This window comes from Pseudomaricurvus hydrocarbonicus (genome assembly GCF_011602365.1).
Lineage (GTDB): Bacteria > Pseudomonadota > Gammaproteobacteria > Pseudomonadales > Cellvibrionaceae > Pseudomaricurvus > Pseudomaricurvus hydrocarbonicus.
Genome location: NZ_JAAONZ010000017.1, coordinates 57,672 through 115,342, shown reverse-complemented (window position 1 = coordinate 115,342; position 57,671 = coordinate 57,672). Strand labels below are relative to the sequence as shown.

The following is a 57,671-nucleotide window of genomic DNA, read 5'->3' as shown; positions in this document are numbered from 1 at the left end:
ACCATGGTCGGGCCGCCGATGTCGATGTTTTCAATGGCGGTTGGCAGGTCACAGTTGGGGTCCGCGACGGTAGCTTTAAACGGGTAGAGATTGACCACGACCATATCGATGGGAGTGATGCCGTGCTCGGCCATGACCGCATCGTCGGTGCCGCGACGACCTAAAATACCGCCGTGGACTTTGGGGTGCAGGGTTTTTACGCGTCCGTCCATCATTTCCGGGAAGCCGGTGTAGTCAGAGACTTCAATGGCAGGGACACCGTTTTCCTGCAGCAGGCGATAGGTGCCGCCGGTGGAGAGGATTTCCACGCCCTGGGCATTCAGGGACTGGGCGAATTCAACGATTCCGGTTTTGTCGGACACGCTGATTAAAGCGCGTTGAACTTTGACGAGTTGGGTCATGGGTGGTTCCGTTTTACATGGGTTGGGTGCTGGGGATCAGACATGGGATGCGAGGACAGTCTTAAGCATTGACCGCTGACATCGAATGTTCAATACCCAACTGGGGTCAAACAATTAAAACAAAGAAGGGTGAGCAAGCTCACCCTTCCTGGAAAGTATAGCGACGAATCAGAGTAATCCGTATTGCTTCAGCTTTTTGCGCAAGGTGCCGCGGTTTAATCCCAAAACCTGGGCGGCTTTGGTTTGGTTGTGGCGGGTGTACTTCATCACGATTTCGAGCATGGGGGCTTCGACTTCGGCCATGACCAGGTCATAGACGTCGCAGACCGCTTGACCGTCCAGGTGTTTGAAGTAATTGTCCATGGCCTGTTCAACACAATCGCGCAGAGATTGGTTTTGAGTGGCTGCAGGAGCCGGTTCGTTAACAGTGCTGGTCAGTTCGATTGGCGCGTCAGCCATAAGCGCTTCAGCTGTGTTCATGCTGCTTCATCCTCTTTCGTTATCAGTTGTTCAAAATAGTTTCGAACACTGGTTTGTTGCTCTTGAGCGTTGTCTATCTGGTTAAACATCTTGCGAAAATCGCCACTGTCGGTGTGCGTTTTCAAGTACCACCCCACGTGCTTGCGGGCGATACGGAGTCCCATGAAGTCGCCATAAAAGCGATGCAGCTCATTAAGGTGTGCGCACAGGATATCCCGGATTTCATGAACCGGAGGGGGTGTTAAGTACTCCCCGGTGTTCAGGAAATGGTTGATTTCCCGAAAAATCCAGGGGCGTCCCTGTGCCGCACGGCCAATCATGACGGCGGCGGCACCGGTATGTTCCAGTACCCGCTTGGCTTTGATTGGCTCATCAATGTCGCCATTGGCGAACACCGGAATGGAAACGGCGTCGACAATGGCGGCAATGGTGTCGTACTCGGCGTCGCCGCTGTAGCCACAGGCGCGGGTGCGCCCATGGACCGCGAGGGCGGCAATGCCGGTGTCCTCTGCCATCCTGGCAATGGTGATGCCATTGCGATGGTCAGTGCTCCAGCCGGTACGGATCTTCAACGTGACGGGCACGTCGACGGCGTCGGTAACGGCTGTGAGTATATCCTTGACCAGAGGCTCGTCTTTTAAGAGGGCCGATCCGGCAGCTTTCTTGCAAACTTTTTTCGCGGGGCAGCCCATGTTGATATCAATAATCTGAGCGCCGCGTTCCACATTCATGCGCGCAGCGGTGGCCATCATTTCCGGATCGCCACCAGCAATCTGAACCGAGCGAGGCTCAGCTTCACCGCTGTGGTTTAGACGTGTCTGAGATTTGCGACTGTTCCATAGACGCGAGTCTGAGGTGACCATTTCAGAGACCACAAGTCCCGCGCCCAGTCGCCGGCACAACTGCCGGAACGGTTGGTCGGTCACACCGGCCATAGGCGCCAACACCACCTGGTTGTTGATGTGGTATGGACCAATTTGAAACAAGAGACACCCCAATTTGCACCTGCGGAAACTGTTGCAGTTTCACGCCTAACACCCCTTTTTGACTGGCTTTTATCCGGTTTTCGGGCCCGGCCGGTCATCTGCGAAAGGGGGTGTATCATACCCGCGATGGGCGGGGTTTTGGAAGCACAAATTGCACAAATTGCTGAAAAAACAGGCGTTGACAGGCGCGGTAAAATGCTCTCCCCAGAGCAGCAGTTCTCTGGCGTGAGGGGCGACAGGGCTTATGGCGACCGGTTTTGTGAAGTGAGTGCTGCCATTACAGGAGTCCGGGGCTGAGGAGGCACCTAATCCAGTGGAATGGCCGCGGTGTAATTGACGGCATCCGGGCCCGGGTCGAGAATCTCCAGCGAGATGTGTACCGGTTGCCCGCTGGGCATGTGGCTGGCTCCCGCCATTTCCCCGCCAAGGTATTCCCTGGGGGTAAAGCGACGATAGGCCAGCTGTTTACCCTGCAGGTTGCTGAAGGTCAGGGTAAAGTCGGGAAATGGCTGTTCAAAATTGGCCGTATTCAATAGGATCGAGTCAATAATCAGCGCATTCCCGGCGCGCGGGTTGCTGCGCACCACCAGATTGTAGGCTTTTACCCGGCGCGGATCCGCAATAGGGGGCACCTGGCAGCCAATCATGGGGCAGGCGAGCATATAGCCTTGGCGCCAGGGCTCAATTCGACTGTAGCTGTCAAAGTTGTACCAGGCCAGTTGCGCCGCCAGCACAGCGGCGGCCAGCAGGCTTAAGCCGCCCCAAAGCAGGCGTCTGGGCCAGGGAGATTTCTCCTGTTGCCATTCCATTTCAACCGGTGCGCGGGCAATCCCCTCCAGCAGCAGCGAGTGATCAGGCTCTGCTTCTGTGCTGTACGGATCCCCTTCGGAGCCGTAAGGGTCATCATCCCCCGGGTTGTAGCTGTCTGAAACGTCGCGATCCTGGGCATCGTAGTCATCTGAGGCATAGTGCTCAGTGGCGTAATCCGCCGCCTCATAGAGGCTCTCCTTCGGCAGGTTGTCCTGCGGGAGGGGGTCCTCTTCGATCAGGCTGAATGTGGGTTCCTTGCGGGACGAGGAGAAGTCTTCGCCCAGCTCGCGGAAGAGGGTGTCATCTCGGTTATCATTGTCACGCGTGCCATCACCCGCCTCAATGTCGTCGGGCAATTCGAAGGTTACCGGTGCCTGTGGACTGAATTCGGGAGCCGGTGGACTGAATTCGGGAGCCTGTTCAGAGTCGATTGAAGTCTGGAAGGCTGACTGGTCCTTCAGCAGAGCGTCATCGAACAGGCTGTGATCGGTCTGGTTGTCGAGGGAACTGTCGCCAAACAGTTGGTCTTCGTACTGTTTTTCGGTTTCTTCCAGGTCGAAGTCATCGGGCAGGGAGAAGGTGGGTTCGGGGTCTTCATCCCTGTCGTCAGTGTCCGGCTCTCCAAGCTCCTGCAGCAGATCGACCGCCCAGGACTCGTCCGATATATCGGTTTCAAGGTCGGCGTCGATTTTGATTTCACGATCAAACAAGGAGCCCTTGTGGCTGCTGCCGAGGTTCCCCTGGCTTCGAAAGCTGTCACTGAGCTCACCCAGGTGGAGGCTATGGGAGCCGGTGTCCTGATCCATGTCGTCCGAGATAAGGAGGTCATCGTCATCGTGCGTATCGGCCGAAGGGGGCAACGGCGCAGCTTGCGGCGGTGACTCTTCGCTGGATACTTGTTCCGCGGCGGGGCTGTCGATGGCAGAGCTTTCCGCTTCATCCTGCGGGTCCTCTGCCATGGGCGCCGCCTTCGCTGGCGTGTGCGGCTGGTTTTTAGCTGGGGTGGTGGCGTCACCCAACAGCGCCGATGACTTGGCGACCGCACGCTCAATTTCGGTTTTGAGAGAGGCATCGTCGTCCGGTAACGGGTCGTTAACGAGCGAGAACGCGGTCTTAGTCGGCGCCTCAGTTTTCTCTGGGGGCGCGTTACTGGTGTGTGAGGCTGTGCCGGTTACTGTGGCTTTACCCGCGAAAGGCGTTTTATCTGCAGAGGGGGTTTTGTTGACCGCAGCCTCTACCATTGACGGTTTTACGGCGTCGGAGGGGGCGGGTTCCAGTGGCAGCAGGTGATCCAGTGCCCGAAAAATTTGCAAACAGGAGCCACAGCGAACCGCCCCTTTTGCTGTTTGCAACTGGGCGTCGGTGATGCGAAAGGATGTGCTGCAATGGGGGCAGCTTGTTACCCTGTCTGCCATTCTGTGGTCGTTCCCTGGAGTTTTAACTAGACCGCTGAGTTTAGACGTTCCGGCGAGATCGGTAAATAAACGAATAAAGCAGACAGCGGATGTGAGACATTGGACGCAAATTGACGGGCGTTCAGGGCTTGCGGCCGTTGCGGTGGCCTTTGGCGGCTAAAGTCACGCTTGTCGCTTGACCGCCGTCAGGCACACCCACTCTTCCTGCTGGCGGATCGGGTCGAAGTCAAACCAGCGACGATAGGCGTCCATCACGGTTTCAGCCTGGGTGGCCAGAATGCCTGACAGGCACAGTTTGCCGCCCGGGCGGGTGAGGGCGTTCAGATTCGGAGCCAGGTCGGCCAGAGGGCCGGCCAGGATGTTGGCCAGCATGACATCCGCTTGCAGCTCCGGGCACTGGGCGGGCAGATACACCGGAAACCTGTCGCGGGCAATCTGGTTGCGGTCGGCGTTGTCGTGGGTCGCCAGCAGGGCCTGCGGATCGATGTCTGTGCCGGTGACGTGAGCGCCGCCCAGCAACAGCGCCGCGATGCCTAAAATCCCCGAGCCGCAGCCGTAATCGACAAAGGTTTCACCGTGGTATGGCCCCTGTTCCGCCAGCCATTGCAGGCACATAAACGTGGTGGGGTGGGTGCCGGTACCAAAAGCGAGGCCCGGATCGAGCATCAAATTGGTGGCGTCCGGGTCGGGGGTGTCGATCCAGCTTGGGCAGATCCACAGGTCGTGGCCACAGTGAATGGGCTGGTAGCTCTTCATCCATTCACGCTCCCAGTCTTTATCCTCCAGCAATTCCCAGCGGTGGGGCGGGAGTTCACCGCCCAGCGCCACGACGGCGACCTGGCTGGTGGCGGCCGTGTCGATGTCGGCGTCAAACAGGCCTGTGACCAGCGTGTTGTCCCACAGCGGGGTTTCGCCGAGCGCGGGCTCCAAAATGGGCTGGTCTGCCCTGTCTTCCAGAGTGACGGACACGGCACCGGCTGCCAGCAAGGCATCTTCGATGCTTTCGGCGTGGGTGCGGTCGGTGTTCACGTGAAGTTGTAGCCAGGGCATAGCGATTCCAGTCGTTCAGTTGGGCGATAGAGGGGAGGAGGAGGCCGGCGCTTACGCTCCGGCCGAAGCCTGGGTTTGAGTCGGCGCCAGCCTTTGCTGGATGCGCGTCAAAATTTTCCCGGCGCTGAGCCCGGCTTCGTCCAGCAGGGCGTCGTGCTTGCCGTGTTCAATGAACACGTCGGGCAGCCCCAGGGGCAGTACCGGTGTGACAATACCCTGCTCCGCCAGCCATTCCATCACCGCACTGCCGGCGCCACCGGCGACGGTATTCTCTTCCAGTGTCACCAGCAGGTCGTGTTTGTCAGCCATTTTGCGGATCAACTCGGTATCCAGAGGTTTCACAAAGCGCATGTCACACACGCTGGCGTTGAGTTGTTCTGCCGCGCTCATGGCAGACGAGAGCAAGGTGCCGAAATTGAGGATGGCGACTTTCAGTCCTTCGCGCTTGATCACGCCCTTGCCTATGGGCAGGGGCGTCAGAGCCTTGTCGATGGGGTTGCCCGGGCCGGTGCCGCGGGGGTAGCGAACCGCCCCGGGGCCTTTGAACTTGAAGGCGGTGGTCAGCAGTTGACGGCATTCGTTCTCGTCACTGGGTGCGGCAATCAGCATGTTGGGGATGCAGCGCAGGAAGCTCAGGTCAAAGCTGCCCGCATGGGTGGGGCCGTCTTCGCCTACCAGACCGGCGCGGTCGATGGCAAACGTAACGTCCAGATTCTGGATGGCCACATCGTGAATCAGCTGGTCGTAGGCACGCTGTAAAAACGTTGAGTAGATGGCCACCACGGGCTTTTGGCCCTCGCAGGCGAGACCCGCTCCGAGGGTGACCGCGTGCTGCTCGGCAATGGCGACGTCGTAAAAGCGGTCGGCAAAGCGCTCGGCAAACTCAACCATGCCAGAGCCTTCACACATGGCGGGAGTAATGCCCACCAGTTTGTCGTCCTGTGCCGCCATATCACACAGCCAGTCACCAAAAATATCCTGATACTTTTGCTTTTTCGGCGCGGTCGGCGTGGCGACCTGCACCTTGGGTTTGGGTTCAATCTTATTGAGGGCGTGATAGCCCACGGGATCCGCTTCCGCCGGGGCGAAGCCTTTGCCCTTACGGGTAATAATGTGCAGTAACTTGGGTCCTGGCAGGCTGCGCAAATTGGCCAGGTCGTGGGTCAGGCGGTCGAGATCGTGACCGTCGATGGGGCCAATGTAGTAGAAGCCCAGCTCTTCAAACAGAGTGCCCGGCGAGACCATGCCTTTCATGTGCTCTTCGGTTTTACGCGCCAATTCCCAGGCCTGGGGGATTTTGGACAGCACTTTTTTGCTGCCTTCGCGGAAATTGGTGTACAGCTTGCTGGCCCAGACTTTGGAAAAGTAATTGGCCAGACCGCCGACATTGCGTGAAATAGACATGTTGTTGTCGTTGAGGACCACCAACATGTCGGTCTCTGTATGCGCCGCGTGAGTCAGGGCCTCAAAGGCCATGCCGGCGGTCATGGCGCCATCGCCAATGATGGCGACATTTTTGCGTTCACTGGCGTCCATCTCGGCTCCGAGCGCCATGCCCAGGGCGGCGCTGATGGAGGTGCTGGAGTGGCCGACGCCAAAGGTGTCGTATTCACTTTCAGCGCGCTTGGGAAAGCCCGACAGCCCTCCCGCCTGGCGCATGGTCAACATCTCTTCGCGGCGACCGGTAAGGATCTTGTGGGGGTAGGTTTGATGGCCGACATCCCAGACCAGACGATCTTCCGGCGTGTTGTAGCAGTAGTGCAACGCAATGGTCAGTTCTACGACCCCCAGCCCGGCGCCGAAATGCCCACCTGTCTGCCCGACGCTGTAGAGCAGAAACTCCCTCAACTCACGGGCCAGCTGCGGCAACTCTTTCTCTTCCAATTGTCGCAGGTCTGCGGGCGAATTCACCTGATCCAGCAAGGGGGTCAGGGGGCGGAATAGTGGTATTTCATCAAACATGGGGGTGGCGTTTTGCTCAAGGCTAAAAGGGCAATTTTAGGGGGATAGTCCGGGCTTGCATAGGAGTTTTATTGGCACCTATGCTCGAAACCGGGCGAATCCGCAGGAATGGCGGCAAATGCGTGGACATTTGCCGCTTGGGGGCGTCGACTGGGCAGGCGCTGTGTGTCGGCGTTTGTTTGGCGTGCCGCTTATTTTTCCCGCTCGACGATGTAGGCTGACAGCGCTCGCAGGGTGTCGGCTTTTGAGTCAAACCCGCTGAGGGCATCCACCGCCTGCTGATGCAGGTCCCGGGCCTTGCGTCTTGCACCCTCGAGCCCAAGCAGCGCAACGTAGGTAGGTTTGTTGAGGGCGATATCGGCCCCTTGCTGTTTACCGAGGGTCGCGGTGTCGGCAGTGACGTCGAGGATATCGTCCTGCACCTGAAACGCCAGGCCAATGGCCTCGGCATAGGTTTTCAGTGCGGCTATTTGCGTCGGGCTGGCTTTGCCGGTGGCGATCGCTCCCATCACCACGCTGGCGACGATAAGTGCCCCAGTTTTCAGACGGTGCATGCGTTGCAGCTGCTGCAGGTCCGGCGCGCAGTTGACGGCCGCCAGATCAATCGCCTGCCCGCCGACCATGCCCTGGGCGCCGGCCGCCAGACAGAGCTGCTGCACCAGCTGCAAGCGGGTGTCGCTGTCGAGGTCGGTGGCGCCGGTCAGGCACTGAAAAGCCAGGGCTTGCAGGGCATCACCGGCCAGAGTCGCGGTGGCTTCACTGAACGCAATGTGACAGGTGGGCTTGCCGCGGCGCAGGTTGTCGTCGTCCATGGCGGGTAAATCGTCGTGAATCAGGCTGTAGACGTGGATGCATTCCAGGGCGCTGGCCACCTGATCGGTGGCGGGTGACACGGCATCAATCGCCTGGGCACTGGCGTAGGCCAGGGCGGGTCGGATGCGTTTGCCGCCGTCAAGAAGGCTGTAGCGCATGGCCGCCACCAAGGTCGGCTCACTGGCGTTGGGGGGGGGCAGGGCGCTTTCCAGGACCGTTTCAATGCGGGCCTGGCATTCCGTCAGAAAAGCTTTCAGTGGCGGTTGCATTGGGCAGGCACTCACAGCGGGTCGTCATCGTGGAACGGCTGTGCAATCAGCTGGCCTTGTTCTTCCAGCAGCAGCTGGACTTTTTGTTCGGCGTCGGAGAGTCGGGTTTGACACTCGCGGGTCAGTTTGATGCCGGTTTCAAACGCTTTGAGGGATTCTTCCAGGCTCAGCTCCCCCTTCTCCATGTCGGTGACCAGGGCTTCAAGTTGTTGGAGGGAGTGTTCAAAGTCGACGGCTTTTTTCTTGGCGGCCACAGAGGGATCTCACAAGTGGTTAAACAGAAGCGCAACCCTACCGAAGGGCTATGGTGAGGTCAATGTATCGGGCGCCTGGTGACGCTGTCTATTTTAAGTCGTTGATGGCCAGAAAGTCTCCCGTTAACCTTTAGCGGGTCCCGTGGGGTGACAGCTTTGTGCGATATATCGCACAAAGAATATAGCATTTTGCCACTGTTGAAATGTGTGCCGTGCGCTATTATTACTCAGGCTAGGATGCAGCACACGGACGAGCAACAGGGATGATCAGGAAAAAATAATCGGCAAGGAATAGGGAAATAAGCTGATAATTTAAGGACTTAGGGTAAGAAAATCCTGTGATGTACGCCCTGGTAGCGGGAAGCTGCCGGGGTTTTTTCTTTTTGGCCTGTCATTTTCTCTCTTTTGCCCTGCGCCTGCCGGTCTTTCGGCCCGTTAGAGGCTATCTTCTGCCCGTTAGGGGCTTGCTTTTGTTACTACCATCTTCTGTTGTTCCTGGCGTTGGCGGCTAAATAGCGGCTAAACAGCCCGCGCACGGCCTGACTCAGTCAATTGGTGAGCGGCAACTGGCGGTCGGTAGCCGGTGGACGGGCTTGACTCCATAATTGGGCCGTTGGATACTGATCAAAACGGTTGATTTGTGCTCAGTTTTGGCTGGTCCTGTGAGCGCTGTGAATACCCGCTTCGTGAATGAAGCCGCTCCTTGTGGAGAGGGTTTCCGGAGGGCAGGGTATTTTCCGGTTCAAGTGAGGCTTTGGCTGAGGTGGGGCTCGCAGCGAGCAGCAGCCAACCAAAACCTATAGGCGCAACAGGCAGCACCCCAGCGCAGCTGATTTATACTTACGTTGGGCTGCGTGAAGCATGTTACGTTAACCGTGGTGAGTCAGGAACAATGAACACAGCGGGGCCGAACCTAAAACCTAAAGGGTTGGCCGGAACCGCGTTACCAGAGGAGGTTTAGCCTTCAGCTGTAATCACGATGTTCTCATTCGATGGGCTGGTTCACGAACCCATCGACCTTCTTGTAAGCCTTCGGGACTTGCCGGTAAACCTTTCACTCTCGTTTCAAGTCCAGCCAGCTGTGTTCCAAGACCCCCCGGCGTCTGTGCCCGACATTTATGGCTTGTATGTTTGGGGCATGTTGGCTTTCTGTGGTTTGCGCCAGGAACCACTGGGCGGTGTGCCCGGGCGGGGGCCGAGGGTATTGGCGGGACATCAGCGTTGCCGGTAAATCGTTTGCCCGGCTATCTTGCGAACCGGGAGGCGGGGTGATGGAGGCGCGCATTTTGAGGTTGAACGCGGCTGGACAGCCGCTGGAATGGATTGATTGGCAGCTGGCGGTATGCCTTTATGCCCGGGATCTGGTGTCCTGGAGTCTGGGCGGGGTGGTCAGAAAAATATACGGTGGTTATTCCCGGGTTTCCGGGCGCCAAAGTTACATTGAAGTCCCGGCCATCCTGGCCTGTGGCGGGGGGCGATTGGCGCCTGCACGGTTGGTACCGCCGTTGAGTAATCCAGCGCTGTTTGCTCGAGACAACCATCAATGCCTGTATTGTGGTCGCTTTTTTTCACCCAGGGAATTGTCCCGGGACCATGTGAAACCACGCAGCCGCGGCGGTCGCGACCGCTGGACCAATGTGGTGGCGGCGTGTCGACGCTGTAATCAGCGCAAAGGCAGCTGGTTGCTGGAAGAGCTGGATATGGAGTTGATTGCCCTGCCTTATTGCCCCAATGCGGCCGAGTACTTGGCGTTGATCAATGGCAGTCGCATTCGCGAGGATCAGGTCGAGTATTTGCGACCTCAGTTTGCCCGTTTGTCACATTTGTAAATCACACGACTTCTGGCTGGTGACGTCTTGCATCGCCGTTATTGTGTTTTGAATTCTGTGCTCAAGCTGACGTTTGTCTCTGGCTCCGGTTGCTCACTCCCTGCGTCGTTTGGTGTGACTCGCATTGCGGCATGCCTGCGTGTTGATTGTCATCGCTGTGAGCTTTTTCGTATCCTGGCGACGCTGTCTGGGGCAAGATGCAGCGTTACGCAAGACACAGAGCAGTTCATGAGTGAGTATGGTGGTGGGGGTGAAAGGTAATATGTCCATGAGCAGGGCGTGTTGGGTCTTGGTCGGGAGTCTCGCGTGCACCTGCCTGGCGGCGCCGGTGGCCTGGTCCTGCAAGCCGGGTCAGGGCTTTGAGCCAAACACCGAGCTGGAAAAAGCCTATTGTCAGTTGCTGGGCAAGGGCGCAGACTTGCCATCGATCAGAGACTTTCGTCGCAACAGCCCGGCGGTCCAGCGATTGTTATTATCCCGGCCGGCGGCCAGAGTAGGCCTTGCCTTGCCGGCCATACCAAACAAAAAACCGCCATCACCCGCAGAGGCCAAAACAGTATTGGCAGAGCCGTCGAATCGCCGGCCCCAAGCCGAGCCGCAGTTTTCGCGGGACTCGACCGTGGTTGCCGCCCCGGCGCCGGGGGGCAGCGTCGATAGTGATTCTTGCCGTTTATTTGCCGACGTCATTCGCTGTGCTGGGGATGAGTATCGCCTGGTCCTCAACCTGCCAAATCACCGGTTACCGAAAGGCAGTTTATCGGCGGCTAACCGTTTGCAATTAAGCCCGATTGGGGTAGAGGCTCCACCCCGGCAACAGGATTTATACGGCAGCTATCGGCATTACATTGAAAAAATGCTGTCGATCGGTTTGGGAGGCTCGACCATGAGTTACAGTAAGTTTTATTACACGTGGGAGGAGTCGCGAGCGCAGCGGCAAAACTTTGTGGAACGACTGGCGCAAATGTTTGAGTATTTGAAACGAGACAAGCAAACTCTCGCGGTTAAATCCCGTTATGACCACAAGCTTCCCGCCGCTATTTCCTGGTGTCAGCCGCTCAGTCACGATCTGTGGACCTGTGATAACAAGCATCGTAACTGGGTCTATCGGCGTTAACGTAGCGGTGTTGCCCGGCGGCGTTCGTGTGCATCTGCTGATGTATTGTGTTATCGATTTCGTGTTTCCTCTGCAGGTTTATTTTAGCAGTGCCGACCAATGGGCTCTTGATACGTCGTCAAAGGGCAGGCTGCGTTTGTTCTGAGAATCAAATCGCACCAGCACGGAAATGGCCTCTACGACGACCACCTGTTTTTGAAAAATGGTTTGAGCAAGGGTGAAGGTGCTGTTGCCGAGTTTGGTCAAGTGGGTGTGTACTTCTACGTCGGTGCCGTGAAAGCTTTCATGGCGGTAGTTGATTTCCAGCTTGACCAGCATCAGCGGCGAGTGCTTGTGTGGTGCGTTGCGGGTGAAAAAACCGGTGCGACCCTGTTCCAGCCACGCAGCGTAGCTGACGTTGTTGATGTGACCCAGAGCGTCTGTTTCACAAAAGCGCGGGGTGATGATATCTATACTCACTGTGGAACTCCTGAGTTTATGGTTGATCCATTTTTTCGGGGTGATGATCTTGTGGGCTGCTGGGCCAGTGGATGTTCTGGCTGAGGGCTTTGGCCCGCTCGATTTCTTTCGGGCTGAGGGGCTTGTAGCCTCGCAAGAATGGCCAGCCATACCCCCAGCGAAACGAGGTGGGCAAATAAGGCGTGCCGCCAATTCGGACCCCGTTCAGCATTAATTCAGCAATATAATGTTGTCCTGTAGCTGCGACGCATCGCCTGAGAGCGAGATCGCTGGCTTCGCGCTCAGCGTAAGCCCCCCCTTTCCAGTAGGCGTAATCGTGCAGCTGACAGCAGCTCAGCCAAAGCTGCTGTTGGTCGGGGGTGCCATCCGGAAAGGCACTGCAGCCATCGCTCGTAAAGGGACGGAGCCTGTCGGATGCATCGTCAGGTTGCTGGGTCGCTGTGGTGTTTGACGTGGCGGTGGCGGCCATCGCCGAGTGCAGCAGCAGAGCGCTGGCCAGTGTGAAGGCCGTGGCCAGCCATCGTTGAATAAAAAATACCCGGGCCGAGTTCGGAGCCGGTAACGGTGTTTCTTTGATGGACGGTGGCGTGTTGATATGATTCACTTCGTCGATGTTGTCCGAACAGGGGAGGCCGATGGCCTTGGTGGCAATCAAACTTCAGCGTCTGCCTTGATGTGTTGCGTGCTTTGCCTGGTGCGATGCGCAAAGCGACTGAACCGTATGATTCATCAGTCGATACCCATTACTCGGGCAACGACAATGTATCGTTAGACAATGTATCGTTAATAGATTTGATTTTAAAGACTAGTCCGTCTGGAGAGAACTTATGAGATTGCGTGTTGTTATGTTGGTGGCTGCGGTGTTGGCGATTCCTGGCTTGGCACAGGCTGCCGGTGATGCGGCTGCGGGTAAAGCCAAAGCTGCCGTTTGTACGGCCTGTCACGGGGTCAATGGCAAGGCGATGATTCCGAGCTATCCTCATCTGGCGGGCCAGCAGGCTCAATATCTCGAATTGGCGCTGAAGGCCTATAAAAATGGCGAGCGCACCGGCGGGCAGGCCGCCATCATGAGCGGGATGGCGAAGCCGTTAAGCGATGAGGATATCGCCAACCTGGCGGCGTACTTTAGCTCGCTGTAAACGTCGAGCGGCTGGTGATCCTCAGCAGGAAACGACGCGTGAGGGGGCTCCGCAATGCGCAGTCCCCTCGTTCATCTAGCTGCAGCTTTAGTGGTGACTTGAATTGCAGCGCAAACGATCACGGTCTGATTTCTGATGCAAGCATCAGAGCCGGGCCGTTAACCTTCGCGCAAAAACTCTTCGACTTTATTCACCATTTTCGTGGAGCCGACAAAAAAAGGCGTGCGCTCATGCAGTTCGCTGGGCTTTAAGTCCATGATCGGTTGGTCCGGCGCACTGATGGCTTTGCCGCCGGCTTGCTCAGCGAGAAAGGCAATGGGGTTGCACTCATAGAGCAGGCGCAGCTTGCCTTTGGGGTAGCTGCGGGCTGTCGGGTACAGGTAAATCCCGCCCTTGATCAGATTGCGGTGGAAATCAGACACCAGTGAACCGATGTAGCGCGAAGTGTACGGACGCTGTGTGGCTTCGTCCTCTTCCTGGCAATACTTGATGTATTTCTTCACGCCCGTGGGGAAATTGATGTAATTGCCTTCGTTGACGGAGTAAATTTTACCATCCTCCGGCATTTGCATGTCCGGGTGTGACAGGCAAAACACGCCCAGGCTCGGGTCCAGAGTGAAACCGTTGACCCCGTTGCCGGTGGTGTACACCAGCATGGTGGATGAGCCGTAAATGACGTAGCCTGCTGCGACCTGTTTGTTGCCCGGCTGCAGAAAATCGGCTTCGGTGACCGGTTGTCCTAGAGGGGAAACCCGGCGATAGATGGAAAAGATAGTGCCAACGGACACATTCACATCGATATTGGAGGAGCCGTCCAGCGGATCCATCAGCACCACGTACTCACCTTCCTGAGTATTGCCTTCCTCAAAATTGACGTATTTATCTTCTTCTTCAGACGCGATGCCGCAGACTACGCCGCGTGCGGCAAGGGCCGTTTTAAATTTTTCGTTGGCAAAAATGTCCAGCTTCTGCTGCTGTTCACCCTGAATGTTCTCTGCGCCGGCCGCTCCGGTGATGTCCACAAGTCCGGCTTTATTGATTTGTCGGTGTAAAACTTTGGAAGCCAGGCGAATAGAGGAGAAGATGGAGGTCAGCGCACCGGTAGCATTTGGGTACTCGGTTTGACGGTCAATAATGAATTCACCGAGTGTTTTGGTCATTTCCATAAGGCGGGGACTCTTTTCATCCGTAGTGTAATGAGTGGTGTAATGAGAGGTGTAATTAAAGTGTAGCCTAGTGTCCCAGCTGGTCTTTATTTGTCAACTTCTTAATGGCTGTTGAGGTGCACAGGGGCAAGTTTCTTGGCGCCGGGAGGGCGTGGTGCCTTTGCAGTGTCGGTAAACGGGCATTTTGATCACTCTGTGATCAGGGTTGTGGGGTGAGTCTCGGTGTGGTGTGACATGGTGTGGTCGAATCCGGGAAGTGATTTTAGGCTGCCCGGCGGGTGACAAACCTTACCCTCAAAAAAGAGGCAGCCCTGGCTCAAATCAAAGTTCCGACAGCTTGGACAGCGAAACCCGCACATCGCTGACCACGGCCCGAACGGCCTCCATGCGGGAGTAGTTGGGGCGGATCACCAAACTGATATTGCGTGTCGGTGCCGGGTCGGAAAAGGGGATGTAGTGCAGGTTGTTGTCCGGCTGTTGATTGAGGGTCGCGAGCTTGGGCAGCAGAGTCATTCCCAGGCCGCTGGCCACCATATAGCGCAACGTCTCCAGGCTGGTGGCCTGGAACCGGTTGTCTTCATGGGCGCCCGCGCTGAAGCAGTAGCCCAGTGCCTGATCCCTGAGGCAGTGACCGTCTTCCAGGGTCAGGATTTGCTCCCCCTGCAAATCATCCAGCGTGACCTGATCCTTGTTGGCAAACGGGTGTTGGCGGGGGACGGCAAGCAGCAGTTCTTCTTCAAACAGATCGTAGCGCTCAAAGTGATCCATGTCTTCCAAATAGGGCAGGATCAGCACATCGAGCTTGCCGCCGTTCAATTCCTGCAGCAGGTTGTGGGTTTTGTTTTCGTGTAAATAGAAATGGATGTTGGGCAGTGCGCGATTCAGGCCTGGCATGATGTGCGGCAGTAAATAGGGGGCCAGGGTGGGAATCATGCCAACATGCAAATCGCCGGCGAGCGGGTCCAGTAAGGACTTGGCGGTGGATTCAAATTCTTCGGCAGCCTGCAACACTTTGCGGGCCTTGGCAATCAAGGTCTCTCCCGCGGGCGTTAACATGACACTGCGTCGATGGCGCTCGACCAGCTGCAAGGACAGCTGGTCTTCCAGTTTTATGATTTGCCCGCTGAGGGTCGGCTGGCTGACGAAGCAGGCTTCTGCGGCTCGACCAAAGTGCTTGTGTTCGTCAATGGCCACCAGGTACTCAAGATCGCGTAATTTTATCATGGAAGCTCTTTGTGGGTGTCCATTCGGTGGGTGGTAGAAGAGGGTCGCGGTTTGCTCGTAAGTGAGCGCACAAAGCTGAGTCGCGATCCGTCACTGTATCGGTTGGCCGCTACTTTACCTAATAGGCTCTGCTTATGGTCAGCATAGGGCCTTTTAATGAGGGTGGGGCAATAGGGGGGGCAGAGGTCGGTGTGGTGAGGTTGTCTGTGATTCAGCGGTAATCCATTACCGAAATCACAGGGGCTGGTTGCTCGGAAGCTTCCACCGGAAGGGCTTCACTTATGGGGGGGCGTGTCCCGATCGGCTTTGTCGAGAAAGGGAGCCAGCTTGTCGATGGTCGTATCATGGCGATCCAGAAGACCCACATCGAGCACCGGTGAGGCGTCGATGTGCTGGGCGTCCATCATCTGGGCGACACGCTGCAGCGATGAAATGATCATGGTTTGTTCCCATTCCTGCAAGTCTCCAAACTGCCGGGCAAAGTGATCTTGCAGGGGAATTGGGGCCTCTTTCAAAATGTTGTATGCGTCATCTGTCAGGTAGGCGTGTACCTTGCGCTTGTCCTCCTTGGAGCGCTCCCGAAATACCAGTTCGCGTTTTTCCAGGCGATCGATAATGGTAGTCACCGTGGCCTGGCTGAGGCTCATTTTTGAGGCAATTTCGCCAATAGTGCTGTCACTGTTGTCGCGTATGGTTTGCAGTAGCAATATCTGGGGTGCCGTCAGGCCGGTGGTCTTTGCCAGGTGTTTGGAGTGCAGATCGGTTGCGCGTATGACGCGGCGCAGCGCGATCAAGACTTCTTCGATGCTGTTCAAGAATTTTTCTCTGCTTGAGTTGGGCTTGCTGAATGCCAAATTATACATGCAGGGATCGATGTCGCCGACCATTTTATTCACTTCTAGCCTCCTCTATTGGGTCCGCCTGGAGGTTCATATCGGTAATCCTCCCGGGGTGTCAGTGGTGGGGTTAACGGCGTGCTGCATAGGTTAACCCCTTGTGTTGTATGGCTTCCGCTGTCGACGTTCTCCTGGCTGCGTCCGTTTTGCCCGCTTTTCCTTCCCGCTTTCCTTTGCGTTCATTGGTGCCTGAGAGCCGCTTGCTGTGCGGATCCCAGGCGGTCTTCTGTGGTGCCCTGCCATGCGGCCAGGCCACGTGGTCTGGACGTCAATCCCGATCGCCGCTGTAACCCAAAGGTCATTCCGAGCTGCTATTAAAACGTAGTCGATTGCTCTTTAAGCATTTCTCGGCAATCAGGCGCGTCTGGACATTTATAATATTTAGTGTACTATGTTTAGGGCTCTAAGCAATAGCGAATGCATTTTTTATGGGTTTTGTTGATTTTGGTGACTCATGGCGCAGTCATTAGGTGTTGTATTGCTCAGGACCTAATGGATATTTGCTTTAATATTGTTAGGGTAAGAAATATTTGATGTGTAAATGAGTTTGAGGGGGTTGAGGTGAAAAACGAGATTACTCTACGGGAACCGGTTGCTGAGGATGGTATGAGTCTTCACCGTCTGGTGGCCCAGTGTCCGCCGCTGGATCCCAACTCGATCTATTGCAATCTGCTCCAGACCAGTCATTTTGCGGGCACGTCGGTGGCGGCAGAAATGAATGGCGAGCTGGTGGGCTTTATCAGTGGTTATCTTATTCCTGAGCGCCCGGACACCGTATTTGTGTGGCAGGTCGCCGTGGGCGAAGCCGCCAGAGGTCAAGGGCTGGCCGGCAAGATGATTGAGAATATTCTGGCGCGACCTGCCTGTCAGGGCGTGACCCATCTGGAGACAACAATTACAGAAGACAACCAGGCGTCCTGGGGGCTCTTTAAGGGCGCAGCGCGACGTTTGGGGGCTGAACTTCATGAATCTGTGATGTTTGGCCGGGATGCTCATTTCCAGGGTGAGCACGATTCAGAGATTCTGGTGCGCATCGGACCGTTTTCGGTCTAGAGCCGCTGGTAAGAGCCTGGAGCTGTTATTCATAAGCGGGCATTTAAAGGCCGGTCTGATTATTAGGTGATCTGTCGGGCGCTGTAAAGGTCTGTAAAAAATTCAAAATCGGTGCGTCAGTTCGCAAGTTAGACGCTACTGGTTTGGTGGAATTTAAAACTACTCGGAGAAACGAACTATGAAAATTTTTGAAGAGATCGAATCGGAAGTTCAATCTTATGCACGCTCATTCCCGCGCGTCTTTAATCGCGCCAAGGGCGAGTTTCTGTACGATGAAGACGGCACAGAATATCTGGATTTTCTGGCCGGCGCTGGTACTTTAAATTACGGGCACAACCACCCGATCTTTAAAAAGCTGTTGCAGGACTACATTGAAAGTGATGGCATTACTCACGGTTTGGATCTGCACACGAAGGCCAAGGGTGAATTCCTGGAAGCGTTTAATGAAAAAATCCTGAAGCCCCGTGATCTGGACTATGTCATGCAGTTTACCGGCCCGACCGGTACCAATGCGGTAGAGGCTGCGCTCAAGCTGGCCCGTAATGTCACCGGACGTGAGAACATCATTACTTTCACCAACGGTTTTCACGGCGTGAGCCTGGGTGCCCTGGCGGCAACGGGTAACTCTCACCATCGCGGTGCAGCGGGTACCAGTCTGCACGGTACCAGCCGCATGCCATTTGATGGCTACCTCGGTGACGATGTCGATACTACCGCGTATCTGGACAAGGTGTTGTCAGATTCAAGTAGTGGTATTGATAAGCCGGCTGCCGTTATTGTGGAAACTGTGCAGGGTGAGGGCGGTATTAATGTTGCCAGCTTTGAATGGTTGCGCAATCTGGATGTCGTGTGCAAAAAGCACAATGTCCTGTTGATTGTGGACGATATTCAGGCGGGTTGTGGCCGTACCGGGACCTACTTCAGCTTTGAGGAAGCCGGTATCAAGCCCGATATTGTTACCTTGTCGAAATCTCTGGGTGGTTATGGTTTACCGTTTGCGGTGGTACTGTTCCGTCCTGAAATTGATCAGTGGAAGCCAGGTGAGCACAACGGTACTTTCCGGGGTAATAACTTCGCGTTCGTCACGGCGAAAGCAGCGATTGATTATTTTTGGGCAGACGACGAATTTTCAAAAGAAATCAAGCGTAAAGGCGATTACGTCGCCGATCGACTGGATGCCATTGTGGAAAAGTATGGTGAAGGTAACTTCACCACTCGTGGTCGTGGTATGTTCCGTGGCATCAACTGTGTCAATGGTGATCTGGCTGCGAAGATTACTCGCAAGGCGTTTCAGAATGGTTTGATTATTGAGACCAGTGGTGCTGACGACCAGGTTGTTAAGTTCCTGTGTCCACTGATTATCAGTGATGAAAACCTCAAAAAAGGCATCGATATTGTTGAACAGGCCATTCGTGAAGTTTGTGCCAAAGAGGATTCCATGCCGGAAGAAAGCGATTACTTTGATGATGTTCGTGTTGCATCGTAAGTAAAGGCTCTGGCCGCAGAAAAAACCGAAATCAACAAGAGAATAAAGCCTGGATGATCTGGCTGCGTGCCCGCGAAGTGTTCGCGGGTTTATGAGCTGTCATATTGTGCAGGCTGTTGTATCAGGCATTTTAAAATAAATTATTGGAGGCGTTAGCCAATGATTGTAAGAACATTACAAGAAGCAGAAAAAACCAGTCGTAAAATTGTATCGCCAGATGGCAATTGGGACAGCACCCGGATGCTGCTGAAAGATGACAATATGGGGTTTTCTTTCCATATTACGACAATTTACGCGGGTGCCGATTTTCAGATGCATTACCAGAACCATTTAGAATCCGTGTATTGCATGTCCGGTGAGGGGGAAGTCGAAACCTTGGCCGATGGTGTCAAATACCCAATAAAACCCGGCACTCTTTATATTCTCGACAAGCACGATAAACACGTCTTGCGGGCGACCAAAGAAATGAAAATGGCGTGTGTGTTCAATCCTCCTCTGAACGGCAAAGAAGTTCATAATGCCGAAGGTGCTTATGAGTTGGATGCAGAAAGTATCTAACAATAATGCACCATAAGGTTGGTGTGATTGATCATTGTCTAAAAAAATTCGCTGCTGGTTTAGGGCGAATTTTTTTATGAAAATGATTCATCAGAGGGTTAAAGACTCTGGGTTTCGTCAAAAAAGAGTGAAGGATTGAACTGGCTATGGATGCTCTTGAACTCAGAAAGTTAAAGTCGATGATCGAACATCGCATGGAACAGCTGCAAGGTGAAATTGCGGAAGCTAAGAGTTTTACCAGTAAGAAACTGGAGCAGGATGATGACCCGTCCGCGGATTTGGATTTAACCATCAGCTCTTCAGTGGATGAAAAGGTTCTGGCAGATCATAAAAGTGAACTGAAACGGCTGTCCCGCAATTTGTTGTGGCTGGACAGTGACGATGCCGGACTGTGCAGAGTTTGTGATTGTGAGATACCGGTGAATCGATTATTGGCAGTTCCAGATACGCAGGTTTGCATCAGCTGTGCTGATTGATGATCGAGCCAGTGACTGCTCGATGAATAACAGGGACGCCCTGTTGGCCTGCGACATGAAAGAAACTGTAACAATTATTTAAGGTGACAAGAATATGCACACGATTGAGAAAATTGGCGGTACATCCATGAGCGACTATGAGTCAGTTCGGGATAACATTATTTTCAAGGGCGCCCACAATGGCGACCTGTATCAGCGGGTGTTTGTCGTGTCTGCCTACGGCGGTATTACGGATAAATTGCTTGAGCACAAGAAGAATGGCCAGCCGGGTATCTATGGTTTGTTTGCCAGCAGCGTGGAAGACAAAACCTGGTTGCATTCACTGGCTGAGCTTAAAAAAGAGCTGCATGCGATCAATCGCAATTTATTTGGCGATACCGAACTGTTGGATAAAGCCAACAATTTCATTGACGAAAGAGTCAATGAGGCTCAAACGTGCCTTGTGGATCTCCACAGCTTGTGCATGCACGGACATTTTGCTCTGGATGCTCACCTGGCTACGGTGCGTGAGATGTTGGCCAGTCTGGGGGAGGCTCACAGCGCCTGGAATACCGCCACCTTATTGCAGCGCGACGGCGTGAAGGCGGTGTTTTTGGATTTGACGGGCTGGAATACGGATAAGCACGTGTCGCTGGATGAACGTATCCGCCTGGCCTTTTCGGATTTGGACCTGTCCCAAGTGCTGCCAGTGGTAACCGGTTACGCTCACAGCCAGGACGGTTTGATGTCCTCTTTTGATCGTGGCTACAGTGAGATGACGTTCAGTCGCCTGGCGGTGATCACCGGCGCTGAGGAAGCCATCATCCACAAAGAGTTCCACTTGAGCAGTGCCGACCCCCGTCTGGTGGGGGCAGAAAACGCTGTCCCCATCGGCCGTACCAACTATGATGTTGCCGATCAGCTGGCCAACCTGGGGATGGAGGCGATTCACCCCAAGGCCGCCAAAGGCTTGCGCCAGAACAACATCGCCTTGCGCGTGAAGAATACTTTTGAGCCCGAGCACGCGGGTACCTTGATTACCGGTGACTATGTGAGCGATACTCCTTGTGTTGAGATCATTGCCGGCTGTAAAGGTGTCTATGCCCTGGAGATTTTTGATCAGGACATGGCGGGTAATATTCATGATTACGATCATGAGGTGTTGGCGACGATCAAGCGGTTTAAAGCACATATTGTATCTAAAGATATAAATGCCAATACCATTACGCACTTTCTGTCGACGAACCTGAAAACAGTGAAGCGTATACGTGCGGTGCTGGAAGAGCGCTACCCCGATGCTGAATTTAACCAGCGAAAAGTGGCCATAGTGTCGGCCATTGGGAGTGATATGCAGATTCCGGGTATTTTGGCCAAAACGGTACAGGCTGTTGCCAGTCGCAATATCAGTGTCCTCGCGGTACATCAATCGATGCGTCAGGTGGATATGCAGTTTATTGTCAATGAGTCTGATTACGATCAGACTGTGAAAAGTTTACACGAGTCTCTGGTCGAGATTCATGACCACGGTAGAGCTATATGCCTCGCATCCTAACCGGTGTTTTAACCTTAATCCTGCTGGCGGTGTCCTCCTTGGGGGCCGCCGCCGAAGTAACAACCGAACTCTCCTCCACTGCTGAACGATCCCCTCCCGCCGAAGATGTCCAACAATCCTCCCTACAAGCTGCCAGAGCCGAGCAGGCCGAACAAGCCATTGAGTCGCTTGACGAGGCGCTGTACTCCCCCTTCATTGAGCGCTATGTGCTGGATGAACTCAAACAGTTACGGGTGGAGATGGCGGCTCAGAAAAATGAGTTGTTGCAGCAAATCGTCGATCGTGAATTGACCTCGGTGGATCGGGGGGTGACCTACGCCACGAATACCATCACCTATTTTTTCTATTTGATCGCCGCAGCCAGCTCGGTGTTGGTGCTGGTGGGCTGGACATCCATTCGTGATATTAAAGAGCGGGTGCACTCGTTTGCCAATGACGAGATCTCCAAGCTGATCAATGAGTATGAGGCTCGACTTGAGAGAATTGAAAATCAGTTGATGCAGAAGACCCAGCACATTGAAGAAAACCGGGAGGCGCTTGAGCAAAGCCAGGAAGTGCAGTCTTTGTGGTTGCGTGCACAACAAGACCATTCGCCGGGGCATCAGGTGCCGATCTATGATCAGATCCTCAAGGTGCGTCCTGATGATTGCGAGGCCTTGACGTATAAGGCTGACGCGGTGCTGGAATTGGGCGAGCCCCTGTGGGCGATCAACCTGTGCCACCAGGCGCTGGCGATTGATCCCCAAAACAGCCATGCCTTTTACCAGCTCGCCTGTGCTCATACCGCCTTGCACCAGTTTGATGAGGCGGTTCGTTTCCTGTCCAAGGCGTTGGATCTGACGGAAACCTACAGTGAACATCTGGACACAGACCCTGCGTTGCATCCTATTCAGGACTATCAACCGTTTCGAACGCTGATCAATGGACTTGGCTAACGCCATTCACCAGGGCCGCCCACCTAAGTCACCAAGATCGCCCACCTAAGTCACCAGGGCCGCACAAATAGCGCCGTCCCCAATAGGCCGTTGGACTTCCGTTTGCGCACGGAAGTCTGCCCCTGTTGCTTTGCCGTGGTGTGCGCTTGAAACAGGATGAAGGGTCGCTTGAGCAAGAACTTGTTCAAGTTCTCGCCGTTCAGTAGTCGAATGGTTTTCCTGCATTTCCTTTTCGTAAATTTCTTCCTAATATAAAGGTACGACTGAACAAAACGCTGCCTGTGCGGGTGGCTCCCTCCTCTGTGGCGACGATAGACTTTTCTGCGGCGTCATCTTATTCTTGTCGCCTAAATACTCTTATTCCGGCTCTGATGCTGTGAGCTATTAGTCAATAGAACAATTAAAACTATGTTTAATAGCCACCGTGTGTCGTTTCATCGCGCTCAATGGGTCGGTCGTTCTGGGTGGGCGGCTGGAATTCGTTGTCTGCTGTTGCTGTATTTGTGCGCTCTGGGTACGCAGGCTCTGGCGGTTAAGCCGGTGGTGGTGGCTGGCGATGAAAATGGCGAGACCATCGAGTCAAACCTGGAGCTTTGGCACGATCTGCAGGGCCACAAAACCCTGGATGATGCGCTTACGGCTTTCGCGGCGGGGGAATTTTCACCGCTGACGACGTCGAATAAATCGCTGGGCTTAAAGCCGGGGGCTTTCTGGGGGCACCTTTATTTAACCAACCCCGCAGCGCAATCAAGGACCTTGTACCTGGAGTATGTCGACCACCAGTTGGCAAACTTGCAGGCGTATCAGCGCTCGCCGCTGTCCAGTGAGGGCTTGATTGGCTCGCCAGGGTCTATGGCGAAAATTGCCGAGTTTGACATTAATGGCTCATTTTCCGATCGAGCAGTTTCTCATCACCGTTTCGTGTTTGCCGTCACCCTTGAGCCCGGTCAAACGACGGAATTGTTGGTGCGCTACGGAACCGGGGACCGCGGTTTTATCTATCCCTCGTTGAGGGTATGGAGCGCCGAGAATTTGAGAATGGCGCAAACGGCTGAGGTCGGCCTGCTGGCCTTTCTGATGGGGGGCATCGTCATCATGGCGATGGTGTCTTTGACCGTTGGTTTGGCAACGGGTGAAGCACTGTTTTTCGCTTATTGCCTCTATGCTCTGTCGAAGATTGCCATGTGGTGGACGATGGCGGGCTTTACTCATCAGTTTATCATTCCTGAACACTTTCACTGGCGCTACATTTCGTTCAGCGGGGCCCTGGTGATTACCACCGGAATCTGGTTCGCCCGGCTGTTTTTAAAAACCCGCACCTGCATTCCCAGATTTGACCGGCTGTTGCTGTTGATGCTGTGGTGCGCATGTTTGCTGGTGCTGGCGGCCTGGGCCGAGCAGAAGGCCGTGGCGGTGATTTTGATTACGGTGTTGTTGTTGATGTACCCCCTGGTCTCCATCGCCGGCTTGATGCGCTGGTATCAGGGCGCTCGTGAAGCCGCGGTGTTTGCGTTGGCCTGGGCCTTTTTAGTGGCGGGGTTACTGTCGCAGGCATTGCGGGACCTGGGCTATGTCGAGCACACGCTGAGCAACTATTACTGGCCGGCGGTGGGCTCTTACACCGAAATGGTGGTCATTCTGTTTGCCATGGGCGTGAATTTATACAAACTCCGCGACCAGAAGAATGCCGCCGAGCTGCGATACCTGACACAGCTGGAGCACAAAAAGTCGGAGTTGGAAACGCTGGTTAAGGAGCGGACCAGGGACCTTGAAGCCGCCAAGTCACTGGCCGAGGTGGAAGCGAGCACCGATCCATTGACGGGGGCGAACAATCGCCGCAGCTTCTTTCGTCTCGGCACTCAGCTGCTGCATCGCAGTCAGCGTCACGCCTCGGCTTTCAGCCTGTTGATGTTTGATATCGATCATTTCAAGGCCATCAATGACAACTTTGGCCATAGCGTTGGGGATGACGCCTTGCGGTTGTTTGCCCGTACCCTGATGGCTGAAATCCGTGATATCGATATCTTTGGCCGCTTAGGGGGGGAAGAATTCGCGCTGTTGTTCAGTGGCACTGATGACGCGTCGTTAAAGACTGCGGAACGCTTGCGGGAAACGGTGAGTAAGCTGAGCATTCCGGTGGGTGGTGAGGAAATTACCTTCACAGCCAGCGTGGGGGTTGCGCATTTCGGCAAAGAAGCCACGCTTGAAGAGCTGTTTTACAAGGCCGATGCGGCACTCTATGAGGCCAAGCAGGAAGGGCGTAACCGGGTTAAGTCGGCCGATGACATATAGCCGTGTGAGGTCATGGTCGGCCAGTCCTGTCAGTATTGATTGACACGGCGTCACTCACCCGCCCTTTGGGTTGAATTCCAGTGAGGCACTTCGGCAACGCGTTGCGTGTCACGAGGATGCTCGCCATGCCGGTGTCAATAATCTCTTTTTTTTAATTCTTATCGCAATGAGTGCTGTGTGGCACTCATTTGACGACAGTTTGTCTACAGTGATAGATGATGACACCGCGAAGAAAAGGAGTGCGCCACATGACAAACGACCGCATTGAAACCGACAGCCTGGGGCCGGTGAGGGTTCCAAAAGACGCCCTCTACCAGGCCCAAACACAGCGGGCCAAAGAGAACTTTCAATACTCGCAGCGGCGCTTTCCCGGCGAGACCATTGATGCATTGATTGCTATTAAAGCCTGTGCGGCGGAGGTGAACGCGAGCTTAAAACTGCTGGATCCCGAGGTGGCCAAAGCCATTGGGGTGGCGGCAGAGCAGGCCTTACAGCTGAATTACGACGAACAGTTTCCGCTTGATGTTTTCCAAACCGGTTCCGGCACCAGCTCCAATATGAACGTTAACGAAGTCCTCGCCAGTTTGGCGACCGCGGTGGCCGGCAAAAAGGTGCACCCCAACGATCATATCAATATGGGGCAAAGCAGTAACGATGTGATCCCCACGGCGATTCAGATCAGTACCGTGCGACTGCTGCGGGAAAAGCTCTACCCGGCCCTTGAGGCGCTGAGTGCCCTTTTGGCGACAAAGGCACAAGAATTTTCCCGCACCGTGAAAACCGGTCGCACCCATTTAATGGATGCCATGCCGATTACGTTAGGGCAGGAGCTGCAGGTGTGGCGGCAACAGCTGCAGCGAGCCAGAGAGCGTATTGCTCAGGCTGAGCTGGCCTTGCACGAGTTGCCGCTGGGGGGAACCGCGGTAGGAACAGGCGTCAACACCCCGCCCGAATTTGCCCCGGCGGTGTGTCAGTTGTTGTCGCAACAGGGCGACGTGCACTGGTCGGCGGCGGTAACGCCTGCCGTGTACATGAGTGCTCAGGAACACACCTTGAACGTGATGTCGGCCTTAAAGAATCTGGCCATCGTGTTGCTTAAAGTGTGCAACGATTTGCGTTGGATGAACTCCGGGCCCGTCGCCGGGCTGAATGAAATCCAGCTGACGGCGTTGCAGCCGGGATCTTCCATTATGCCGGGTAAAGTGAACCCGGTCATTCCAGAGGCTGTCGCCATGATTGCCGCCGATGTGATTGGGCATGAGTGTGCGTTGACCGTCGCGGCGCAATCTGGAAATTTTCAGTTGAATGTCATGTTGCCATTGTTTGCCGATAAGTTGGTGACCTCCATTGTGCTGCTGAGTCGTGCCTGCGAATCCATGAGTACCCAGGTATTTGCCAGTTTTACGTTTAATGACGCCCACAGTGAACGCCAGCTGGCGTTAAATCCGATTTTGGCCACGGCGTTAAACCGTCGCATCGGTTATGACTGCGCGGCAAAAATCGCCAAACGCTCGGCGCTGGAGGGGCGGCCAGTGATTGATGTGGCCGCCGAGGAAACGGATATCTCACGAGCGGAACTGGAAGCGCTGCTCAACCCGCTATCGTTGACCGGCGCGGCGGATTGACCGTACTGTTCGAGAGCGGCAATAGCGACGGCGGGCATGGGTTTCAGGGCGTTTCAATAAATGGCAGTGTCACAGTGCCGTGATGTGGGCCGGGTTGCCTTTGGTGCCGTAGAAATTCACAAAGTGGGTTTGGATCTGTGCCATGTTGTTACGGATGTAATCGAGAAAGGCTTCGGCGGCGGGCGTGAGGTGTTTGCGGCTGGGGTGCACGGTGCACCAGGAGCGGCGCAAGGGAAAACCGTCAATATTCAGTTCCTGCAAAATACCCTGCTGCAATTCCAGCTGCACACTGAAGCGCGGCATCACCGCGACGCCTAAATCTGCCAGCACCCCGTGCTTCACGGCCGCGTTAGAGCCCAGTTCCATAACCCAGTTCAGCCCCAGACGTTGTTCCGAGCAATAGGCTTCCAGGGCGTGGCGAGTCCCCGAGCCGTGTTCGCGCAACAGCAGCGGCTGCTGGAAGAACTCCTCGATGGTGACATGGGCCTGCTGGGCCAGAGGGTGGGTGGCGTGCACGACCGGGATCAGTTCATTATCGAGAAAGGGCATAAAAGACAGGGATTTGTCCTCGGGGACCATCCCCATGATCACCAGGTCGTCGGCATTTTCCGCCAGCCTTGAGATGGCCTGGGCACGATTCACTACTTTCATGGTCACTTCGACTTTGGGGTATTGTTTCAGAAATCCGGCCAGTAAATGCGGAACGACATATTGGGCCGTGCTCACTGCGGCCAGCTTGAGGCTGCCTGAGATCACGCCTTCCAGCTCCGAAAGTTGGCCTTGCAGTTGCTGCAATTCACCAAAAATGTGTTGAATGCTGCGCGCGAGCTCATCCCCTGCCGGGGTGGTGTGAAGGGTCTTGCCCACGTAGTCGAACAGGGGCTGATTAAAAATCTGCTCCAGCTGGCGGATCTGGGCACTGACCGCCGGTTGCGTCAGACCCAATTCTTCCGCCGCGCGGCTGTAACCTCGGCGTTCAAACACCGCCATAAACACCTGTAGTTGTCGAAAGGAGAGCCGGTTCAGAAGTTGGCTGAGCGTGTAAGGCATGGGTTGGGTCTCTGGAGGGGGCGGGTTGCTTATAAATTTTATCTTATGGTAAACCAAAAAAATATCAATTTTAACTACTGGTTGCATTGCGATACCGTAGCTTCATCGACGCAGCTATGCTGATAACACCCAGGCTGATAACACCCAGGCTGATAACACCAGGGCTGTTAACACCAACACCGTTAACACCAGCGCGGTTGACCCAGCCGCTCAAACCATTATCTGAACCGAACGGAGCTTTGCATGTTCAAGAAATTGCTGATTGCCAACCGCGGTGAGATCGCAGTACGCATTATCCGCGCTTGTGCGGAAATGGGGATCCGCTCTGTTGCAATCTATACCGAGCCCGATCGCTATGCGCTGCATGTGAAGCGGGCGGACGAGGCGCACTTTATCGGCGATGACCCGTTAGCGGGCTATCTGGATCCGCGCCGTATCGTCAACCTGGCCGCTGAGACGGGTTGTGATGCCATTCACCCGGGTTATGGTTTTTTGTCTGAGAATGCCGACTTCGCCCGCATCTGCACCGAGCGCGGGCTGGCCTTTGTCGGCCCCTCTGCCGAAGTGATTGCCCGCATGGGCGATAAAACCGCCGCACGTACCGCGATGACGGCCGCCGGAGTGCCGGTAACGCCAGGCACCGATGGCAATCTGGCCGATCTGGATGAGGCCCTGTCCGTCGCGGAAACCCTCGGTTACCCGGTGATGCTGAAAGCCACATCCGGGGGCGGTGGGCGCGGGATTCGACGCTGTGATTCCGCCGCAGAGCTGCGTCAGCAATACCCACGTGTCATTTCAGAGGCGACCAAGGCGTTTGGTTCAGCGGATGTCTTTCTGGAGAAGTGCATTGTCGATCCGCGCCACATTGAAGTGCAGGTGCTGGCGGACCGTCATGGCAATGCCATTCATTTGTTTGAGCGTGACTGTTCGATTCAGCGGCGGAATCAAAAGCTGATTGAGATCGCGCCCAGCCCGCAGTTGTCCGACGAGCACCGCCAGCATATTGGCGATCTGGCGGTCAAAGCGGCCAAGGCGGTCGGTTATGAAAACGCCGGTACGGTGGAGTTTCTGGTGACCGATGAGGGCACCTACTTCATGGAAATGAACACCCGGGTGCAGGTCGAGCACACCATCACGGAACAGATTACCGGGGTGGATATTGTGCGCGAGCAAATTGCCATCGCGGCCGGAGAAAAACTTCGCTACGCGCAAGCAGACATTCAATATCGGGGGTTTGCCCTGCAGTTTCGCATCAATGCCGAAGACCCCAAAAACGACTTTCTGCCCAGCTTTGGCAAGATCACCCGTTACTACGCACCGGGTGGTCCGGGGGTGCGGGTGGATACCGCGATTTATACCGGCTACACCATCCCGCCGTACTTTGACTCCATGTGTTTGAAGCTGATCGTGTGGGCTCTGAATTGGGAGGACGCGCTGGACCGGGGCCAACGGGCACTGGCGGATATGCGCTTGCAGGGCATTAAAACCACGGCGACCTATTATCAGGAAATCCTCAATAATCCGGAATTCCGCAGCGGTCAGTTTAATACCAGTTTTGTGCCTAATCACCCGGAGCTGCAGCACTACTCCGAGAAGCGCCAACCCAATGAGCTGGCGCTGGTGATCGCGACGGCTATTGCCGCTCACGCCGGCCTGTAACCTGCTTGGATGTGTAACCAACTTGGCCTGAAACAACCGGCCTGTACCGACTTGGGTGATGGCTGACCCTGTAGAGAAAGCCGTGCCGACTGAAAAGAATCTGGAGAGGAATGTCATGAGCAAAATTAACGTAACCGATGTGATTCTGCGCGATGCCCATCAATCGCTGATTGCCACGCGCATGCGCACCGAGGACATGTTGCCGATCTGCGACAAGCTGGATCAAGTGGGTTACTGGTCTTTGGAGGTGTGGGGCGGTGCAACCTTTGACGCCTGTGTGCGCTTCTTGAAAGAAGACCCCTGGGAACGTCTGCGTCAGTTGCGCGCGGCGTTGCCCAATACCCGCCTGCAAATGTTGCTGCGTGGCCAGAACTTGTTGGGTTATCGTCATTATGCCGACGATGTGGTGTCGGCGTTTGTGGAAAAAGCCGCCGCCAATGGCATCGATGTGTTCCGCGTATTTGATGCACTGAACGACCTGCGCAACCTCGAAACCGCCATCAAGGCGGTAAAGGCGGCCGGCAAACACGCCCAGGGAACGATCTGTTACACCACCAGCCCGGTTCACACCACCGAGCTCTACATTCAGCAAGCGAAAGACCTGCGTGACATGGGCGCCGACTCTATTGCCATCAAAGACATGGCCGGTTTGCTGACCCCCTACGCGACCTATGACCTGGTGAAGGCGATCAAGGGGGCCGTGGATTTGCCGCTGTTCCTGCACTCTCACAGTACCGCCGGCCTGGCACCGCTGTGTCAGATGAAAGCGATTGAGGCCGGGGTGGATCACATTGATACCGCGATTTCCTCGTTTGCCGGCGGCACCAGTCACCCCTCCACGGAATCCCAGGTGGCGGCGTTGCGCGGCACGCAATGGGACACCGGCCTCGACCTGACATTACTGCAGGAAATTGCCGATTATTTTCGCGAGGTGCGAAAAAAATACCACCAGTTCGAAAGTGAGTTCACCCACGAAGACGTCTCTGTGCAAATCAATCAGGTGCCGGGCGGCATGATGTCCAACCTGGCCAACCAGCTGAAAGAACAGAACGCGCTGGACCGTATCCGCGATGTGTTTGCGGAAATTCCGCGGGTGCGCGAAGACCTGGGTTTTCCGCCACTGGTCACGCCCTCATCGCAAATTGTCGGCACCCAGGCGGTGCTGAACGTGTTGACTGGCGAGCGTTACAAGTCCATCACCAACGAAGTCAAACGCTACCTGGCCGGTGGCTACGGTCAGCCGCCGGCGGCCGTGAATGCGGAGGTGCAGAAGAAAGCCATTGGCAATGAGCCGGTGATTGACGGCCGTCCGGCGGATGAGCTCAAACCCGAGCTCAAAGCCTTGCGCGAGGAGGTCGGGTCTCTGGCGCAAAGCGACGAGGATGTGTTGACCTATGCGATGTTCCCGGACATCGGCCGCAAGTTTCTGGAAGAGCGTGCGGCGGGTACCTTGCAGCCGGAAGTGTTGTTACCGATTGGCAATGGTCAGCACGCCAGCAGCGAAGGCGTGCCGACGGAATTCAACATCGATGTCCACGGTGAACAGCACGATGTGGTGATTACCGGCGTGGGCAACACATCGTCGGGTCAGCGTCGTATTTACCTGACTCTCGACGGCGTGCCGGAAGAAATCGTGTTCGAACCATTGAACAGCTTTCAGCCTCAGGCTGGGCAGGGCAAGCGGACCAAAGCCAGCCAGCCGGGCCACGTGACCACCGCCATGCCGGGTAACATTGTCGAAGTGCTGGTGCACGAAGGCCAGTCAGTTGAGGCGGGCACCGCGCTGTTCATTACCGAAGCCATGAAGATGGAAACGGAAATTCAGGCGACCATCAGCGGCACCGTGGTGGCGATACATGTGGAAAAGGGCGATCGCATCACCCCGGGGGATATCCTGTTGGAAATCGGCTAACGGTTTTCAGGTCCACCTTGTGTTCAGAAAAGAATGTTTCACGTCTTGGGATGGATAAATTGCTCCCCTAGTGTCCGCTAGCCGGAGTCTTGCCACCATACCATCGCCCTCGGGCGGTGGTTTTTTTTGCCGGTCAGAAGGCGACGCTAGCGGCTATGCTGGACACCTTCAATGATTCAACGGCCTAACTCAAAAAGGTCAGCCGCCTACGTTTAATGTGAGTGGGGATCCGTGCGTCAAAAAACGCGCAGTTGTGCGCCTAAAGCCCAGCGCGGGTAGGACTTTTTTGCGGCCGCGCCTGGGTTTAACGCCAGCATGCCTGGATTTTAACTACCGTTTAACGGCATCACGCCTACACTTTAACTCCAGTAAGTGTGCTAGATTGCCAGTGTTATATTCGTTGATCGTCCCATCGTTATTTTTTTTATCGCCAAAGGTGCCAGTGATGACTTCTTTAAAAGAACCCATTCAAACACAAGGGCATGCCCGCATAAAAAGGGCACAAAACAAGCCGCTCTCCGGCTCAGCGAACACCTCAAAAGCCACCGCCAAGCTGTCCTTTGTGGGGGTTGTCGCGCTGCTGGCGTCAGCCGCCATTTTTGCCGACAGCTCCGGACCCAGGAGTGATGAGTATCCAACACAGGTATGGTTTGGAGACACCCACGTGCATACTGGCTGGTCTGCGGATGCGGGTATGGATGGCGCCATTTTAACCCCCGCTGACGCCTATCGATTTGCCCTCGGGGAGGAGATCACCACCAACTCTGGCTTAAAGGCCAAACTGAAACGTCCTTATGACTGGTTTATGGTGACCGATCACTCCGATGGGATGGGGGTCATCAACGAGATTGTCGCGAAGCACCCGGAGATGATGAAAAACCCCATTTTGAAACGCTGGAGCGAAGCCATTCCCCAGGGGGGAGAGGCGGCAGCAGACGCCAAAAGTGAATTGATTGTCATGCAGTCCGAAGGCACGTTGCCGCAAGCCGTCATGGACCCCAAGTGGATGACGTCGGCGTGGGAAAAAACGCTTGAGGCCGCTGAAAAGTACGACCAGCCGGGAAGGTTTACCACCATGATTGCCTTTGAATGGACGGTCAACGCCAACGGCGGGGATAACCTGCACCGCAATGTAATTTTCCGTGACAAGGCGGATAAAGCGGGACAAGTTCTGCCCCTGACCACGTTTCAGACTCAGGACCCTTACGATCTCTGGCAATGGATGGCGGACTATGAAAACAAAACCGGAGGCCAGGTGCTCGCCATTCCGCACAATGGCAACATGTCGAATGGCCGAATGTTTGAGGAAAAGCAGTTTGACGGCTCGCCTCTCACCAAAGAGTGGGCGCAACTGCGGGCCAAGTATGAGCCCCTGTATGAACTCTCCCAGATTAAAGGCCAGAGTGAATCCCACCCTCTGCTGTCGCCTGACGACGAATTTGCCAATTGGGATTTGTGGGACCGGGGCAACCTGATTTTAAAGCCCAAGCCAGAGAACTCTTTTCAATACGAATACTGGCGCGAGGCGTTAAAGTCGGGCATGCGTCTTAAGAGCGAGTTGGGGGTCAATCCGTTTTTGTATGGCGCCGATGGCGGCACCGACACCCACACCGGGTTATCGACCGCCGATGAAGATAATTTTTTCGGAAAGTTTAAAACCCTGGAGCCACGCAAAGACCGCTGGAACTTCCCCCTATTGAGCGGACCCACGGACAGCTATGCGGGCTGGGAGCAGGCCGCGTCCGGTGTGACCGGGGTGTGGGCCCGGGAAAATACCCGCACCGCGATTTGGGATGCGCTGAAACGCAAAGAGACTTACGCCACCACCGGCCCTCGAATACAGCTGCGCTTTTTTGGTGGCTTCAACTTTGTGGCTGAAGACCTGGGCAACAACATGATCCAGCGGGGGTACCGCAAAGGGGTGCCGATGGGCGGCATGCTGTCAAAAGCGAGCGGTCAACAAGCGCCCACGTTTATCGTCGCGGCCATGAAAGATCCCGATGGGGCCAATCTCGATCGGGTGCAGATTGTCAAAGGCTGGCTCAGTGACGACGGAAAAACCCACGAAAAAATCTATGACGTTAAATGGTCTGGCGATCGCAAGCGCGGCGCGAACGGCAAGCTGCCTCCGGTGGGCAATACGGTCAACCTGGAGACGGCCGAGTACACCAATAGCATCGGCGCCACCGAGTTGATCGGCGTGTTTAAAGACCCGGACTTTGAGGCGCAGCAGCAGGCTTTTTACTATGTGCGGGTGCTGGAAATCCCCACCCCGCGCTGGACGCTGTACGACAAGGTACGTTTTGGTTCGGCGATGTCTGACGAGGTCCCGCTGGTGCATCAGGAGCGGGCGTTCAGCTCGCCGATCTGGTACACCCCTTAAGAGCAGCGGACGTCCGGCTTGAGCCCTGGTTGGCAGTGGGCTCAAGGCTATGGTCACACCGGGCCTGGCCCTGGCGTTTCGGCTCAACCCCGATCCGTAGAAAAAGGTGAATCGCCCTATAGGAAAGGCCCTGTGCAAAACCGTTGTCTCAGATACAATAGCGCTATCTCCCTCCAATAATTGTCACAATAATTCCGGTAATCCATGGTGCGTTATACCGGGCGGGAGTCTGTTGATTTCACGCTATGGATACCGTTATGACCGCCGCCTAGACTGCTGCGCCGGTGCTCCCTAACAGCACCGCTGTGGGTGTTTCGTTTCCAGTTCCTGGTTTCTAGCCACTAGTTTCTAGTCACTCGCCACCGGGTATTGGGATTAGCGCTGGGTTCGGCGCAGTGTCCGGTATTCGTGCGGCGTGTGTTGAGTCCAGCGTTTAAACGCCCGGTTGAACGAATTGATGTCTGAGTAGCCGAGCAGAAAGGCAATATCCTGCAGTGGCATATCGGAAGCGCTGAGGTAATTCGTCGCCAGTTCCTGTCGCGTATTTTCCACCAGATCTTTAAAGGTAATCCCTTCCTGGGAGACTTTTCGTTGCAGGGTTCTGCGACTCATGTGCATTTTGTCGGCAATGTCTTCAATCGCCGGCGCGCCCTGGTTGAGGCTGTCGATGATGTGATTGCGCAGTGTGTTCAGCCACTGATTCTCCGACGACCCCTGACGCAGTTTGAGTATTTCTTCCAGCGTTGTAGTGAGTGACTGGCTGAGCAATAGGTCGGCGTTTTTCAGTGTCGATTGCAGAATCTGCGGGTCGAACACCAGTTGATTTTTGGCTTGGTTGAACAGCAGTTTGTCACACAACACACGCTTGTGTTCATCGAGATTGGCGGGGGCCGGGTGTTGAAAATGTGCCTCCAGCGGCGACCAGCCGGCGTCCACGGATTGGCGGATGAGAACCACGACGGCCATCAGGGTCATTTCCGAATCCTGACGGCTGGGGGGTAAATGCTTGGCGGTTACCTCATAGGACAGAAAGGCCTTGTCGTCGTGGATGGCGAGTTCGTAGGACATGTCATTTTGAAACAGACAGTAATAGCGCACCACCAGATTGATGGCCTCCCCCAGGGTTTTGCAATTGACCAGGGCGTAGCCCAGCACACCTTGCTCCCGTTGATCGAACCCCTGATAAAAATGCAGTCCCAGGTTGGGGTCTTGCAAGTATTTGGCGGCTTCTTCCATCAGCAGCAGAAACGTCGACATGGGGATCTGGTCATCGTCGGATTCAAAGTCCGAGCGCTGTAATTGCAATTTGGCCAGAAACTGGTCTACATCCGCATGGGCTCTTTCCATATGGCGGAACAGCAGCTTTGAATAGACAGCGTTGATGCGCGATTGATGTAGCGGTGCGTCAGTGTTCATGTTGGGCTTCTATGCTGGCGGTGCCAAAACTTGGCATGGTGAGCCTATGTGTCCGGGTTTTAGCTGCTCTAGTATGGGGTGAAACACGTATGTAAAGAATAATAAACTTCTCTGCAGGTCGCGTGGTCGTCGTGATGAGGGCCGCGATGCGACAGGGAGGCTGCTGAAAAAAGGGTTATTGGCAGAATAATAACAGAAGAGAGAGATAACTGAAGAGTTTCATAATCATAAAATCTATATCTACAGGATCTTGAACCATGAAAAATCAACTGCCAAAATTATATCGAGCCACGGCCTTTGCCGCTCTGACTGGAGCCATCGCTGGCGTCTCGCCGGTTTATGCCCAGGGGAAAGGCTTCGCTCTGGAAGAAGTGGTTGTCACCGCCCGCAAGCGGGAAGAAAGTGCCGAAGACATCCCCATTGCCATCAGCTCGATGGGGGAGATGGCAATTGAAGCCATGGGGGCTACGGCCATGGGCGACTTGGTGGGCAGCGTGCCCAATCTGGCGATGGACCCGAATGGTAACTCGCTCAATTCCTGGGGTATGCGTGGCATTGTCAGTGTGACCCGCAACGCCGGTCAGGAGAGTGGCCTCGGGGTGTACATTGACGGCGTGTATGCCGGTCGTCCCGCCGCCTTTAATTTCCCCATGAATGATATTCAGCAGGTCGAAGTGCTGCGCGGGCCACAGGGCTCGCTGTTTGGTCGTAACACCATTGCCGGGGCGATCAACATCACCACCAAAAAGCCATCGGAAGAACTGCAAGGCCAGATCAAGCTGTCTCTCGGTAACTACGAGCGTCAGGATATTCAGGGCAGTGTGGCCGGCCCGATCATCGACGGGGTTTTGTCCGGTAAAATCAGTGGCTTCTCCTATCAGCAGGACGGCTACGTCGACAACCTCTACGACGGTGATTCCTACATGAGTGATGACCGTGTGGGCGGGCGTGGAGCGCTTTACTGGACGCCGACCGAAAGCCTGGAAATCACCCTCTCCGCCGATTATCTGGAGCAGGACAACGACCAGCTGTTTGGTATGACGCTGGAGCCGGTGTTGAATACTCTGGAGCCCGGCTCCGGCTGGTACCAGCCTGATCCGTATAAAACCAATCAGAATGACCCCAACCGCGAGCGCATTGAGTCCGGCGGCACCTCGGTGACCGTCAACTGGGACCTGCCCTCGGGTCATACCCTGACGTCCATTACCTCCCAGCGCTCGGCCGATTTCATTTTGCAGGCCGATGACGATGCGGGCCCGTACACGCTCTCTTATTCCCAGTTTGAAGACAACTCGGACACCTTCAGCCAGGAGATTCGTATCGCCTCGCCCTCGGCCGACAATTTTGACTATGTGGTCGGTTATTACTACATGGATCAGGAGGTGGATGCCCTGCGCAGCACCAGTGTGGTCGGTTACCCGGACACCCAGACGGGGATCATTGTGAACAGTAGCGTCAACAGTGAGTCCTGGGCGCTGTTTGGCACCGCCAACTTTTATCTGACGGACGCGCTGACCTTGAGTGTGGGTCTGCGTTACACCGATGAAGAAAAAGACAGCGAATACTCCCAGGTCGATAACGTGGGCCTGGGTTTCGCCGATGTGGTGTTCAGCCCCAGTCAGCAGGATGATGCCTGGTCGGGTGACATCAGTCTGGGTTACGCCATCAACGAATCGATCAACGCCTACGCCTCGGTGCGCCAGGGGGTCAAGAGCGGCGGCTTCCAGACCGACATTATCGACTTTACCGACGTCAATGCGTTTGTGTTTGGCCCGGAGGAGGCAATCTCCTACGAGCTGGGTGTGAAGGGCATGTTCTTTGAGCGTCGCTTGAAGGTGAATGGCGCTGTTTTCCGTACCGATTATACGGACATGCAGGTGGGACAGCTGTTGGGGCTGGGTTTCACCACCACCAATGCCGGTGAGTCGCAAATTGACGGGCTGGAATTGGAAGTGGAGTGGCTGGCCACCGAAAATCTGGCGTTGGGGCTTAGCCTCGGGCTGCTGGATCACGAGTACACCGCATACGACGGCTGTGCCGGTGAGAATACCAGCTGCAAGGGGAATAAATTGCAACTGGTCTCCGACTGGACGGCGTCAGCCAATGTGGATTACACCTTCCCGCTGAGCAATGGCAGCGCGTTTAATGCCCATCTGGACTGGACCGCTCGGGACAACTATTTCACCGATGCGGTCAATGATCCGGACCTGGTGGTGGAACAGCGCTTTTTGCTCAACGGGCGCATTGGTTATGTGACCGCGGATGATTCACTGTCGGTACATTTGTGGGCGAAGAATCTCACCGATGAAGAGTACGACGCTCTGTTGTGGAAATACCCGGTGACGCCACTGTTCTACGGTGCTCAAACCAGTGGACTTGAGCGTCTGATCGGTGAGCCGCGTACTTTTGGGGTTGAAGTGGGCTATCGTTTTTAACACCCAGGCTAGGGCTGTGAAGACCTAAGTGCGTGTTTTACGCTGAAGCTGTACAACCGTTGTTGTACAGTCTTAAAACAAGCCCCAAAACAAGCCTTAAAATACAGATTGGGTTGGGGGGGACGACAGTGCTTTTGAAAACGGTTAGGGTTATGTCAATCGCTAAGGTAAGACATCTCTCTAGCCGTTTGTGTTTTAGACACCCGTTCATTCGCGGTGACTAAGCCGATCATTTTTTCTTATTAAGTAAAGGGGGCTGTGTGAAACAGCACACCGTTCAAAGTTCATCCTCTGTCACTGCCGGCGTTCTGGTGAGTGTCATCGCCATGGCCGGCTTTCTGATCCTGCCGCTGTTTGTCGGTGCGGTGGCCCAGCGGTTTGCGCTGACAGAGTCGCAGATTGGCTTTTTGGCAACGTTCATCATGGGCGGCTCGGCGCTCAGTTCGGTGGCCGCCATTTTTTGGATACGCAAAGTCAATTGGCAGTGGTCGGCGTTGCTGGCCCTGGGCGCGATGTTGTGTGGCAATGTGTTGAGCCTTTGGGTGACCAGTTTTCCCGCGTTTGTGGTGTTGCAATGTCTGGTGGGGGTGGGCGGCGGTGCCGCCTATTCCATTGCCCTGACGGTGTTGTCCGATCACCCGCAGGCGGATCGGTGTTTTGGTTTTTCTGTGGCGGCGCAGGTGAGTTTTCAGATTGTCGGCTTGCTGGGCTTGCCGGTGGTGGTGGCGCAATACGGGCTTGAGGCAGTGCTGGGGTTACTGATTGGCCTGGAGGTTGTGGCGCTCGTATTGTTGTGGTGGCTGCCGGCCTCGGGTCTGGTGATGCCGACGTCCGTTGAGAAAAAACGGGTTGTCAGCTCGGCGGTTCTGTTCGCCCTGCTGGGCTGCTTTATGTTTTTCTTTAACGTGGGTGTGGTGTGGACCTACATCGAAAGAATGGGCGCCGACAGTGGCTTTTCGCCTGCCGTAATTGGTGAAAGTCTGGCCGTTGGTGTGGCGTTTGGTGTGCCCGGCGCCTTGCTGGCGTCCTGGTGTGGTGAGCGTTATGGTCGCTTACTTCCCCTGGCCGTGGGGGCGCTGATCATGGTGGGGGCGTTGCTGATGTTGGTGGGCCGTATCGATGAAAAAAGCTATTTGCTGGCACTGGCGCTGTATAACTTCAGCTGGAATTTTTCATTGGCGTATCAATACGCGGCCGTCAATGCCGCTGATGACAGTGGTCGCAGTGTGGCAGCCGCTCCGGCTTTTCACGCCCTGGGAGCCGCCGTCGGGCCGGGTGTGGCGGCGCTGTTTGTCAGCGCCGATAACTTCTTTGCCGTGAATGTCCTGGCGATCGCCGGCGTCACTCTCAGTCTGCTGTTGTTTGTCTTCGCGGCCATTAAACACCCCAACCGAAAAACGGTGGCCGCATAACAGTTGCTGTATAAGGTGTGCGGCGTTAAGCCGGGCATCCCCCTTACTTTTTAAAAAGCGCAATGCGGAGGTTATCAACGCATGGTGCCTGCAGGCCGTATCTCGGAACACCGTTAGCCTGTCGATCATTAAGAGAACAACACGATGAAGCCAAGAGCAAGAGATTTAGGGTTACCGTTGTCCGGCACCCCGGGTCGGTGGAATGCCATCACCGATGTTCCCGGCGTCGAAGTCGGCTATAGCACCATTATGGGACGAGCCGCGCAGACTGGTCATCAGATTTATACCGGCGTCACGGCCATTTTGCCACGCGGCCGCCAGCAGCAACCCAACCCGGTCTGGGCGGGGCAATTTGATCTCAATGGTAATGGCGAGTTGACCGGTTCCCACTGGATTCAGGATGCCGGGTATTTCCTCAGCCCTATTTGCATTACCAATACGCACTCTGTCGGTGTTGCGCACCATGCCACCACGGCGTGGATGATCGAGCAGTACCGCGAGTATTACGATGAGTATCATTCCTGGGCCATGCCGGTCATTGCCGAAACCTATGACGGTATGGTGAATGACATTCGGGGGCAGCACGTTACACAAGAGCACGTGCTGGAAGCTTTGAACTCCGCCACCACCGGTGCGATTGACGAAGGCAATGTCGGTGGCGGAGCCGGCATGCAAACCTATGAGTTCAAAGGCGGTTCGGGCACCAGCTCGCGGGTTATTGATATCATGGGGCAGGGCTACACCGTGGCGGCGTTTGTGCAGTCGAATTACGGTTTGCGACCGGAGTTCAGCGTCTGCGGCGTGCCAGTGGGCCAGCACCTGACAGAAAACGCGTTGGTGTCCGGGACCACCGGGCATGAGACCGGATCCATCATTGTCATTCTGGCAACCGACGTGCCCATGCTGCCCATTCAGTTGCAGCGACTGGCCAAGCGGGGCGCCATGGGCATTGGCCGCACGGGCAGTTACGGCGGACATTTTTCGGGCGATATTATGCTCGCCTTTTCGACTGCCAACGATTTTCACATGCCGGCGCTGGGAGCGGAGCAGCCGCGCTCGTTCACCATGGAAGCGGTGAACGATGCCCATTGTGATGTCATCCACGAAGCGGCGGTGCAGGCCGTGGAAGAGGCCGTGCTCAATGCCATGGTGGCGGCGGAGACGGTGCCGACCTTCAAGCCGGCCGGACACACCCTGGATGCCATTGACCATCGCGCGTTGCAGGCGGTGATGCGGCAGTACAATCGTTTGGTCGATTGAGCCGTAGACGGTTTCCCTTGATCTTTAGTGGGCGAACTCCTGCTGGAAGTCTTTGGACGCTTGCAGGGCGTCCAGAGCGGTTTGCCGAGAGGTCTTGATATCGACCACGGGCATCGGGTAATCCTCCCCCAGGGTGACACGGGCGTTCTCCAATACCTCGGCGGGCGCCTCCCAGGGTTTGAACAAGTATTTGTCCGGCAGGTGTTGCAGTTCCGGCACAAAGCGGCGGGTATAGGCGCCGTCCGGGTCAAATTTTTCGCCCTGGGTGACGGGGTTAAAAATTCTGAAATAGGGTGAGGCGTCGGTGCCGCACCCCGCCACCCATTGCCAGCTGGCGCTGTTGCTGGCCAGGTCGGCGTCGACCAGACAATCCCAAAACCAGGCGGCGCCATGGCGCCAGTGAATCAGCAGGTTTTTCACTAAAAAAGACGCGGTGACCATGCGCACCCGGTTGTGCATAAAGCCGGTCTGCCACAGCTCTCGCATGCCGGCATCGACCAGCGGATAGCCGGTCAGCCCCTGTTGCCACAGGGACAGCCAGGCGGGGTTGTCCTGCCAGGGAAAGTGGTCAAACGCGCTTTTGAGATTTTCCCGCGGCAGCTTCGGCCAGTGGTACAGCAGGTAATAGGAGAACTCACGCCACATCAATTCACGCTTGAAGTGTTCGATGTTATTGCCGTCCACCGTTTTGTCCGCGTGGCGCCAAACCTGTTGCGGAGATATTTCGCCGAAATGCAGGTGTGGTGAGAGCCGCGACACATTGTCCTGGGCGGGAAAGTCTCGCCCCTCTTTGTAGTGTGCCAAGCCATGTTCCAGAAACCCGTGCAGTGCTGTCTGGGCACCTTGTTCACCGGGGCACCAGCTTTTTTCCAATCCCCCGTACCAGCAAACGTTGGGCTGCAGCTGCAGGTCATCCAGAGGCAGGCTCTGGCGGTCATCGTGCAGACAGTTTAACGACGCGGGGGCGGGCAGCGCGACGCTGTCGGGTTGGGCCGTGGCGTAGGCGCGCTGATAATAAGGCGTGAACACCTTGTAAGGGGTGTTGTCATTCTTCAGCACAGTCCAGGGTTCACTCAACAGGGACGCATTGAAACTTTGCGCGTGAATACCGGCGCCATTAAGCAGCTGCTTGATCTGGATGTCGCGACTCATCTGCCAGGGTTCGTAGCAGCGGTTCCAAAACACTTTGGTGACATTCAGGCGACAACACAGCTCAATCAGGATCGTCAGAGGATCACCCTTATAAAGGTTGAGCTTGGCGTTCAGGGATTGATTCAGTGATGCCAGCGAGTGGTGCAACCACCACTGGCTGGCTTCGCCCGGAGCAAACTCTCCGCTGTGCTGATCGTCCAGGATGTACACCGGCAGCACCTGATCACTGTCGGCTGCCGCAGTCAGGGCCGGGTTGTCGGCGAGGCGAAGATCCTGGCGAAACCAGTGGATACTGATGGAGTCAGACATAGCTAAGGCTCATTAAAAATGGGTTTATGCAACGGCAGGTTGCTACCGCAGTGACCTTCATGAACCACAAGTGGCTACAAGCGGTTGGCGCAACCCAGGCTGTAAGGGTATGGCTGCAGGTAGCGCTGTTTACGGATGTAGTCGGAACCGTATTGATCAATGTAATGCTTGAGCAGCGTCAGTGGCGTGATGAGCGGCACCACACCTTGCTGATAATGGGTGATGATGTCGACGATGTTTTGCCGGGCCGTTGAGGGCACGGTTTTTTTCAGGTAGCCCAGTATGTGGTACAGGGTGTTGGTGTGATTTTTTTTGTTGGCGGGTTTCGACAGCGCCTGCATAAACATCGGGAAGTACTCGTCAATGACGGCGCGGGTTTCCGACTCGGTTTTGGGGGTTTGCTGATACCCTAATAAACGCCCCAGGGATTTGTAGCTGGGCTGGTGGTGGGCCATCAAAATGTATTTATAGCTGCTGTGAAAGGCAATCAAATTGCCCATGCTGGGGTTGCTCAGCACCTCTTTGCGAAAGTTGTGGTAGGCGTACAAGCGCAGCACAAAATTTTCAAACAGTTTGGCATCGTGCAAGCGGCCCTCTTCTTCTATGGGCATCAGCGGATAGCGTTGTTGCAAGGCGTGGGCAAACAGCCCCTGAGCCCGCTCCCGGTGCGGGTAACCGTTAGACTGATACACCTTGACTCGTTCGAGACCGCAACTGGGAGAGTTCTTCATCAGGATATACCCGTCCAGGTCATGAAACTCCTCCAGTTTCTCTTTGAAACCCTCGGTCAATTGCCGGGTCAGGTCTTCATCCGGGTGGCTCTGTGACGGACTGTTGTTGTCGAGCGGGCTGGCCGATTTTTTGGCACTGCTATACGCAAGCTGAGGGTTCTCAGGGTCCCCGATCAGTCGCAGGGTGGGGCGGGGTGTGCCGAAGCCTGCGGCCACTTCCGGGCAAAAGGTGCGAAAGTGAAAATGCTGGCTCAGCAGGTTCAGGCACAGCCGCGACTGGCTGTGCCCACCGTTGTAGCGCACAGGCTGCCCGGCAAGGCACGCGCTCAGGCCAACCTGCAGTTCACTCCGGGATTGGGTGGGCAGGCTGGAAGCGGTGTCAGAGGGCAGTTTAGTCGAGGACTGTTGAGTAGACCGGTCGCTGGCAATGACTGATTCGTGGTTCATGGTGATTTCTCCGGTGCAAAAGTGCTGTGGATCAATGCGCTGTCAGCGAGGGTCAATGATCTTTGATGGCAGGGGGTGTTGTGGTTCAGCTGCCTTCATTAACGGTTACTGACAAGGGTTATCAAAGTTGTACAAATAAATATAGTGTATAGGTTTTGTCTTGTACAGCTTTTATTTTTGTATAACTCACAGTTTTGTATGACAATGTCTGTAAACATCGATACGCATGAGAGTGCAGAAAGGATTGGTTATGTCGTCGAAAGGCGCAAAAAACGAGCTGTCCGGGTTTCCCATCCGCGAGCTGAGTGCACGTACCCAGGTGAATACCGTGACCATCCGGGCCTGGGAACGTCGCTATGGCTTGCTGGTTCCCCAGCGAACGGATAAGGGGCACCGGTTATATTCAGAAGATGATGTGGCGACGGTGGAGAAGATCCTGTCTCTGGTGGCCCGTGGTGTACCGTTAAAGCGGGTGAAGGCCTTGTTGTCGCAGGGGGCTTCTACTGACGAGTCGGTGGCTAAGGAGGGGAAGCCCGCGAATGAGACCGCAGCACTGTCCGACAGCTCGGGCAGCTGGGCAGAATCGGTCGATGCCCTGCTGGCCGCGGTGCACGCGTGCGAGTACCGTCACATCGAACAGTTAATTGATCAGAGTTTTTTAAACTACCCGTCCAGTGTCTGCCGGCAACAACTCATGGAGCCGGCCTTTGCGCGCCTGGCTCAGGAAGAGAGTCAGGCGGGTTACCTGCTGGCCGAGAGTGAACTGGTGCGTTACACCCTGTTTCGGTTAAATGGCAAGGGGACCCGCAAGGCCACTCCGCTGACACTGGTGGTTGGCGACAACACGCCGCTGTGGCGCTTGTGCCTGATGGCCATGGAGCTGGCGGATGCGAGCTATCCGGTGCAGCTGCTGTGCCGGCCCTTCACTCTGGCGGATAGTCTGGCACTGGCCGGGCAACTGCACGCTGCGCGCGTCATTTTTTATCAGGACGGCGTCTGGCGCGGTGATGAAAAACAGCGGCTTCAGGCTGCTGCCAGCGAGCAGCTGAACCTGTTGTTGTGCGGCACGGCCGGGGTGCTGGCGGGCGCTGATTCTGTGGTAAAAGTCTACCCGGATCTGCAAGATTGTTTGCAGTTTTTGTTGCAGCGACAGTAGCTCATACCGCGGGCTTCGTTGTCGTTGAAAAGCCACGATGGGGCGCGAACATGACACAATGAAGCACTAACCTGACACGATTGAGCAGCAACCTGACACGACTGAGCACTAACCTGAAACAGCGGAGCGCGAACATGAAAAGCCACTGGCAATCTCAAGGTAAACTGTCCCCATGATTCTCTATGTGATTTTACTCAGCCCGGTTGTGGGTTACCTGCTTTATCGTTGGGGCGGTCAGTGGCTCAGGGCGCGCAAACGCAAACAGCGGGCGGTGTTGATGTCCGCTCCCTTTCCGCAAGCCTGGCGTCAGGTGCTGGCCGACGACTTCCCGCTCTATCGAAAACTGCCTGTGGACCTGCAACGAAAACTGGAAGGGCACATCAATGTGTTTCTGCAAGAGAAGGTGTTTGTCGGTTGCAGTGGTTTCAGCATCACCGATGAAGTGCGGGTGTTGATCGCCGCCCAGGCTTGCCTGCTGATCCTCAATACCGGGGTGGAATACTTTCCCGGTTTTGAAACCATTCTGGTGTATCCGCAAACCTATGTGGCCAATGTCACTGAGCGGGACGGCGCCTTGCACTCGGAGTCGGTGAGTGCCCGGGCCGGAGAATCCTGGCATCGGGGGCCGGTGATTGTCGCCTGGGATCAGGTGATTCAGGGGGCGCGTGACGGCCGCGACGGCCACAATGTGGTGATGCACGAATTTGCCCATAAACTCGATGAAGAAAACAACCGCATGGATGGCCTGCCAATTCTGGCCGATCGTTCACAATATCAGGACTGGGCGACGGTGTTGTCGCGCGAGTACGAGAGGCTCTGTCAGCATCACGATGATGTCATTGACAGCTATGGGGCGACGTCAGCGGCCGAGTTTTTTGCGGTGGTGACCGAGGCCTTTTTTGAGAAGCCGGTGCAATTGAAGCACAAGCACCCTGAACTGTATCAGCAATTTCAGCGCTATTACCGTCTCGACCCGGTGTTGTGGGAGTGACGGCGTCACTCCCGTTGCGGTTGGGTGGAGCTCGACGCTGATCGGAACCTGTCCATCCTCGATTCCGTGTTGGGGTGAGAGCTGAGAAGGTTGACGATGCGCTCTGCCACCGGACTCTTACTCTTCATTTCTGTTTCTGTTTCTGTCTCTGCTTCGGCTTTTGGGCTTGGCCCCGTCCCTGAATCCGGATTGCCGTCGGCGATGTCGGTATTGGCTGTGTGCTGCGGCGAGCCGTCCGGCTTGGTTTTTTTGTGGGGCTCGGGGGTGTACGCCTGCATCCGGGTCATGATGTTGACGAAGTGCATGGGGTCTATCCGGCTCTGCAGCATTTTTTCCAGTGAGTAGTCGTCCGCTTCGGTTTCCATGTCGCGGGAATATTTTCGTTGCACCAGAAACGCGGGCACGGCGGCCGTCCAGTCAAAGAGCGAATCGAAATCGCCGGTCAGCCACACCGAAACTGCCAGGATGCCAGCGCCCTGGATAACCTGACGCAGTGAATGCCGGTAGTGAACGTGACCCATCTCGTGATAAAGGATGGCCAGGATTTCCCGATCGTCTGCAGCCAGGTTGACCAGTTCGTCCGTGATAATGACACTGCCATTGGGCAGGGCAAAGGCGTTAGGGCCAATCGCATTGCCTTGGCGAAAGTGCAGCTGATAGCGATAGGGGGATGCGGTGGTCTCTGGCAGATTGTCCAGGAACAATTGGTTTATGGTCTCGCGGCGGGCTTTGGGCAGCTGCGTGCGGGAAAAATAAAAGTCATCCAGTTGTTCAAGTGAGGTGTCGGCCAGCTGGGTTGACACTTCTGGCGAGAGCGAAAAGGCAATGTGTTTGCTGATGGCGGGGATACCATAATTCACAAAGCCCAGCACGCCGGCGGTGATGACCACCACGGCCAGCACGATGTAGCGCAGTTTGGATTCGAGCGAGTGCAGCAGGTTGTGGCGTCTGCTGGGGGTATGCTTACGAATCAGGCTGTCTATGGTGTCATTGTCGCGGGTCTCAAAAAAAGCCTCGTCCGGGAAAGAGAGGGTTCTGGACGCGTTGCCGATCCGCGGCGTAATGGTCAGCTCGGCAAATTGACAGTCCGGGCAGCTGACGCCGTTGATCGTGACCAGACCGGACTCATCAACCGACATCACCCCGCTATGACGGCCGGACCGCTTGCCGTCATAGTAAGTGCCTTGAAGCGATTCAGAAGGCGACATCGAGATCAAACACATCCGCGATTTCTTCACCAATGGCCGACAGTTCCTGTTGTTGGCCCGCCACAAAGTCATCAAGGGACTGCTCGGTCTCCACCGCGGTGTGCCCCAGAATCAGCCGAACGGTTCTGATGTCGGCCCAGGCTTTCAGCATACCGAAGGACAGGATGACACAAACGGTATTGGTGCTCAGCACGAAAAAAGCCTTCCAAAAGGGAACGTTGGCCCGCAGGTAGAATTCATCATTTTTGAACGTGGTGCGTCCGAACACCAGGTTGTAGCGCTTGCTGTTCATAAAGGCTGAGGCAAACGGCCAGAACAAAATCGATCCCATCACCGCCAGGCCGTAACTGGTGTAGGACAGCGCCACCCCCGTCCACAACAGCGCCACCAAGGCCAAACCGGCCAGTAGCAGACCATAAATTTTATAAAACTCGAGCAAGTCGGCGCGATAGCGACAGGCCGCCGCGCCAAAATGGGTATTCCTGACCAGAAAGCGCATATTGATAAAATCAAAATAGGGGATCAACGCCAAAAAGATCAGCAACAATACCCCGGAAGGCCAGAATAAATGAGGGTTGATGTAGGTGGGCTCTTCTGCGCTGTCGTCATAGGTGTCGAACGGATCATCGCTGTTAGCCGCCGACAGCGGGGCTTCGCTGTGCAGCTCTTGCTGTTGCTTTTGTTCTTCGTAAAAACGTTCGTGCGCGGTGATGCCCAACGTATCTTCAACGGCCTCGCTGTTAAACGGTAGCGCCAGGCTCACCAGAGACAAAATAAGCAATGACATCGGGGCCAGGTAAACGCGATACGCCCCTTTGAAATCGTTGTGAAAACGGAAGTGAATCCCGCGCCAGCGTGAATGACGCAAGCGGAATGACATCACAAACACAGTAACGATCGGCGAGAAAAGTAAAAACGCGATGATCATCACCGCATAGGCAATGAAAGCTTCTGTGGATTGAAAGTTTTCCACAAACAGAAAGGTCAGAAACAGTGCGATGGCAATCAGGCGACTGACCAGCATGCGCTTGGGGTCGGCGGTGAACTGGAAGTCACCGCCGGCCAATTCGGTATTGCCGTATAAGTATTGCAGCTCGCGAACTTTAGCCCAGGGTGAATAAATGCCCAGGGTGATCATGTTCAGCAGTCCGTTGACAAAGCGTATGCCGAAGAACTCACCGGCTGAGCCGCTGAATTTGAAATGTTCGGTCTTGGTGGTGTTATCGTCCATGAGAAACCCAAAAAAAGTATCACAGTCACAGGGGAGAGGCTGCCCTCATTGAGGGCAGTGGGTTCAGCTTACCAGGTCGTTAAGGTGTTGCCTTCCTTATCCTTGAAGGAGCCAACCACAATAATGATCAGGTCAATGAATGCCCAGATACCCAAACCACCCAGGGTCAGGATCTGCAGCACTCCGGTGCCAATTTTACCCACGTAGAAACGGTGTATGCCCAGCATGCCCAAGAAAAAACACATGAGAAATGCCGGTAAGATCTTTTTCTCTGAAACGCCTTGTTCAGACATAATAAACTCCTTCCTTAAGTTTAATGTTAGTTATATCAGGCAGCTTTCTTAGATTTGAAAGTGCTTAACAAAGGTTAACAGAAAGCCATAAAAAGCGGTAGCCCCGCAGCTTTTCCCCACGGCGTAACGCCTCCTTAAGGATTCCTTAAGTTCGGGTCTCTATAAATGCCCCCTTAATTCAATCTGGCAAGGTGGCATACCGTGCGAACTTATTTGAAAAAACATCCCTTACTGACCAGTTATCTTTACGTCGCCTCGTTTTCCGTCATGTATCAGCTGGTCATTTTATCATCGGGGATGTCCGGTACGGTGGGCCTCAGACAGGCGCTGTTGATGAGCAGTCTGTGGTTGTTGCCGCTCATGCTGTGGCCTCGATACCACAAGGTGATCGGGGCGATGATCGGCTTGCTGTTGCTGCCTGCTGCCCTGCTCAACCTGGGCTACTGGATGCTTTACGGCCAGGACTTTTCCCAAAGTGTGCTGTTTATTGTGTTTGAATCCAACTGGGCGGAGGGCAGTGAATTTCTGGAGTCGTACTGGCAGTGGTGGCATCCGCTGGCGCTGGCGGTGTTTATTGCCATCCCGGTGTACTTGTGGAGCCAGCTGCAAGCGGTGACCCTGTCTGCAAAACAGCGAGGTGCCGGTGTGGCTTTGGTGTCACTGACGGTGTTCTGGCCCCTGATCAATACCTGGGCCTTCAAGGGTAACGACTTCGACGCCGCGGTGTATCATCAGTTGCATCGGATGGAGCCAGCTGCGCCCTGGACACTGGTAGTGGGTTATCAACAATACCGCACTAACCTGGCGAACATGGAAAGCCTGCTGGCCGAAAATGCCAGCCTGCCACCGTTGAAAAACTTTCAGGCGGACGACGCCCGGTTGCCGCAGCGGCTGGTCATTGTGATTGGTGAGTCCACCAACCGGGAGCGCATGAGCTTATACGGCTATGGTCGCGCGACCAGCCCTGGACTGGAACAGTTGAAGAATGAGTTGACGGTGTTTACGGATGTCATTTCGCCCCGACCCTATACGATTGAATCCTTGCAGCAAGTTTTATCGCTGGCCGACCAGCGGCACCCGGATGACTTTTATACTCGCCCCAATGTGCTCAATATGTTGAAGCAGGCCGGCTACCACATTACCTGGATCACCAATCAGCAGACCCAGACCCGGCGCAATACCTTGTTGACCACTCTGTCACAGATGGCCGATGAACAGGTGTATCTGAACAACAACCGGGAGCAGAATGCCAGCCAGCACGACGACAGTGTGCTGCAGCCCTTTGCGGCCACTTTGCAGCAGTCATACCCGCGTCAGGCAATCTTTGTCCACCTGCTGGGAACGCACCGAAAATACTCCTACCGCTACCCGGACAATTATCGGGTTTTTCATGACCGCCAGGGGGTGCCTGAGTGGGTCGAAGACCGCAACCTGGAGGAATACAACAGCTATGACAATGCGGTGTTGTTTAACGATCATGTGGTGACGGAATTGATTCACACCCTGGACAGCGCCAGGCAACGCTCCCTGCTGGTGTATTTTTCTGATCACGGGGAAGAGGTCTTCGATCACTCAGAACACCAGTTTACGGGCCGCAATGAAGGCGCTCCGACGACAGCCATGTACACGGTCCCTTTCATTGCCTGGACATCACCCCAGTGGCGCACCCGTGGCAGCTGGCAAGCGCGCGCCGACCGCCCGTTCCAAAGCTCCGACTTTATGCACACCCTGGCCGACATGGTCGGCATTCGTTTTCAGGGCTGGGACGGCAGTCGCAGTCTGATTTCCGACACGTTTGAAGCGCGGCCGCGGTTGATCGGTAACCCCGAGTCCCCCCAAAAATTGACTTATTACCGCCAATTAGCCGAACCGGAAAGCCTGGCGGGCAGGCTCGATAACCGTGCCGATGACAAGGGGGTGCTGTAATCATGGAGTCGGCGGTGAAATCGGACCCGGTGAGCCCGGTGTTTGAGAAAAAGTACAGCCCCAAGGGGTTACAGCGGCTGACCAGAGCCACCACCAACTCGATACAAGGCTGGCAGCAAATATGGCGGGACGAAGCGGCGTTTCGTCAGGAGGTGGGGCTGGGGGTGATTTTTATGGTGCCCGCTGTGACCCTGCCCCTGCACCGCTACGAATCACTGGCGTTGTTGGTCAGCTGGTTGCTCGTGCTCATTGTCGAGGCCCTCAATTCGGCCATTGAGGCCGCCATCGACCGCATCGGCTACGAGCATCATGAGCTCAGCGGCAAGGCCAAGGACATTGGCTCGCTGGCGGTGTTGATGGCATTGGTGGTGGCCGGATTGACCTGGGGGCTGGTGGTGGCTCCGGCACTGCTGCACATGCTGGACTGAACCGGCGAGGGGGCTGCCCGGCGCGCGCTGGGCTCGGCGGGTATGCCGGGGGGCTGTGTTGCGGCTGTCTTATGGCGCCTGGTGGCACCAAAGTCCTTTCCTTGCCGTCAATTCATCGCGACTTTTGCTGTGAGGCATCGCAGCGCCTGAAAACGGGTCTGCAAAATAGTCCCTCGAAAAACCGCAGGAAATGAACAATACTTTTGAAGGCTGAGCGGGGTCCGGTGTTCTGGATGTCAACTCATCTGGCAGTAGGTTCCACATCGAACCGTCATCACTGCATCGCACTGTGTCTGTCAACTCTGCCTTGCTGCGTTTAGGGAGAATTATGCAATTCAAAGATTATTACAAGGTCCTCGGCGTCAAGGCCGATGCAGACATCAAAGACATCAAAGCCGCGTATCGTAAGCTCGCACGAAAATATCATCCGGACATGAACGCTGAAAGCGGCGCGGAAGAAAAGTTCAAAGAAGTGGTGGAGGCCTATGAGGTGTTAAAAGATACTGAGCGCCGGGCCGAATTTGATGAGCTGAGAATGTACGGGCAGCGCTCTGGTGACCACTTTGAACCACCGCCTGGCTGGCAGCAGGCTCGCGGTTCCCGAAGAGCGGGCGAGGCTCAATTTGGCAGTGACTTCTCGGAATTTTTTAACTCCATGTTTGGCGGTGGCCGACAGGATTTTGACTTTGGTGGTGCCCGCCAGCAGCACAACCGTGGGCGCGACATTGAAATTGAAATGCCGGTGTTTTTGGAAGATACCCTCAGAGACAATCTGAAAAACGTTGAATACCAGATGACGGAATTTGACGGCCGGCAGATGAAGCCGGTTAAAAAACATTTGCGGGTCACGATCCCCAAGGGGGTCACTGAAGGTGAGCGCATTCGCGTGAAGGGACAGGGTGAGCCCGCCGTGGGGGCGGGCAGCCCCGGTGATTTGTATTTGCATATTCGGCTCGTGCCTCATCCGCTGTTTGATGTGCAGGGGCACAACCTGGTGATTACGTTGCCGGTCGCACCCTGGGAGGCGGCTTTGGGGAGCAAGGTGACGGTGCCAACGCTGGAGGGGAGCATTAAATTGACGGTCAAGCCCGACAGTCAGTCCGGTCATAAGCTGCGCGTGAAAGGCAAGGGGTTAAAAATCAAGGGCACTGACAGAACCGGTGACCTTTACGCGGTGATTAAAATCGTCATGCCGCCGGCCGCGAATGAAAAAGGCCGCCAGCTGTGGCAACAGCTCTCGGAAACCGCCAGCTTTGACCCCAGGGCGGAATGGAGTTCAAAAACATGACAGAAACAGTATTCAGCATTCCGGTCCGTGAATTAACTTTCAATGAGTTGTGCCAGCTGGAGCGCATCGAGCGTAGAGTCATTGTCGACATTGTGGAGCACGGCATCGCCAAACCGCTCACCGGTGCAACATCGTCGGAGTGGGTGTTTGATACCACCAGTGTGCACTGGATCAAAAAAGCCGTGCGCTTGCACCAGGACCTGGAGATTGACTGGGTGGCGGTGTCGCTGGTGATTGAGTTGATGCAGCAAAAGGAGTCTTTGCTGCGGGAAAATGAGCGCTACCGCAGTCAACTGCGTCGTTTTATGGACTAATACGGCAAGCGCTAGTAACGTCTTGAGAAACTAGAAACTAGAAACTAGAAACTAGAAACTAGCTGAGATGAGCGCTCATTTCTTCGGTGATTTTTTCCCGCATGCGCATCAAGCGGATGGCCGAATCGCGCATGAAAATGTCGTTCTCGGTGACCGGCACCCACTCGGGGACGGGCACCGGTTTGCCTTTGTCGTCGACCGCAACCATGATCGCTACACAGTGGGTGGTTAAGTGTTTTTCGCTGCTGGTGGGGTCGCCGGCCCGGACTTCAATGCCCAAATGCATGGACGTGCGGCCAGTGTAGATGACCTTGGCCTCCACTTCGACCATGTTGCCCACCAGTACCGGCTGCACAAAACGCATGCCGCCCACGTAGGCGGTGATGCAGTATTTTCCGCTCCAGGCGGCGGCACAGCCGTAGGCTGCCAGGTCGATCCATTTCATGGCGGCGCCACCATGGACCTTGCCACCAAAATTGACGTCTTTGGGTTCTGCTAAAAAGCGCATGGTGAGTGAACGTTCGGTGCCTGGCATTGGGGTTTCCTGAGAGGTTTTGAGTGTCAGGCTAATATAAACGCAAGCCGCGGCAAGGCCAACTCTAATTGCGACCGGCCTCATATGAGGCCGGTCTGATGCGGTCACAGGGAGGAGCAGGCGACCCCTCGGTGGTTTATGTTACAGCATGACGTTTATGTTACAGCATGACGCCCATGTCCCAGGGACAGAACTCTTCCTCGCCGTAACCCATGGCCTCACTTTTGGAATGATCGCCCGAGGCGACTTCGATAATGCGCTCGAAGATCTGGCGGCCGACCTCTTCGACGGACTCGCTGCCGTCGAGGATGGTGCCGGCATTGATGTCCATGTCGTCGGGCATGCGCTCAAACAGCGAGCTGCTGCCGGCCAGCTTAATGGACGGTGCCGGCTTGCAGCCAAAGGCCGAGCCGCGGTCGGTGGTGAACACCATGACGTTGGCGCCGCCGGCGACCTGGGCGGTGGCGCCCACCGGGTCGAAAGCCGGCGCGTCCATAAACACCAGGCCTTTACCGGCCTCTACCGGTTGCGCATATTGGTACACCGCGTTGAGGTTGGTGGTGCCAGCCTTGGCGATGGAGCCGAGGGATTTTTCGATGATGGTGGTCAGGCCGCCGGCCTTGTTGCCCGGCGATGGGTTGTTGTTGATCACCATATTGCTTTTGGCGGTGAAGTCTTCCCACCATTGGATGCGTTCCAGCAACTGGCGCCCCACTGCTTCGCTGCTGGCGCGAGCGGTCAGCAGGTGCTCAGCGCCATAGCATTCGGTGGTTTCCGACAGAATGGCGGTGCCGCCGTGGCGCACCAGCAGGTCCACGGCGTAACCGAGGGCCGGGTTGCAGCTGATGCCGGAAATACCCGAAGAGCCGCCACACTGCATGGCCAGCTTCAGCTCGGACAGCGGAATCGGCTCGCGCTCAACCGCGTTGACGCCGGGCAGGAGTTCATCAATGCGGGCGATGACCTTGTCCACCAGTTTTTGGGTGCCGCCTTCGGTCTGGATGGAAAAGGAATCGCCGGGTGCGCCGCCCAGCACATCGCCCAGGTTGGCAATTTCACAGCCGAGCCCCACCACCACGGCGTGGGCGATGTTGGGGTGGCGCACATAGCCGGACAGGGCGCGTTTGAGGGAGTTGATGCCTTCCAGAGGGTGATCGAGACCGCAGCCACTCTTGTGAGTCAGGGTCAGTACACCGTCGACGTTGGGGAAATCCTGCAGCGCGTTGCGGTAGTGGTCGCCAATCATTTTGACCGCTGTGGCCGAGCAGTTGACGCTGGATATGACCGCAATATAGTTGCGCGTGGCGACGCGGCCATCGGCGCGGCGGATGCCATTAAAGGTGCGAGGTTGGGTGATCATCTCCGTCGGTTTGGCATCGCGGCAGAAGGCGTAGTCGAGCTCGACCTGCCCCATGGCCACGTTGTGTATGTGCACGTGTGCGCCGGCTGGGATGTCTTCGCTGGCGTAACCGATCACCTGATTGTAGCGGTGCACCGGGTCGCCGCAGGCGATGGCCTTGCGGGCAACTTTATGGCCCGAGGGAATCTCGCTGGATGTTTTGATGCCCTCCGGCAGCTGGGTGCCCTCCGGCAGGTCCTGGCGAGCGATCAAGACATCGTCGTTGGCGTGTAATTCTATGGTTATGTTTGTCATCGCAGTTCGAGCCTTCAGGTGTCATTATACCTCATTAGCATAGCGCCTGTGCCGGGGTGGCACTGTCCGATTCAGGACAATTCCTGAGGCGACTGGGGCAGGGCCCACTCCGTCCGGTTATCTTGATGCGCTTGGCGCCACTGCTTGGGGGACAGTCCAAATTCTGTTTTAAACGCACGGGAAAAGGCACTCAGCTCCGAATAGCCCAGCAGGCTGGCCAGTCGCGATAGGGGGATGTTGGAGTTTTCCAGAGTTTGGCGCGCCTTGCTCCAGCGTACTTCGTCCAGCAGATCGCTAAAGCTGGTGTCGCGCTCGGTCAATTTCTTTTGCAGGGTCCGCTTGTGCATGGCCAGCAGGCGGGCAATGTTGTTGATGTTGCACTCCGGCGAGGTAATGGTTTGCTCAATCAGGTGTTTGGTCTGCTTGGCAATGTCATCGTAGAGATCGTTTTTCATGACCTGGAGGTAATGCTCCAGGTGTTTTTGCACATCCTGGTCCTGCGCCGGCAACTTCTGATTCATCAGGCTGCGATCAAAGCTCAGGGCATCAAATTCCTGCTCGAACAACACCTCGGTTTTGAACATTTGCTTGTAGATTTGTGTGTCAACGGGTGCCGAGAGGGAGAAGTAAACCCGCTTTAATTTAAACGCTTCCGGGGTCAGGGAATTGAGGAAACGACAAACGTCCCCCAGTGCCATCTGCCGCATCTGGGTGCCTTTCTCCAGCCGTTGGTCCCGCAAATGACGAACGATCAGTACCTCGGTGTCGCCCACACGGGGCTCCATACTCGCCAGTTGGTTGTGCAGGTGCAGGTTGCGGATCGCCTGGTTGATCGCCGTGGCCACGTCCGGGCACTGCCGACAGAGCAACCCAAACAGCCCCATAACCAGGCCGCGGCGGCGAAAGGCCATCAGCAAGCCAAAATGGGGGGTGCGGGTGTGGGCGGCGGACAGCTCCAGCAGATGGCTGGCGGCCTGGTAAGAGATCATGGTGTTGGGGTTGTTGAAAATCCATTTCTTCAATCCGGCCTGCCTTAAGAGCGGATCCGCATCAACGTCCAGTTGCTCCATCAGCTCCAGATACCCTTCCAGGGAGCCCGATCTCATCAGGTAGGTCATGGTGGTTCTCTCTTGTCTGGTTGAGCCGTCTGCCTGACTTGTCGGGTTAAGCCGTCTGCCCGCTTAAGTGGTGAAATGGCAGGCAATGTAACGCATTGTTGGGTTGTGGGCACCAAATGTCAAATACCCGCCACCTATTGTCAAGTTTGCAGCCGAGGTTCGGGATTATGATGGCCTATCGCGTGTAAACCGCGTTGTGAAAGCAATAAATACAAATTATACGGGCGGCCAAAGAGTTTGCCTGATAACAATAATGGAGAGATATTTCGATGAAAAACACAGAATCCAAGTTGTTCAAAAACCCTTTGGCGATTGCGGTGGTTGCGGCCACAGGCTTCGCAGCGACATCCGCTTATGCCCAGGCCCTGGCTCTCGAAGAAGTGGTGGTGACCGCTCAGAAACGTGCCGAGAGTTTGCAGGACGTGCCCATTTCCGTCAGCGCCATGGGCGGCGATAAGCTGGCCGAGGCCGGTATCGAAAACCTGCAGGACCTGTCCGCCTACGTACCCAACTTAAAAGTGGTGGATGGCGGACTTGTGCCGCTGATGTTTATTCGTGGTATTGGTTCCGGTGCCAACCAGGGCTTTGAGCAGTCCGTCGGTACCTATTCCGATGGTATCTACATGGGCCGCAGCCTGCAGTCACGTTCGTCCTTTATGGATCTGGAGCGAGTGGAGGTGTTGCGCGGTCCCCAGTCGATCCTGTTTGGTAAAAACTCCATCGCCGGTGCCATCAGCCTGGTCAGCGCCAAGCCCACTGACGATTTTGAAGGCAAAGCCAGCATCAGCTATGCGCCGGAGTACGGCGAAACTGAAGTTAATGCCTACGTCAGTGGCCCGATCACCGAAAGTCTGCGCGCACGTCTCGCGGTGCGTGATCGTCAGGAAGACGGCTACCTGGAAAACATTACCCGCAACTCAGAAGCTCCTCAGGCTGATGAAAAAGCGGCGCGCCTGACCGTTGACTGGGATGTCAGTGACAACTTGTTGGCCACTCTGAAACTGGAAACCGCCGATATTGAGCGTGCCGGGCGTATTGGCCAGGTGATCGATTACGGTAACTATCAGGTCAACCCGGCAACGGCGGGTCTACTCAATGGTGATGACGAGTTTGACTATAAGGTAGGTGCCAACGAAGACAACAAGCTCAGTTTCGAAAGTAATAATGTGGTGCTGAAGCTGGATTATATCGTGGGTGAGCACACCATTACCTCAACTACCGGCTATTCCGATTTTGATTATCAGGAAACCAACTACGATGGCGACTGGAGTGAAATTCGTGTAGTAGATATGGACATGGCCGAAGAATTTGAGCAGTTCAGCCAGGAAATCCGTCTGACCTCACCGGGCGGTGAAGCGGTGGATTATATTATGGGGGCCTTCTACCAGACCTCCGAGCAGGAATACTCCGAGCTGGCTCGCTTATCACCATCCACTGTGGGACTGGTCGCCGGTGGCTTGCCTGTGTTTGACAGTGCAGTGGATCGCCCGTTTACCCAGGAGGGTGACACTTGGGCGGTGTTTGCTCAGGCCACCTGGAATGCGACCGATCGCCTGCGATTGACCGCGGGTCTGCGTTACACCGAAGAGAAGAAAGAAGGCACCAGGGACCAGACGCTGTATTCACTCAACCTGGCACCAGGTGTGAAGCAGTCGGATATCGAGTTGATTCCCAATTCGGGTTTCACTGTGGAGAATGCACTGGCCCTGGACGCCTCCGCGGGTGGTTTCCGTCTGGCGGATCACAGCCTGAGTGGCAAGCGTGATGAGGAAGTGCTGACGCCATCGTTGAACGTTCAGTACGACCTCACTGGCGACATTATGCTGTACGCCACCTATTCCACCGGTTACAAATCCGGCGGTTTTGATGCCCGCGGTATCAACGGGGCTACCTCCGCTAACAACCCCAATGGGTACAACATCCTGGCGATGGGCGGTGATAACTTCCAGTTTGATGAGGAAGAGGCGGAAACCCTTGAGTTGGGTGCCAAAATGACCCTGCTGGACGGAGCAGCTGAGCTCAACCTGGCGGCTTATCAGACTGATTACACCGATATGCAGGTCTCGGTTTACGATGGCACCTTTGGTTACAGCGTTTTTAACGCCGGTGCGGCCAAGGTGCAGGGCCTGGAGTTGGATGGTCGCTGGATGGCCACCGAAAACCTGATGTTTGTGGCCAGTGCGGCTTACCTGAATTACGAGTGGACTGATTACAGTGAGGGTGTCTGCCCCGGTGTTGGTACCCAGATTGCGAGCCCCAGTGGCAGTGGCAACTGTGATCTGAGCGGTCGTGAAAACATGCATGCGCCCGAGTGGACGGTCAACCTGAGTGCGAACCACGATTATACTTTGACCGATAACCTGCAGCTGCGCACCACCCTGGATGCCAACTTTATGGACAACCACTATGTGGCCGGTTCGCTGGATCGTCGTCAAGAACAAGCTGCAGCGACTACCTTCAATGCACGCATTGCACTCTCACCTTTTGATGAGAAATGGCAAGTGGCTTTGTCCGGTAAAAACCTGACTGATCAACGCATTATGACCAACGGTTCCGATGTGACATTGAGTAATCTGGGACCACTGCCAGGTGGTGTGCAAGCCGAGATCAAGCGTCCAAGAACCCTGGCGATTGAAGCGAGCTATTCGTTCTAACGTGAATAGTTTGTAGGTACGTCTCTCTTGTTGTCAGCAATGACAATCTTTGACAGGAGTCATCTTTGTGGTGACTCCTGTTTTTTTGCCTGCTGAATTGTCTGGCTTGCGGATAACAAGGCTACACTTTGTTCCTGACTCGTTTGGTTTCGGGGTCGTTTGGATTCAGATGGTTGTGTGACTCGTTGGCTCGCAATAACACGCTGAGGGTGGTGTGGTTTCACCGGCCCTGAATGTCACTATGGTTACGGTTGTGGCGGCGGGCTTTTGGTACTGTACTTCCATTACCTTGGCCACGAATTACTTTGGGCCGGAACCACTGTTTACTCTTAATAAAGAGGTCGCTGCATATGAGCAAAAATAATATTCCTGAAAATCAACGTCGCTCCACATTGTTTAAAACCGGTCCGTTACGAGCGCCACAGCGAACCTTCTTGCGTGGCATGGGCCTGGATAACGAAGACATTGAGCGCCCGTTTGTCGGAG

At 55.5% G+C, this 57,671-nt stretch carries 48 protein-coding genes (2 of these 48 cut by a window edge); 25 read left to right on the top strand and 23 right to left on the bottom strand.

The features are described from left to right. The 8 genes from purH to G8770_RS18410 form a co-directional block, all read right to left on the bottom strand. Positions 1-401, bottom strand: the 5' portion of a protein-coding gene (purH, locus tag G8770_RS18445; RefSeq protein WP_167190384.1) for a bifunctional phosphoribosylaminoimidazolecarboxamide formyltransferase/IMP cyclohydrolase. The gene continues 1,189 nt to the left of window position 1, outside the view; 401 of the gene's 1,590 nt are visible here — the first part of the coding sequence; its start codon is at positions 399-401; its stop codon lies beyond the left edge, outside the window. A 168-nt stretch (positions 402-569) separates the two neighbouring features. Continuing rightward, a complete protein-coding gene (gene fis, locus G8770_RS18440; RefSeq protein WP_167190381.1) occupies positions 570-881 on the bottom strand; it encodes a DNA-binding transcriptional regulator Fis in 312 nt (103 codons plus the stop codon). After that, positions 878-1,867, bottom strand: a complete 990-nt coding sequence (gene dusB / locus G8770_RS18435; protein ID WP_167190379.1) for a tRNA dihydrouridine synthase DusB — start codon at positions 1,865-1,867, stop codon at positions 878-880. The genes fis and dusB overlap by 4 nt, the downstream gene beginning before the upstream one ends. 305 nt (positions 1,868-2,172) lie before the next feature. After that, positions 2,173-4,092, bottom strand: coding sequence for a DUF3426 domain-containing protein (locus G8770_RS18430; RefSeq protein ID WP_167190376.1), 1,920 nt, complete (start codon positions 4,090-4,092; stop codon positions 2,173-2,175). Between the two features lie 162 nt (positions 4,093-4,254). Further along, positions 4,255-5,142: a 50S ribosomal protein L11 methyltransferase gene (gene prmA, locus G8770_RS18425; protein ID WP_167190373.1), complete on the bottom strand. Its 888-nt coding sequence runs from the start codon at positions 5,140-5,142 to the stop codon at positions 4,255-4,257. 51 nt (positions 5,143-5,193) lie between these two features. Continuing rightward, entirely contained in the window at positions 5,194-7,104 is a 1,911-nt protein-coding gene (gene dxs / locus G8770_RS18420) for a 1-deoxy-D-xylulose-5-phosphate synthase (protein ID WP_167190370.1), read from the bottom strand. A gap of 191 nt (positions 7,105-7,295) precedes the next feature. Continuing rightward, positions 7,296-8,186, bottom strand: coding sequence for a polyprenyl synthetase family protein (locus G8770_RS18415; RefSeq protein ID WP_167190368.1), 891 nt, complete (start codon positions 8,184-8,186; stop codon positions 7,296-7,298). A gap of 11 nt (positions 8,187-8,197) precedes the next feature. After that, positions 8,198-8,440: an exodeoxyribonuclease VII small subunit gene (locus G8770_RS18410; protein ID WP_167190365.1), complete on the bottom strand. Its 243-nt coding sequence runs from the start codon at positions 8,438-8,440 to the stop codon at positions 8,198-8,200. 1,271 nt (positions 8,441-9,711) lie between these two features. On the opposite strand from G8770_RS18410, the gene G8770_RS18405 reads away from it, so the two are divergent. Together G8770_RS18405 and G8770_RS18400 are read left to right on the top strand one after the other, a co-directional pair. Next, positions 9,712-10,269, top strand: a complete 558-nt coding sequence (locus tag G8770_RS18405) for an HNH endonuclease (protein ID WP_167190362.1) — start codon at positions 9,712-9,714, stop codon at positions 10,267-10,269. A 268-nt stretch (positions 10,270-10,537) separates the two neighbouring features. Beyond that, positions 10,538-11,383, top strand: coding sequence for a hypothetical protein (locus G8770_RS18400; protein WP_167190359.1), 846 nt, complete (start codon positions 10,538-10,540; stop codon positions 11,381-11,383). Between the two features lie 78 nt (positions 11,384-11,461). Here G8770_RS18400 and G8770_RS18395 read toward each other — a convergent pair whose 3' ends face one another. Together G8770_RS18395 and G8770_RS24250 are read right to left on the bottom strand one after the other, a co-directional pair. Next, positions 11,462-11,842, bottom strand: a complete 381-nt coding sequence (locus G8770_RS18395; protein ID WP_167190356.1) for a thioesterase family protein — start codon at positions 11,840-11,842, stop codon at positions 11,462-11,464. 16 nt (positions 11,843-11,858) lie between these two features. After that, complete coding sequence (locus G8770_RS24250) at positions 11,859-12,497, bottom strand: hypothetical protein (RefSeq protein ID WP_243760560.1); 639 nt, start codon at positions 12,495-12,497, stop codon at positions 11,859-11,861. 172 nt (positions 12,498-12,669) lie between these two features. On the opposite strand from G8770_RS24250, the gene G8770_RS18385 reads away from it, so the two are divergent. Then, positions 12,670-12,981: a c-type cytochrome gene (locus tag G8770_RS18385; protein WP_167190353.1), complete on the top strand. Its 312-nt coding sequence runs from the start codon at positions 12,670-12,672 to the stop codon at positions 12,979-12,981. Between the two features lie 158 nt (positions 12,982-13,139). Here the strand turns inward: G8770_RS18385 and fbp are convergent, their stop codons facing one another. The 3 genes from fbp to G8770_RS18370 all read right to left on the bottom strand — a co-directional run bounded on the left by fbp (position 13,140) and on the right by G8770_RS18370 (position 16,234). Beyond that, on the bottom strand, positions 13,140-14,147 hold the full coding sequence (fbp, locus tag G8770_RS18380) for a class 1 fructose-bisphosphatase (protein WP_167190350.1): 1,008 nt from the start codon (positions 14,145-14,147) through the stop codon (positions 13,140-13,142). A 321-nt stretch (positions 14,148-14,468) separates the two neighbouring features. After that, positions 14,469-15,371 (bottom strand): DNA-binding transcriptional regulator OxyR, encoded by a 903-nt coding sequence (gene oxyR, locus G8770_RS18375; RefSeq protein ID WP_167190347.1) that lies wholly within the window; start codon positions 15,369-15,371, stop codon positions 14,469-14,471. Positions 15,372-15,646: 275 nt separating this feature from the next. Further along, positions 15,647-16,234 carry a MarR family winged helix-turn-helix transcriptional regulator gene (locus G8770_RS18370; RefSeq protein ID WP_167190461.1) on the bottom strand — a complete coding sequence of 196 codons (588 nt, stop codon included), beginning with the start codon at positions 16,232-16,234 and terminating at the stop codon, positions 15,647-15,649. A 594-nt stretch (positions 16,235-16,828) separates the two neighbouring features. Between G8770_RS18370 and ectA the strand changes: the two genes are divergently transcribed. From ectA to G8770_RS18330, 8 genes are all read left to right on the top strand, one after another. Beyond that, positions 16,829-17,320, top strand: a complete 492-nt coding sequence (gene ectA, locus G8770_RS18365; protein ID WP_167190344.1) for a diaminobutyrate acetyltransferase — start codon at positions 16,829-16,831, stop codon at positions 17,318-17,320. Positions 17,321-17,498: 178 nt separating this feature from the next. Beyond that, positions 17,499-18,806: a diaminobutyrate--2-oxoglutarate transaminase gene (ectB, locus tag G8770_RS18360; RefSeq protein WP_167190341.1), complete on the top strand. Its 1,308-nt coding sequence runs from the start codon at positions 17,499-17,501 to the stop codon at positions 18,804-18,806. A gap of 159 nt (positions 18,807-18,965) precedes the next feature. Continuing rightward, positions 18,966-19,364 (top strand): ectoine synthase, encoded by a 399-nt coding sequence (locus G8770_RS18355; protein WP_167190338.1) that lies wholly within the window; start codon positions 18,966-18,968, stop codon positions 19,362-19,364. A 146-nt stretch (positions 19,365-19,510) separates the two neighbouring features. Then, a complete protein-coding gene (locus tag G8770_RS18350; protein WP_167190335.1) occupies positions 19,511-19,840 on the top strand; it encodes a TraR/DksA family transcriptional regulator in 330 nt (109 codons plus the stop codon). A gap of 94 nt (positions 19,841-19,934) precedes the next feature. Next, positions 19,935-21,371, top strand: a complete 1,437-nt coding sequence (locus G8770_RS18345; RefSeq protein ID WP_167190332.1) for an aspartate kinase — start codon at positions 19,935-19,937, stop codon at positions 21,369-21,371. Further along, entirely contained in the window at positions 21,356-22,306 is a 951-nt protein-coding gene (locus G8770_RS18340; RefSeq protein ID WP_167190329.1) for a TPR end-of-group domain-containing protein, read from the top strand. The genes G8770_RS18345 and G8770_RS18340 overlap by 16 nt, the downstream gene beginning before the upstream one ends. Before the next feature lie 408 nt (positions 22,307-22,714). Further along, entirely contained in the window at positions 22,715-24,598 is a 1,884-nt protein-coding gene (locus G8770_RS18335; RefSeq protein ID WP_167190327.1) for a diguanylate cyclase, read from the top strand. A 248-nt stretch (positions 24,599-24,846) separates the two neighbouring features. Then, positions 24,847-26,223 (top strand): class II fumarate hydratase, encoded by a 1,377-nt coding sequence (locus tag G8770_RS18330; protein WP_167190324.1) that lies wholly within the window; start codon positions 24,847-24,849, stop codon positions 26,221-26,223. Positions 26,224-26,292: 69 nt separating this feature from the next. Here G8770_RS18330 and G8770_RS18325 read toward each other — a convergent pair whose 3' ends face one another. Further along, positions 26,293-27,273 (bottom strand): LysR family transcriptional regulator, encoded by a 981-nt coding sequence (locus G8770_RS18325; RefSeq protein WP_167190321.1) that lies wholly within the window; start codon positions 27,271-27,273, stop codon positions 26,293-26,295. 243 nt (positions 27,274-27,516) lie between these two features. On the opposite strand from G8770_RS18325, the gene G8770_RS18320 reads away from it, so the two are divergent. The 3 genes from G8770_RS18320 to G8770_RS18310 all read left to right on the top strand — a co-directional run bounded on the left by G8770_RS18320 (position 27,517) and on the right by G8770_RS18310 (position 33,227). Then, positions 27,517-28,932, top strand: a complete 1,416-nt coding sequence (locus G8770_RS18320) for an acetyl-CoA carboxylase biotin carboxylase subunit (protein WP_167190318.1) — start codon at positions 27,517-27,519, stop codon at positions 28,930-28,932. Positions 28,933-29,047: 115 nt separating this feature from the next. Then, a complete protein-coding gene (gene oadA / locus G8770_RS18315; RefSeq protein ID WP_167190315.1) occupies positions 29,048-30,844 on the top strand; it encodes a sodium-extruding oxaloacetate decarboxylase subunit alpha in 1,797 nt (598 codons plus the stop codon). A gap of 445 nt (positions 30,845-31,289) precedes the next feature. Continuing rightward, entirely contained in the window at positions 31,290-33,227 is a 1,938-nt protein-coding gene (locus tag G8770_RS18310; RefSeq protein ID WP_167190312.1) for a DUF3604 domain-containing protein, read from the top strand. A gap of 375 nt (positions 33,228-33,602) precedes the next feature. Here the strand turns inward: G8770_RS18310 and qhpR are convergent, their stop codons facing one another. Next, positions 33,603-34,643, bottom strand: coding sequence for an AraC-like transcriptional regulator QhpR (gene qhpR / locus G8770_RS18305; protein ID WP_167190309.1), 1,041 nt, complete (start codon positions 34,641-34,643; stop codon positions 33,603-33,605). Between the two features lie 257 nt (positions 34,644-34,900). Between qhpR and G8770_RS18300 the strand changes: the two genes are divergently transcribed. The 3 genes from G8770_RS18300 to G8770_RS18290 all read left to right on the top strand — a co-directional run bounded on the left by G8770_RS18300 (position 34,901) and on the right by G8770_RS18290 (position 39,750). After that, entirely contained in the window at positions 34,901-37,078 is a 2,178-nt protein-coding gene (locus tag G8770_RS18300; protein ID WP_167190306.1) for a TonB-dependent receptor, read from the top strand. Between the two features lie 260 nt (positions 37,079-37,338). Further along, the gene (locus G8770_RS18295) at positions 37,339-38,490 is read left to right on the top strand and encodes an MFS transporter (RefSeq protein ID WP_167190303.1); all 1,152 of its coding nucleotides are present in this window, start codon (positions 37,339-37,341) and stop codon (positions 38,488-38,490) included. Between the two features lie 144 nt (positions 38,491-38,634). Beyond that, on the top strand, positions 38,635-39,750 hold the full coding sequence (locus tag G8770_RS18290; protein ID WP_167190300.1) for a DmpA family aminopeptidase: 1,116 nt from the start codon (positions 38,635-38,637) through the stop codon (positions 39,748-39,750). A gap of 24 nt (positions 39,751-39,774) precedes the next feature. Here the strand turns inward: G8770_RS18290 and G8770_RS18285 are convergent, their stop codons facing one another. Both G8770_RS18285 and G8770_RS18280 read right to left on the bottom strand, forming a co-directional pair. Continuing rightward, positions 39,775-41,211, bottom strand: coding sequence for a cryptochrome/photolyase family protein (locus G8770_RS18285; protein ID WP_167190297.1), 1,437 nt, complete (start codon positions 41,209-41,211; stop codon positions 39,775-39,777). Positions 41,212-41,285: 74 nt separating this feature from the next. Beyond that, the gene (locus tag G8770_RS18280; RefSeq protein ID WP_167190294.1) at positions 41,286-42,389 is read right to left on the bottom strand and encodes a 2-thiouracil desulfurase family protein; all 1,104 of its coding nucleotides are present in this window, start codon (positions 42,387-42,389) and stop codon (positions 41,286-41,288) included. 250 nt (positions 42,390-42,639) lie between these two features. Between G8770_RS18280 and G8770_RS18275 the strand changes: the two genes are divergently transcribed. Both G8770_RS18275 and G8770_RS18270 read left to right on the top strand, forming a co-directional pair. Continuing rightward, positions 42,640-43,545: a MerR family transcriptional regulator gene (locus G8770_RS18275; protein WP_167190292.1), complete on the top strand. Its 906-nt coding sequence runs from the start codon at positions 42,640-42,642 to the stop codon at positions 43,543-43,545. A gap of 172 nt (positions 43,546-43,717) precedes the next feature. Next, positions 43,718-44,536, top strand: a complete 819-nt coding sequence (locus G8770_RS18270; protein WP_167190289.1) for a M90 family metallopeptidase — start codon at positions 43,718-43,720, stop codon at positions 44,534-44,536. A 5-nt stretch (positions 44,537-44,541) separates the two neighbouring features. On the opposite strand, the gene G8770_RS18265 is transcribed toward G8770_RS18270, so the two are convergent. The 3 genes from G8770_RS18265 to G8770_RS18255 form a co-directional block, all read right to left on the bottom strand. Beyond that, entirely contained in the window at positions 44,542-45,744 is a 1,203-nt protein-coding gene (locus G8770_RS18265; RefSeq protein WP_167190287.1) for a M48 family metallopeptidase, read from the bottom strand. Continuing rightward, complete coding sequence (locus tag G8770_RS18260) at positions 45,731-46,975, bottom strand: YjgN family protein (RefSeq protein ID WP_167190285.1); 1,245 nt, start codon at positions 46,973-46,975, stop codon at positions 45,731-45,733. The genes G8770_RS18265 and G8770_RS18260 overlap by 14 nt, the downstream gene beginning before the upstream one ends. Before the next feature lie 68 nt (positions 46,976-47,043). Continuing rightward, positions 47,044-47,268 carry a TM2 domain-containing protein gene (locus tag G8770_RS18255; RefSeq protein WP_167190283.1) on the bottom strand — a complete coding sequence of 75 codons (225 nt, stop codon included), beginning with the start codon at positions 47,266-47,268 and terminating at the stop codon, positions 47,044-47,046. 201 nt (positions 47,269-47,469) lie between these two features. Between G8770_RS18255 and cptA the strand changes: the two genes are divergently transcribed. From cptA to G8770_RS18235, 4 genes are all read left to right on the top strand, one after another. After that, positions 47,470-49,194, top strand: a complete 1,725-nt coding sequence (cptA, locus tag G8770_RS18250) for a phosphoethanolamine transferase CptA (protein ID WP_167190281.1) — start codon at positions 47,470-47,472, stop codon at positions 49,192-49,194. 2 nt (positions 49,195-49,196) lie between these two features. Beyond that, positions 49,197-49,622, top strand: a complete 426-nt coding sequence (locus tag G8770_RS18245; protein WP_167190279.1) for a diacylglycerol kinase — start codon at positions 49,197-49,199, stop codon at positions 49,620-49,622. Positions 49,623-49,950: 328 nt separating this feature from the next. Beyond that, positions 49,951-50,910 carry a DnaJ C-terminal domain-containing protein gene (locus G8770_RS18240; RefSeq protein WP_167190277.1) on the top strand — a complete coding sequence of 320 codons (960 nt, stop codon included), beginning with the start codon at positions 49,951-49,953 and terminating at the stop codon, positions 50,908-50,910. Continuing rightward, a complete protein-coding gene (locus tag G8770_RS18235; RefSeq protein ID WP_167190275.1) occupies positions 50,907-51,224 on the top strand; it encodes a chaperone modulator CbpM in 318 nt (105 codons plus the stop codon). Before G8770_RS18240 ends, G8770_RS18235 begins: the two co-directional genes overlap by 4 nt. A 58-nt stretch (positions 51,225-51,282) precedes the next feature. Here the strand turns inward: G8770_RS18235 and G8770_RS18230 are convergent, their stop codons facing one another. The 3 genes from G8770_RS18230 to G8770_RS18220 all read right to left on the bottom strand — a co-directional run bounded on the left by G8770_RS18230 (position 51,283) and on the right by G8770_RS18220 (position 54,531). Next, positions 51,283-51,759, bottom strand: coding sequence for an acyl-CoA thioesterase (locus G8770_RS18230; RefSeq protein ID WP_167190272.1), 477 nt, complete (start codon positions 51,757-51,759; stop codon positions 51,283-51,285). 160 nt (positions 51,760-51,919) lie between these two features. Further along, entirely contained in the window at positions 51,920-53,413 is a 1,494-nt protein-coding gene (locus G8770_RS18225) for a UxaA family hydrolase (protein ID WP_167190269.1), read from the bottom strand. A gap of 71 nt (positions 53,414-53,484) precedes the next feature. Beyond that, the gene (locus tag G8770_RS18220; RefSeq protein WP_167190266.1) at positions 53,485-54,531 is read right to left on the bottom strand and encodes an AraC family transcriptional regulator; all 1,047 of its coding nucleotides are present in this window, start codon (positions 54,529-54,531) and stop codon (positions 53,485-53,487) included. 269 nt (positions 54,532-54,800) lie between these two features. On the opposite strand from G8770_RS18220, the gene G8770_RS18215 reads away from it, so the two are divergent. Then, positions 54,801-57,185: a TonB-dependent receptor gene (locus G8770_RS18215; RefSeq protein WP_167190263.1), complete on the top strand. Its 2,385-nt coding sequence runs from the start codon at positions 54,801-54,803 to the stop codon at positions 57,183-57,185. A gap of 350 nt (positions 57,186-57,535) precedes the next feature. Then, positions 57,536-57,671, top strand: partial view of a dihydroxy-acid dehydratase gene (locus tag G8770_RS18210; protein ID WP_167190260.1) — the 5' portion only. 1,601 nt of this gene lie beyond the right edge of the window; the window shows 136 of its 1,737 coding nt (coding positions 1-136); the start codon lies at positions 57,536-57,538; its stop codon lies off the right edge, out of view.

Excerpts from the sequence above, each read along its gene's own strand:
- G8770_RS18290 (WP_167190300.1), top strand. The coding sequence starts at position 38,635 with ATGAAGCCAAGAGCAAGAGATTTAGGGTTACCGTTGTCCGGCACCCCG.
- fbp (WP_167190350.1), bottom strand. The coding sequence starts at position 14,147 with ATGGAAATGACCAAAACACTCGGTGAATTCATTATTGACCGTCAAACC.
- dxs (WP_167190370.1), bottom strand. The coding sequence starts at position 7,104 with ATGTTTGATGAAATACCACTATTCCGCCCCCTGACCCCCTTGCTGGAT.
- oxyR (WP_167190347.1), bottom strand. The coding sequence starts at position 15,371 with ATGATAAAATTACGCGATCTTGAGTACCTGGTGGCCATTGACGAACAC.
- G8770_RS18255 (WP_167190283.1), bottom strand. The coding sequence starts at position 47,268 with ATGTCTGAACAAGGCGTTTCAGAGAAAAAGATCTTACCGGCATTTCTC.
- G8770_RS18405 (WP_167190362.1), top strand. The coding sequence starts at position 9,712 with ATGGAGGCGCGCATTTTGAGGTTGAACGCGGCTGGACAGCCGCTGGAA.
- G8770_RS18325 (WP_167190321.1), bottom strand. The coding sequence starts at position 27,273 with ATGCCTTACACGCTCAGCCAACTTCTGAACCGGCTCTCCTTTCGACAA.
- G8770_RS18245 (WP_167190279.1), top strand. The coding sequence starts at position 49,197 with ATGGAGTCGGCGGTGAAATCGGACCCGGTGAGCCCGGTGTTTGAGAAA.
- fis (WP_167190381.1), bottom strand. The coding sequence starts at position 881 with ATGAACACAGCTGAAGCGCTTATGGCTGACGCGCCAATCGAACTGACC.
- G8770_RS18225 (WP_167190269.1), bottom strand. The coding sequence starts at position 53,413 with ATGACAAACATAACCATAGAATTACACGCCAACGACGATGTCTTGATC.
- G8770_RS18280 (WP_167190294.1), bottom strand. The coding sequence starts at position 42,389 with ATGAACCACGAATCAGTCATTGCCAGCGACCGGTCTACTCAACAGTCC.
- G8770_RS18230 (WP_167190272.1), bottom strand. The coding sequence starts at position 51,759 with ATGCCAGGCACCGAACGTTCACTCACCATGCGCTTTTTAGCAGAACCC.
- G8770_RS18320 (WP_167190318.1), top strand. The coding sequence starts at position 27,517 with ATGTTCAAGAAATTGCTGATTGCCAACCGCGGTGAGATCGCAGTACGC.
- G8770_RS18275 (WP_167190292.1), top strand. The coding sequence starts at position 42,640 with ATGTCGTCGAAAGGCGCAAAAAACGAGCTGTCCGGGTTTCCCATCCGC.
- G8770_RS18430 (WP_167190376.1), bottom strand. The coding sequence starts at position 4,092 with ATGGCAGACAGGGTAACAAGCTGCCCCCATTGCAGCACATCCTTTCGC.
- G8770_RS18400 (WP_167190359.1), top strand. The coding sequence starts at position 10,538 with ATGAGCAGGGCGTGTTGGGTCTTGGTCGGGAGTCTCGCGTGCACCTGC.
- G8770_RS18285 (WP_167190297.1), bottom strand. The coding sequence starts at position 41,211 with ATGTCTGACTCCATCAGTATCCACTGGTTTCGCCAGGATCTTCGCCTC.
- qhpR (WP_167190309.1), bottom strand. The coding sequence starts at position 34,643 with ATGAACACTGACGCACCGCTACATCAATCGCGCATCAACGCTGTCTAT.
- G8770_RS18385 (WP_167190353.1), top strand. The coding sequence starts at position 12,670 with ATGAGATTGCGTGTTGTTATGTTGGTGGCTGCGGTGTTGGCGATTCCT.
- G8770_RS18415 (WP_167190368.1), bottom strand. The coding sequence starts at position 8,186 with ATGCAACCGCCACTGAAAGCTTTTCTGACGGAATGCCAGGCCCGCATT.
- G8770_RS18310 (WP_167190312.1), top strand. The coding sequence starts at position 31,290 with ATGACTTCTTTAAAAGAACCCATTCAAACACAAGGGCATGCCCGCATA.
- G8770_RS18335 (WP_167190327.1), top strand. The coding sequence starts at position 22,715 with ATGTTTAATAGCCACCGTGTGTCGTTTCATCGCGCTCAATGGGTCGGT.
- G8770_RS18235 (WP_167190275.1), top strand. The coding sequence starts at position 50,907 with ATGACAGAAACAGTATTCAGCATTCCGGTCCGTGAATTAACTTTCAAT.
- G8770_RS18240 (WP_167190277.1), top strand. The coding sequence starts at position 49,951 with ATGCAATTCAAAGATTATTACAAGGTCCTCGGCGTCAAGGCCGATGCA.
- oadA (WP_167190315.1), top strand. The coding sequence starts at position 29,048 with ATGAGCAAAATTAACGTAACCGATGTGATTCTGCGCGATGCCCATCAA.
- G8770_RS18270 (WP_167190289.1), top strand. The coding sequence starts at position 43,718 with ATGATTCTCTATGTGATTTTACTCAGCCCGGTTGTGGGTTACCTGCTT.
- G8770_RS18340 (WP_167190329.1), top strand. The coding sequence starts at position 21,356 with ATGCCTCGCATCCTAACCGGTGTTTTAACCTTAATCCTGCTGGCGGTG.
- G8770_RS18345 (WP_167190332.1), top strand. The coding sequence starts at position 19,935 with ATGCACACGATTGAGAAAATTGGCGGTACATCCATGAGCGACTATGAG.
- G8770_RS18370 (WP_167190461.1), bottom strand. The coding sequence starts at position 16,234 with ATGTATAATTTGGCATTCAGCAAGCCCAACTCAAGCAGAGAAAAATTC.
- G8770_RS18330 (WP_167190324.1), top strand. The coding sequence starts at position 24,847 with ATGACAAACGACCGCATTGAAACCGACAGCCTGGGGCCGGTGAGGGTT.
- ectB (WP_167190341.1), top strand. The coding sequence starts at position 17,499 with ATGAAAATTTTTGAAGAGATCGAATCGGAAGTTCAATCTTATGCACGC.
- G8770_RS18220 (WP_167190266.1), bottom strand. The coding sequence starts at position 54,531 with ATGACCTACCTGATGAGATCGGGCTCCCTGGAAGGGTATCTGGAGCTG.
- G8770_RS18265 (WP_167190287.1), bottom strand. The coding sequence starts at position 45,744 with ATGTCGCCTTCTGAATCGCTTCAAGGCACTTACTATGACGGCAAGCGG.
- G8770_RS18355 (WP_167190338.1), top strand. The coding sequence starts at position 18,966 with ATGATTGTAAGAACATTACAAGAAGCAGAAAAAACCAGTCGTAAAATT.
- G8770_RS18300 (WP_167190306.1), top strand. The coding sequence starts at position 34,901 with ATGAAAAATCAACTGCCAAAATTATATCGAGCCACGGCCTTTGCCGCT.
- G8770_RS18215 (WP_167190263.1), top strand. The coding sequence starts at position 54,801 with ATGAAAAACACAGAATCCAAGTTGTTCAAAAACCCTTTGGCGATTGCG.
- G8770_RS18350 (WP_167190335.1), top strand. The coding sequence starts at position 19,511 with ATGGATGCTCTTGAACTCAGAAAGTTAAAGTCGATGATCGAACATCGC.
- prmA (WP_167190373.1), bottom strand. The coding sequence starts at position 5,142 with ATGCCCTGGCTACAACTTCACGTGAACACCGACCGCACCCACGCCGAA.
- G8770_RS18260 (WP_167190285.1), bottom strand. The coding sequence starts at position 46,975 with ATGGACGATAACACCACCAAGACCGAACATTTCAAATTCAGCGGCTCA.